The following is a 53,920-nucleotide window of genomic DNA, read 5'->3' as shown; positions in this document are numbered from 1 at the left end:
AACTCCCCAGAAAATTAGGTCATTCGAGACTCAAAAACCACGAAAATGATGAAAAAGGTGGGTGGGCACTCATTTTATCCACGTTGAATCGACAGCCACATACGGTTCGTTAGCGTAGACAGCACAAGTAAGGAGTTGCTTCATTGTTCGAATGGCTCCTGTTATGGATACTTAAGCAAGCGACTAGCGCAAAATGGTAGAGAACCTAGCTTCATGCCAGGTTTATCTTAGTAGATAAGAAAGCATATCTATACTTTTGCTTCACATCTATCATGACAAACTAACTCGTCTCTGAAGGATGACGAAGGGGTTTGACCGCCGACATGCGTCGGTGCTACAACGCCCGTCCAGGATTCCCGCGTGTTGGAAGTCGTTTATCCTTGTGGACATATAACCGGCCTGGATCTTCTGGGTGATGCATCCTCTGTCCGAGGTTGAGTGCCTTCAATTGAAAAAATCTATTAGACAAGAACAAGAAGCGGGTGGTAAATTTAGGTTAATATCCGATTATATACATTGGAATAATGGTTTTTGAAAAGCCGTGGAAATAACAGAAACAAGGTGGTATGCTTGGAGCTTTACTGGAAACGCAATCTGTCTATGTTATGGTTGGGCTTATTTTTTAACCATATGGCGTATACGCTCTCAGTACCCTTTTTTCCTATCTTTTTGCAGAATGATTTAGGCATTCAGAGCGGTCTGGAGGCTTGGTCGGGCGTTTCCATTTCGATTAGCTTTCTAATCAGTGCTTTGTGCGCCCCTTTTTGGGGATCGTTAGCTGACAAATATGGTAGGAAGCCTATGCTGATTCGCTCAGGTATAGGCTTAGCTGCGGCACATTTTGCGAACTATTTCGTTCATGATCCATTTATGTTCATTCTTGTCCGCATTTTCCAAGGACTCATGGCAGGCTTCAGTCCGGCTTCCATCGCTTTGGTTGGTTCGAATACACCAGAGAAGCATGTGGGTTACGCACTTGGTGTCATATCCACGTCAACGGCTGCCGGAGGCATTCTTGGACCGCTTGTGGGGGGCGTGCTGAGTCATTATATGGGATTGCGCGAGTGCTTTATCGCATCGGGAATTATTACACTTGTTTCCGCTCTCATCGTCTTCGTCGGCGTTAAAGAGGTTCATGAACGAAAGGTTGGAGTCCAATCCAGTGTGCGCAATGACCTCAAACAAGCTGCTGGCAATACCCAATTAAAACGAATATTTGGGCTAACCTTATTAGTCTCGACCTCAGTTATGATTCTGGAGCCGCTGCTCACAATCTATGTGGTGCAAATCGGCGGGAGTATAAACAACGCTTCACTCAGTTCAGGCATCGTTTTCTCGGCCGTGGGCGTTGCTACGGTAATTATGGCTCCCCGTTGGGGGATCATCGGTGGGCGAATCGGTTATGACAAAATCCTTTTCATTGGTTTGTTAGGTGGAGGCATTGGCAATTTGCTCCAGGTTGGGGTTCATCACCTTATTGGTTTTGGTATCCTGCGATTCAGTTATGGATTGTTTTTTGCCGCTGTGTATCCGGCTTTAAATGCACTCATCGTTAAATACGCGGAGACTGATTTTCGCGGAAGAGCGGTCAGCTTAAATCAATCGGCAAGCCAGTTCGGCATCGTGGCAGGCCCTTTGTTAGGCGGAGTGCTTGGTGGATGGATCGGCATACAGTTCGTCTTTGTTATTACCGGCGCGACGCTGCTCGGAGCGGCCTTGACGATGAAGATGCTTAGTTCTAAACGAGTTGATCAAAAGTTGACGGGGTGAGGGAAAAACCTATAAGGTAGTACGGAACCAAGTTTGGAAACGAAATGTGGCAGCATGGATGTGGCAGGCATTATACATGCTGCAGAAACCTTAAATAAAGGAGCTTGAATATAGATGTCAACTGCAATCGATTTATGGATACGGGATGTTCGCTTTGAAGAAAGAGAAGCGGCTGTTGAATTAACCATTGAAGCATATAAACAATATGAACAGGGGTTTAGTCCTGAGTTTTGGGAAAACTACAAAAATTCCATGCGCGTTTTGTGGTCAGGCGAGCAAGTCGTTGATCGCATCATCGCCGTTCAGGATGGTAAGCTTGTAGGGGCCCTTCTTTTATTTCCAGCTAACTTCCTGTTAGAAAAAATTAACGTAAAGCTTCCTTATCCGGAACTCCGACTTCTGGCTGTTGACACTTCGGCACGCGGCAAGGGTGTGGCGACGGCGCTTATACGCGAATGCGCGCTGCGAGCGGAGAAGAGAGGAGCGCCGTATCTTGGTCTGCACACAACGGAGCGAATGGCTTCCGCACGCAAGCTTTATCAAAGGTTAGGATTCCAGCGCGTGACAGAATTCGATTTTCCCGGTGAAGATAAGCAGACAGTTGTTGAAGCCTATCGACTGCCTTTAGGGGGAGAGCTGGGCTTCTGATAGAAAAACAACAATCGCCACGGACGACCGTGGCGATTGTTGTTTTTTTTGGGGACGGAATCCTATCGTTAATTCAGTTCTTTGAGCGGTTCGAAGTTTGGATAAATGTAAGGTGAGGAAGGAGCGGCAATTTTTTCGATTTGAGTAGCTTTAATGGTGAAGATATCATTTCCGTTATAGCTGCCGTTCTGAATCGTGCCTGTAACTTTGACCCACATGTCTTTGGTGTAATTCTGAGCGCTTGGGAAATCAATCATGACGCCGTAAGGGGTAGCGTCGCCGAACAGCAGCTTACTGCAAATCGGCCCACGACGAATTGGTTCTTTGTCATATTGTCTTCGCGATAGACGAAGCCGGTAAGTTCAATTTTTTTGCCGATAAAATTGTTTTTGAAAAGATCGATGGACGAGAGGATTTCCATATAAATTTCAGGTTTGACCACAATCGTATCTTTTTTATACAGGATCATTCCGATTTTAGAAAAATCTTCATCCCACTCGTTATCTGCATGGAAAAGCTTTTGAAGCTCGACATCCGTCACGGCGGCAGCTGGAGCTGGAACTGCGCTAGAAGAAGAGGCCGGAGCAGGTGAAGGGCTTGTTAAGGCATTCGAACCAACCGATGGCGTCGTTGTTGGTATAGGATTTGTTGCAGGGGCGCTTGAAGGCGCACTATTTTCGGCAGCAGCACCTGTACTCTGTTTCGCGATACTGGATTTAGCGGCCGAAAGATTCATGCCCTTGGTCGCTGCCATCGCGCTGCTCAGTGCTGTATCCGGCAGTAGGAAACCTATAAGCAGCGGTAATAAAAGCAGACCGTAAGCAATCGTATTGCGCAGCGGTGAGCGAGAAGCGGGTTGTTCGCATTCGCAGGCAACGGGTCTTCCCCAGTAAGCGCGCAGGGCCATGTAGCCTTGAAAGCAGGCAATGATGTAGAGGATAACAGCAGCCACCTTAACATATATCATCATGCGTGGCGCTATGTAATATTGCAGGGCATCCGTTTTGGTCAGATTGACAATATAGCTGGAAAAACCGAGTAAGATAAGGGTGCGAAAGAAATGATGGAAGCTTATCAACCGAGTTGCGCTCATGTAAGTTCCTCCTATAATCTCATGACTATAATTATAATAAACGCTCCAAAAGCAGCGAGCAAGCAAAAACGGTGACAGCGATTAAAAGTGAAAGCATGAGTACAAATTTGGATTTGAATACGGACAAAAGCATAAGTGTACTTTTGAAATCAAGCATCGGCCCAAAGACAAGAAAGGTAAGCAGTGAACCCGATGTGAAGGACGTCTGAAAGGAAGAAGCGACAAAAGCATCCGAGGTAGAGCATAAAGACAAGACGTAGGCAAATCCCATCATAAATAAGTGCGAGCTGATCGGCCCTTGGCCAATGGCCACTAAGCTCTCTCGCTGCATAAAAACCTGAATCAGTGCGGTAAGCAAGGAACCAAAAACGAGATATTTCCCCATTTCAAAAAATTCATCCGAAGCATGTACGAAAAAAGTGTTTAGTTTGCGGGTGATACCGCCTTGATGCTGATGCCCATCCAGAGCCTCTTCGCTGGAGAAATTGGCGCGGCTGATACGAAGCGGATTGCTTTTGATAAAACGGTAAAGGATGAGACCGATTATAATGGCAACAGCGAAAGCCAGCCCCATGCGGGAGTAAGCGATGGCTGGGTGATTACGAAATGCCATAAATGTAGCGGCAAATACAATAGGGTTAATAATGGGGCCGGTTACGATGAAAACGACAGCTATGTAAACGGGCATTCCCTTGAGAATTAATCTCCGAACGACAGGAATCATGCCGCATTCGCACATAGGAAACAGGATGCCAAGCAGGCAGGCGAACAAAATGCCAAGGATAGGATTTTTCGGAATCCAGCGGCGAATGGTCTGCTCGGAAACGAACGTTTGGAGTAAGGAGGAAAGCAAAACACCTAATAAAATAAAAGGGATAGCTTCTAAAAGAATGCTGATAAACATCGTTTTGAAAGCTTGGATGTGATCTGCTGTCAGCAACGAAAAGACAGGCACGCCTTTGTTGAAGAGAATGAGCACAATGAGGAGAAAACAGATGGCCGCGATGGCCTGCATGCTTGCTCGAAATACAGTAGTTGGCATCGAATAGACTCCTTAATCATAATTATTACTATTATAACGTATGAGAATTGAAAGGGAAATAGGACAAATTTGTTCAGGGGAGCAGCGACGTTATTCGCTGAATCGGGAAGCTATTTATCGCCGAAAGACGTTTATGAATACATGAAGCAGCAATATCCGGGTGTAAGCTTCGATACGGTCTACCGGAACCTTCGCTTGTTAAGCGAGATGGGCGTTTTGGAGCAGTTTCATTTGGCGGATGGATTGAAATTCAAGGCAAGCTGCTTGTCCCATCATCATCATATGATTTGTGTTCGTTGTGAAAAAACAATAACCTTTGAATTTTGTCCGAAGAAGCTTGTGCAGGATCTGCCTGAAAGCTTTGACATACAGAGTCATCGCTTTGAAATTTTTGGTCATTGTTCAGATTGCCAAACAAGTTCATTCTCCTCATAGGAAATGGCTGGAAGCAGGGCATATGTCGATGGCATCGATTATCTTATCAAAAAGCAGCCTCATTGAGTTCAAATCTTGAACTCAAAAGAGGCTGCTTTTTTGAAGGACGCATGATGATTAAGTCTGAGAATCCGCCTTACGCTTCAACCAATCTTCTTCTAAAGCCGCAGTATCCAAGTCTATACCGATCAGGACCAAATAAGGCTCTCCTTGAAAGGTTGCGGGCTGCCAGTTCGGGCGTTTGCCTGCGTATTGCAGAAGGAATGGCTCGCGATGAGGACCCAAAGTGATATATCCTTTAGCGCGAAGTAAACGTGCCCCCCACTTTGCTAAATAACGTTCGATCGCTTGCTGCGTCATCCTTTGATTGGCATCAAAGGGAAGCGTAATCGTCTGAATACGTGAGAAGGACAAGGGAGGTTCTGATGCCTTGCTCGTCGCCGTTACACGCTTAGTAACCTGCATAGTGGGTTTGAAAGACTGTGGCGTGCTTGAATGAGATTCAAGCGGCTTCAGCTCTCCAAAGATAAGCTTTAAATCAAACTGACTCTGAGTAGTAGGCAATAAAAGGGAGTGCTCGTTTGATTTACGAATGGAGCGTTCAATAGACCGCAGCTGCTTATCGGACACGAGATCCACTTTGTTCAAAAGCAGTAAATCGGCGACTTCCATTTGTCGACGAAGCGTGTGTACGAGTTCCCTATCAGAAGCGAAGATGCTGTTATATTCAAGCACATTTTCAGCATCAAGAACGGTAATGACCGTATGCAGCTTTACATGTGGAAGAAGCGCAGGCTCTGTAAGCGCATCGACGATTTCCTCCGGATTAGCCACCCCAGTCAGTTCGATGAGAATGACGTCGGGTTTACGTTTGAGCAATTGTTTAATGGAATCGCTGATTTCACTTTTCTTGCTGCAGCAGATGCATCCATCAAAAAGTTTGGTCATGTCGACGTCTGGCGCAGCTTCTTGAATAAGACGGCCGTCTACATCTTGTTTGCCAAGCTCATTCATGAGAACAGCAGGTTGGAGTTTAAAGGAGGAGGCTTCTTGAAGCATACGAATGAGCAGGGTTGTTTTGCCGCTGCCAAGAAATCCACTCAGTACGATAACGGGAACTTTGCTCAAGGGAAGATCTCCTTTTTCATGAATTTAAAAGTAATTATTACGAATTGAATTGTAGTACAAAAACAGCGCTGCTGCAAGTTCCAAATTGAATCTTAACAAAAGGATAAAGTCAGAGGGATTTAAAATAGCTCATGAATCAAAAAAAACCGGGAGCATCGAGAGGACGATGCTCATCCGGCTTATTTATTTTTGGCAACGTGAAGCAGCTCCGGTACGGTTACAAACGTGTAGCCGGCTGCTTTCAGCTTGCTGATCAGTGGCCCGATAGCCTGCACGGTTCCTGACAAGTCCTGACTGTCAGCACCTCCAGAGTGCTGTAGGATGATCGAGCCGGGCTTGGTTTGCAGCATAATATTATTCAATATCTGATCGGACGAAAGCGACTTCCAATCCAGCGAATCCACATTCCAATTCACGATTAAATAATGATGGTCGGCTACCCATCTGACTTGCTCCTCATTGATTGCTCCGTATGGTGGACGAATCAGCTTCGGGGCGTAACCAATCAAATTTTGGAGGACGCCTTCTGTGCTTTCGATCTGGTTTTGAAATTTATCCACAGATAGCTTTGGGAGATTGGCATGGCTGTAAGAATGATTGCCTATGACATGCCCTTCTTTAACAATCCGTCTAACCATGTCCGGATGTGCATTTGCTTGGGAACCGAGTAAGAAAAAAGTCGCCTTCACTTGATTCGCCTTTAATGCATCCAGAACCTTCGGAGTAAATCTGGCATCAGGTCCATCATCGAATGTGAGCGCAACCTTCTTCTCCTGAGATGAGCCTCGCAGCTTAAAGGTATCGGGGTACTTCACAACCAGTTGAGAGAGCGTTAGCTTTTTTTGCGAAATTCGTGATTGTCCTTGGCTTTTCTGGACGGGCACAGAAGGTTTTTTCTCTGACTGTGCTGCTTTCTTAGGTTTAGGCGTAGGTGTTGATTCAACAATCGTTGGTGCTGATTCCGGTGAAGCTGTAGGTGTAGGAATCGGTGTTGGCTGATCTAGACTACTTGCTGCTGCCGAGGGTTTGACACTCGGTTCGGTATTTTCCAAAATGGCTTTAGTTTCAAGCTCTTGGCCTTCGATGTCAGCATTTTGTGCATACGGTTGATTCGGATACGTCTTGTTCTTGGCCATTCCACAACCTGTTACTAACAGGCATATCAAAGTAATGGACCAGATCCATTTGGTCATGATTAATCCCCCCGCCGAGCAATATGACTATGCTCTAGTTTTGGCAGAGAAGGGATATCCTATCCAATGGAATTAAAAGGAATAGACGCTTTATTCAAGCAGCAGAGATTTGAACATGAACTAATTGGAGTAGCAGACCGTCTTTACTATACCAAAGTGAGAGAGTTTGTATAGATAGAAGGGAGTGAAATGATGATCGTTCTGGGCAAAAAGAAGTTATTTCTGCTGTTGGTCTTTCTTTTGTGTGCAGGCTGTTTTCATCATCAAGCCTTAACTTCATCGGTTTCAACAAAGTCTTCTCTAAAAAAAGCATCGGTTAGCAGCTTTTCAGTATCCGTTGGGGAAACTATTCACATAGATGATCAGGTAAGAGCCTCCGAGTTACGGCCGACCAAAGCCATTTCTTTTGTAGATGAGAGGCAAGGTTATGGTTTAGTGGCAGTCAACTCAGAACTCCTATTTTTGCAAACCACAGATCAGGGGGTTTATTGGAAAATAAATAGCAAACTTCCTGATCTGACTGGGACGAATCTGCTGTCTTTCCTAGACATGCAAACAGGCTGGCTGTTGACGAGTCCGACGCGTGATCAAAAGTCTGAGCTTCGACTCACTTCAGACGGCGGTCGAACGTGGGAGGTCATTGCCCGAGATCTTCCAGGACTTGAAGTGAGCGCGGGAGCGCCATTTTTCCGCTTTTTTGACCGGCAGAACGGACTTATTGCTGCCAAGGGTATCACGGATATGGTACTGCTTCGTACACAGGATGGAGGCTTAACATGGTCGGCATCTAGCCGCATACCCTTACCGCGAGCTGCCGATGGGACATTTGCATTTGTTTCTTCTACCGAAGGCTGGTTTGTAGGACCAGGCAAAAAAAACGAAGCTCCCTCCTTGTTATATCACATGGTCGATGGGCAAACCTGGGAAGAGGCCGGCAGGCTGCCAAGTCCTCTTGCTGCCAGGGCGATATCTTTTTCAGACGCGCAAAATGGATTTATTCTTCAGCCTGCGTATAGACTAAGCTCTGTCACCCAATGGCAGTTGCTTCGTACGGAGGATGGAGGCCAAACTTGGAGTGAGCATGCGTTTCCTAGTTCATTTCAGCCGCTCGATTTTGACATGCAGATGAACTTTTTTTCGGCAGCTAACGGATGGTTGGTTGACACTGCAAGTATGTGGCGATCGACAAACGGGGGCATAAACTGGGCTGCTCTAGCACCCTAAACATGTTAAATGATTTTTTGAAAGGTGAAAATATCTAGGAACTGGCCCCATTTGAAGCCAACTTCACGAAAATGAGCGCACTGTGTGTAGCCATTTTTCGTGAAGGTATGAATACTAGGTTCATTATCCGCACAAATCGTCGAGATCAGCACATGAAAACCATTTTCTTTGGCGACAGACTCAATATGCTGAATGGCCGCCGATCCGACCCCTTTACCCACGCAGGCCGGATGCAAATAGATCGTTACTTCTCCTGTTGTCTGATAGGCTTGTTTTTTCTTATGGGGCATAACTTGGACATAGCCTTGCAAACTGCCGTCCAGTGTAATCACGTAAGTTTGAAAACGCGGGTCAGGGTGTACAACACTCTCCGTGAATTCAGTTAGGCTAACTGGCTCAGTATGAAAAGAAACGGTCGAATGTAAGACGAAATAATTATAAATATCCATAAGATCAGGAATATCCGAGGGTTCTATCTTTTTAAAAGTAATAGTAGGCATACAAATAGCTCCTTATCTCATAAAAAAATCTAACTTTCATGTTAGCATATATTCCATGTCATGAAGCTAAACTCCTTTTTTGATTAGACATATCGAGTTATTCCATGTATCTTAGAGATAACGTTTTAAGTTTGTAAAAGGTAGAATGGCTTATAGGGAATAGGGGGAGTCAGATGTCAGGTAATTCAGGCTATATTCTCGTCATCGTGGTTGGTGTCATTCTACTTGCGGGACTTACATTCATGAATCTCCGCAAAATTAGCAAATCCACCGCGGATTTGACGCAGCTCAAAAAAAGAACGCTTCTTTGGAGCGAAATTTCGCTTGCACTATTTGTACTCCAGTTGTTTTTCCGTGATCGCCAAGGTGGGTTTTTGATATTTTTCGGTATTCTTACTTTATTTACTGGTGCTCACTACTTAGGTGTTTTGTATTATTCAAAACAAAGAGGCAAGTAATATAAAAATGAAAAGAAGCTTCCGATGTAGGTGAACAACTACGAAACGGGGCTTCTTTTTTGCGTTAAAGGATTTTGGATTTAGCTACCGGGGAGATTATTCCAACCAACTAGTCGGTTTTGTTTTGATAGGTGACTTTAATTTTTGATACCATTTCTTCTTTTTCTTTTGTTCCATTAAAGTTCTTAGCTGCAGCATGAGAAGTTTAGCCCTATCTTCATCGGCATATTTATTTCGCAGACGTTCAAAAATATTATGATCTTGCATGGGTTACCTTCTTTTCTGACTGGTATAGGAAGCTGATAGGGTGTTTGTTTCGGGAAGGAACACTTGTTCTTATTTCTTTATTATAGCATAATGCAGTTGGTCAGGGAACAGGGAATTTGATTATCGCGTAGCGGACGGCTTAATGCAAGAAAAATATGAAAAAATTTAGCTGACGGCTAGATTACGACGGCACATCTTATGGATTTTTTAGTTCATTTTCTTTTTTTGGGTTCTCGTGTAGATCAATCTATATCTACTTGCATCTAATGTAGAGAATCTAACTAAAAAAGAGGTGATTGCAATGGCTAAAGCGAAAGCTGTTCCTCAACACGATTTAATATTAATCAGTTGGACAAGAAATCCGCTTCATCCGGGTTCAGCACGTAGGATTGTTGCTTCTCGTGTTATCGGAAGCGCTGACCCATGTACTTTTACACTGGCTCCCAAACGATTGCTTATCAATGCTTTAAATTGCTTATTAGACGCAGACATTGGTTTTAAAGTGGTATTTCGTAAAAAAACTTCAAGTATTAGTGGATTTTTAGTGCTAGAACGTAATCCCTAGTTTTGGAAGTGGAACAACTTTTACAATAACTTAAACATAATTTCATCTTAGATTCATATTCGAGGGTTATATTTATAACCAACCCCCCTTTAAAATATATATGGAATCCCACCGAGAGGTGGGTATTTTTTTTATTTGCAGAGATGCAGAGATTTGGGAGGGGCAAATCGGGAGTAAAGAATTTTCAAAAGATAATCAGGACATCGATTCTTGGGATACGACTACTCCTTCGGTTCCTAGTAACGACCCCTTGGTGGAGCCATCAAACGCATCTATCAGTGCTAAACAAAGTAATTGTATGGACAGATAAAGATGGAAAAATAAGAAAGAATAAACTGGGCGATCTTTATAATCTGTTCGGTACGTTTAGCAATCAATATACAGCTGACTTCTTGAATAAAGAATTCGGTGAATTATAGGCGAATTGGCTCGGATCAAGCACAATAAATGCGGATAACATCGTGAATCAGTATTTAAAAGAGACAGGAAACGCCCAATAACAAAAGCACAGGGAGTACAAAGGGAACGTCTAACGAGAATACCCAATTGACGCCAAAAAATACTTAACTAAGCGTTCCAGAAATGGGGCGTTTTTCTAAAAAGATAGATTAACCCAATTAATTACAAAATTATGGTACGATCAGAGTAGCACATTTTCAGAAAACAATATTTATAATTGAGGGGGAAAATGGTATGGGAATGATAGGATACCTAAAACAAATCTCTAATGAATTACTTGAAGGAATTATTGAAGGGAAAGAACATATTACTGATTTAATTTATAACAATGAAGACCAAAGTGGTTCATTAGATATAGACAAAGCTTGGCATGCAATTCATTTTATTTTAAATGAAAGTGCTTGGGAAGGGCAGTATCCACTTATTAATGTCATTTTAGGTGGGACAGAACTAGGTGTCGATTTAGGATATGGACCGGCGAGATATTTAACAAACGAAGAAGTGAGAGATGTAGCTTTGAGCTTGTCCAATCTAAACGAGAATGAGATTAAAAAAAGATTTAATCCTGAGAAGATGAAGGAATTAGATATATATCCCTCGATAGCTTGGGATGAACAAGGTGATCTGGAGTATGTCTTTTCCTATTACGAAGAAGTAAAGAAATATTACATAGAGGCTTCAGGGAAAAACAGTGCAATGCTGTTATACATATCTTAAGATCAAGTAAAAACACAAAAAAGGAGTTTTGTATGAAAAGGTTTTCGAAATTCTTATTAAGCTTAATCATTGCAACATGGATCCTTTCCCCTTCTAAGTCTTTTGCATCTGATGAACCAGTAAGTGTTTTCATCAACGGAGTTCAAGTGTTGTTCACTCAACTGCCTGTTGTAGATGAAGGGACAACACTTGTCCAATTACGTCCAATATTCGAGAAGATTGGACTCAAAGTTGGATGGGATGAACAATCGCGAACGATTACTGGAACGGCGCAAGGGAAGAAAATTGTTTTAAAGATCGATGACACTAACGCAACAAAAAATGATAAACGGATTGTATTGGAAAAGGCTGCAAGAATTATCAATGGAGATACTTATGTACCGCTTCGATTTATAGGGGAAAGTTGCGATGGAGATGTAACGTGGGACGAGAAAACAAATCGTGTAGATATTGTCATTGATAAAATAATTCCCTCTTCAGATCCCTTTAAGCAATATTCCTGGGGAACTTCAATTGAAACAATAAAATCCGAAAACAGCAATCGGGAAATGCTAGTTGATTTTGATTATGTTGTAGCCTATGACAATTATTTATTGTTTGACATACCTGCAACCGTATATTTTCACTTTAAGGATGGGAAACTGTGGCAGATTGCTTATAGAATTACTGACAAGGAATCGTCTTTTGAGTACTTCACAGAATTAAGACAAGCATTAGGTCGAGCCTATGGAGATTCTAAGTCTGAAGGACCTGCATATACGAGTGAGAAAGCTGGAAAGACAACCGTTGAACAATTAAAAGGAAAAAGTAAAAATGAAGCAAATGAAATTATTTACAATGCAATTACTAACGGTGACATGTTTATTGCGGCTGACTGGGAAAGGGATGATTACACGATTAATATGATGCTTAGTAACAGTGGAACTACTAAGAAGAATAAAACATTCATAGATATATCAATTAGAAAGAATGGTATAGAATTTACTGGTTCTAAATGAACAAAAAGCCGCACTTTGCGGCTTTTCGTTCATTCTGCTTTAAACATTTATCTGCCTCCTTTACTAATGCTTCGTACTATTTGGTGGATTTTCATACAGTTCTGCTAATACTTGAATCTGTTCGGCCAGCTCTTTATCCGTAACAAAATTCAACTCAATACGAGAGCTAGCAAGCATGTAAATCATAATCGTAAATCCAGTAAGTTCTCCGTTATAAAATATATTAAAATGCATTTGTTGTTCTTCACGTTTTTTGAGTTCACTAATCATTGCAGTAACAGCGATAATCTCGGTGTCCTCAAAACCATTTTCGATCAAAGAAGCTACGTTGTTAAAGAACAATCCCACATTACCGATGTCTAAGCGGATTGTCGCAACCCAATTTTCGTCAAATGTATTGTGATCTCCTGGGAGTGTCTTGATATTCTGTTTAAATGATGAAAACTTTAAGTATATCTTGCTAAAGAGTTTGATAAACAAGATGGCACTCCTTTAATCGTTTTGAGTCGATATGAAATGAATAACTCCAACTAGAAGCAAAAAGAAAATAAGGCCGACAATAATCCATAGCACAGTTTTTCCAAGGCCTTTAATTACTGATATATTTGTAGCTGTTGTATATTCGCGTGATAAATCGATCCGGCTCTCAGTGTTCTCTTTCATTCGTTTATAGGTATCAAGGGAAATCACATAACTTCCGGCAGCCATGTCGTGTAGTGCTCTTTTTTTGTTATTGAATGCAACGGTAAGACATTCAACGAAAGTAATAACTCCAATAAAATTACCTATTAATGAAACATTCCCTTTATAAGTGCTGATGAAGTGACTGATATCATGAAAATTTACGTTTAATTCAATTCCTTCTTTAAGTTTGAGTACCATTATGATCGAATAAAGAAAGAAGAGGAGATATCTGAGTGACGCAGTTCCAATGTGAAGAAAGTTTCCATATTTGTCTACGATCCTAGCTTTACTGATTAATTTTCCTGGGGTTCCACCAAACTTCATTGTCATGAACACGTAAAAACCACAAAACAGCAACCAATAAATGACAAAAGGGAAGACTGAACCGAATTTTATCGAAGTACTTAGTGAGAATCTGTACAACAGGACGGCAGGAATGGCAATGATTAATAGGTCCAAGATGTGCATCTGGACTCGTTTCCAAAAAGCTATGTATGAAATCTCGCTCTTTACTTGATTCTTAGATTCCATTAAAGATGGTCCCCCAAAATTTTGAATTTAAATATAACTTAACCTCGTCTACTGGGAAATTTATGTATTCTTCTATTAATATACCATAACCTAGTTACTAAGAGACAAAAATTGTATATTAAGGTCGAATCTACTATAATGCAAAATTAGCTTTCATTGCTGCGGGCTGACTGGCGAATTATTAATGATGGTCGCTGATTGTGAGTGGACGATCGAGTGGCTGGAAAGTTGCACGTCGCTAGGTAATAGTAAGAATAATAAATCTCACGAGGGATACTAACCTGTGATATTTAAGTATTTGGCACAAAGTGCCTGCTTGTACTACTCCTAAAAAGAGCACAATATTGATGTTTCAAAAATCACTTAAAGGAGCGGGCGAATGTTATGACAAATCAACAAAAAAAGTGTGAAATCAGAAAAACAAAAAAATCAAAAACCAAATCAAAACAGAAGTAAAAAAGATATCGGAAATCATGGCATTGATGATGCAAAGATTAATTCTGGTGATTAAAATACTTCACAATTTAAACATGAAAAAGCCCGGGGATGCTTTCCCTCGGGCTTTTACTTAGTTCAGTGCTTCCAGTACAAGATTGATACTATCCTCTGTTTCTAAATTTTTATATTTTGAAACTTTTGCAAAGCGGTTTATAGGACATTAGATATTTAAATAGTAACGCGACTGCTTACGCAGCCGCCCATGGGAGAGGAGAAACCGGATGAAGAGCTTATGGGGAAACGTAAGCCTTCTCCGCGGTTGTCTACGACATTCTCTGATGTCGATAGTTCAAGGATGACCGTTTTGCGGTAAATTTATACATAGCCGTCATAAAATTTTTGTGTACAATTAGAGCTTGTGGTACGATAGCTAAAGAAAGCTAGCTAGAAGGGAATACGTAAGCATGAGAGTAATTTCAGGCACTGCAAAAGGCAGGCCGTTAAAGGCAGTACCCGGTATCGGCACGCGTCCGACAACGGATAAGGTGAAAGAAGCGATCTTCAGTATGATTGGTCCTTATTTTGAAGGAGGTCAGGTGCTCGATCTGTTCGCCGGTACAGGAGGATTGGGGATTGAAGCGTTGAGCCGAGGCATGGACAAGGCTGTTTTCATTGATATTGAGAAGAAAAGCATCGAGACTGTGCAAGCTAACGTGCAAGCCGCAGGGTTTAAGGATCAAGCAGAGATTTACCGAACAGATGCATCAAGAGCGCTCAAAGCGCTAGCCAAGCGGGGTCAGCAATTTGAGCTCGTATTTCTTGATCCACCTTACAAGTTGAAACTTATCGCAGAACTGGTAAGTTCAATGGAAGGACAAAATATTATCGTAGCGAATACAACGATCGTGGTTGAACACGATGCGAAGGATGTTCTCAAGGAAACCCTTGGCAGCTTCCAGCAGCAGCGTCGAGCGGATTATGGGGATACAGCTGTTACGATATATAAGCGCACGGTAGAATGAAAAAAGAGGTTTTCTGTATTTCAAATCAAGAAATTGACCTTCTAAGGAGATGAACAGCATGATGAGGCAAGAACATGGAAGTACAGTTGCCGTGTACCCAGGAAGTTTTGACCCTGTGACACACGGCCATCTTGACATTATACATAGAGCAGCAAAGGTCTTTGATAAACTAATTGTGGCGGTTCTTAATAATACGTCCAAAAATCCATTGTTTACACTGGAAGAACGAATGGACCTGATCAGGCAAGTCACACGGGATCTACCCAATGTAGAAGTGGATGGGTTTCGAGATTTAATGGTTAATTATATGAAGGCGCGTAATGTGCGTTTGATTGTTCGCGGACTTCGGGCAGTTTCCGATTTTGAATATGAGCTGCAGATGGCTTCTACGAATCATAAGCTGAATTCGGATGTGGAAACTTTTTTCATGACATCGAAGCCACAGTTTTCGTATTTGAGTTCTAGTATTGTGAAGGAAATTGCTAGGTTTCATGGACCAGTGGAGGACCTAGTTCCAGCAGAAGTGGAAGAGGCCTTGAAAAGCAAATTCCCAAAAATCTAAATTCCAAATAGGCATTCCCATAAGATTCAAAGGCTAGGAATGAGCTTTTTTTCTAAAAGTTCGTATACAGAATGAAATAATCAGCATAAAAGTAAGCAAAAGAAGGAATTGCATCAGCATTGGTCCCCATAGGCCCCATGCCGATTGGCCGTTCAATGGGAAGATTGTTGACGTATTCTCGTTCGTTACTGTATCCAGCCAAAGAAAACTGGGCTCTGTGTCCACGAAAAACCGTCCAAGCGGTTTCCAAAGCAGAAAAGTAAAGCAAGAAGCAAGCAAGGCATGTAAAGCTCGATGTACGAAGAAAGAGATATAACGCGAGTCAGTTTTGTGATGAAAGCTAACGACTTGCGCATGAGCAGATAAGCCCCCCAACCTAGAAATGCGCTGAATAGCGCTATTTGTGGGAGTAGGGAGAGGGATTGTGTTTGGCTAACCGCGTAGGCGCCTAAGTGTATTTCAAGAAGACCTGGAACCCATTGAAGCGAAGTATTGGCTTGGATATTCATCAAACCGAGTACGAAATGGGTGACAGAGCGCAAACTGTCGGTGAAGTGAGTGATATTCACAACATTAATGAGTACGGAGAAGATCATCATGTACCCGCCAATCAGCATCAAGGTTTGAACAGATGAGGTGACGGCGTCACCAAGCAGTTTGCCGAAGGCACGTCCATCATGCAAATAAGCTCGCTGCATGGTAGACAGAGCGATTTTCCAGATGGAACCGGCAATTCGATCATGATCTCTTGTCGATGTGGAAGAAGGCTCCATTGAGGCTTCTTCAAGTTGTGTTGATTCTTTTTTATTTCTCAGTAAAAGGCCCGTTACGATAGCGGATAAGTAATGGATGACAGCAAGCAGCACGCCTAGTCTGGCGCTGTGCAGGAAGCCGACGCCTACGACCAGAACCATGAATATGGGGCTGCAAAGATGAGACAGGGCGGTTAATCGTTCCGTATCTTCACGTGAAATGAGAGCTTTTTCCCTGAGGGAAGCAGTAATTTTGGCGCCAGTTGGAAACCCTACAATTAAGCCGGATGCCAATGCCCATCCGCTTACGCCTGGAAGCCGGAACAGTACCCGCATGAGCGGTTCGAGCAGTGGGCCTGTCCCTTGAATAACACCAAAACCAATTAACAGCTCAGTCATCATGAGAAAAGGCATCAAAGCCGGAAATACAAGCTTCCACCAAATCGTAAGCCCCTCAAGCGAGGATTGAAAGGCTTTATCAGGGAATAAAATGATGGACACTACAACAAGGGCAGCCAAAGACCCTAGCAGCAACGTAGTGAGTTTAGAATTGGATCTTGCCTTCATAGGCTGCATCGTATCACCTCATACTTAAATATGCTTCATTTGTACGCGCGAGGATGCAGGTTTAGACCAAGCTTACCTACGTCGGAGGGACAGACTTACCGTTTAAAGGACATCAGGAGGGAGAACCTGTAATGGGCAACGAAGAAGAGAGTACAATACGTACATGGTCAAATGATTCATATCGATATCCCAAAAGCTCAGCGGGCAGACGCTATTTAATTTCGGCGATTGTCGGGGTTGTCATTATTTATTTGTTGTTTTTTGTACAGCTTCCTTATTTTATTTTCATGCCCGGAACGGCAGAAGAAATTAAGCCCATGGTAACGATTCCCAAAGGCTCAGATGTAGAAAAAGGCGCGTTAATGCTAACGACAGTCCGAGTGGCCGATGCAAACGTAGTCAATTATTTGATCGGTCTCGTACATCCGTATGAGGAAATTCAGCCCAAAACGAGTGTTTTTCGCAAAGGTGAGTCCGAACAAGAATATTCGCAGCGCCAAGAGTATGTCATGCTGACTTCACAGGCTAGTGCCATTCAAGCGGCTTATAGCGCGGCCAAAATACCTTTTCATATCAATCATGAAGGTGTTATCGTGCTCCAAACCCTACCCGGCTTAGCAGGAGAAAAAGTGCTCAAGCCAGGCGATGTGCTCTTGAAGATTGCGGATAAAGAAGTGAAGGCGGCGCAAGATTTAAAAAACGCCATCAAAGGCCAAAAAGCCGGAGATTCAATCCCGATTACCTTTAAGAGAAAAGATGTTGTCCAGAACGCTACCTTGACGTTAGGTGTACTTCCGCAGCAGGAGGCAGACAAAAGTGAGCGTGTAGGTATTGGTGTTGTTCCAGCCGATATGCAGGCCATTAAAGCCGACCGGGACGATCAACAGGTGTCGATCAAAGCAGGTGAGATTGGCGGACCGTCAGCAGGGTTGATGTTTTCTTTGGAGATCTATAATCAGCTTGTTCCGGAGGATATAACCAAAGGCTACCGGATTGCAGGGACTGGAACGATAGAGCCGGACGGCACGGTAGGTCCGATTGGAGGCATTCAACATAAAATTATCGCCGCGGATAAACAGAAGGCCGAGTATTTCTTTGCGCCTAAGGATGTTACCTATCCCGACGGCACAAAAGTTGATAATTACTCCACTGCCGTCCAGCGAGCCAATCAAATTAAGTCGAAGATGAAAATTATTGAAATCGGCACAATGGAAGATGCGCTTAAATTTCTAGCGTCTTTACCACCTAAATAAGCAAGCAGCTATAAAATAAATAGATTTATAATTGACAAAAGGTAAGCAAACTGGATATAATAATCTTTGTTTGTTTGGGGTGAAAAAACATGCAAATTCGTTTTAGAGAGCTGTCTCTTAAAGGACAACCGGTTCATTTGACTGAAGATATGAATTTGACCGTTCCTTTTGAAGGAAATCAAGATATCATTCGTTATGGACCCGTACATGTCGATCTTCATGCTGAGCATGAAGCAGGAGCGGTAAAAGTTAACGGTTCGTTAACGCTAGACTTGGAGTTAATTTGTTCACGATGCTTATCGCACACAAACCAAACAATCGAGCTTCCTTTCAAGGAAGTCTTCATGCAGAAGCCAGAAGAAAACGTCGAAGAGATTGACGAGGACATTCATCTGGTTGTTGGAGATAAAGTCGATTTAGAGCCTTACGTGGAAGAAATTGTAGTGGTCGGTTTACCGTACATACCACTTTGTGACGAAGCGTGCAAAGGTCTCTGTCCAGTGTGCGGAGAAAATCGTAATCTAACGGATTGCGGCTGTAAGTTGGATAAGATTGATCCTAGACTTGCAGGTCTCGCGGACTTTTTTAACAAAGATTAAGGCAACGCCCGAAATTCGTATAAGGAGGTGTTTTGAATATGGCAGTACCTCAGAGAAGAACGTCCAAAACTCGTCGCGACAAGCGCCGTACTCACTTTAAATTGGAAGTTCCAGGCATGGTGAAATGTGAACAATGTGGAGAACTGAAGCTAGCACACCGTGTGTGCAAGTCTTGCGGAACTTACAAAGGTAGAGAGATCGTAAAAGCATAAGATTAAACATAGTACTTCATCCTAGTGTGAGGTGCTATTTTTTTGCTTTCTTTTTGGTTCTAAATTTAATATACTACAGTTTAGTATCTGGTAATAAGATGAGATCTCACGAGATAAGGTGGTGCTCGCCATCGAACGCCTTCCTAAACGACAAAGGCAGCAGCAGTTGCTTCAAGCGATTGATGCCAATCCTTTTATGACGGACGAGGAACTGATGCGAACTTTTGGAGTCAGTATCCAAACGGTCCGCCTAGATCGGTTGGAACTCGGCATTCCCGAGCTGCGGGAACGGATGAAACATATGGCGGTCAAAACGTACGATCAAGTGCGCTCGCTGCCGATGGATGAAATTATTGGAGAAGTGATCGATTTACAGCTGGATCATAGCGGTATTTCGATCTTTGAAATTAAAGAAGATCATATTTTCTCAAGAACCAAAATTGCAAGAGGTCATCATATATTCTCGCAAGCGAACTCCCTGGCGGTTGCCGTCATCGACGATCCGATAGCCTTGACAGCTTCTGCAGACATCCGCTTTGTTCGTTCTGTAAAGCTTGGAGAGAAGTGTATCGCCAAAGCCTACGTGCGTTCCGTATCTAAAGGGAAAGCAAGAGTCGAGGTGTTTTCATATGTTGGCGATGAAACGGTTTTTCGAGGTGATTTTGTGATCTTCCATTCGAAGAAAGAGCAACATCAAGATAGGGAGGATAAGCTGCATGCGGATCGCGATTGATGCAATGGGCGGCGATCATGCCCCTAAGATCGTAGTGGAAGGTGCAGTTGCAGCGGCCAAAGAATGGAAAGATGTACACATCATTCTGGTAGGCAATACCGCTGCGATTGAAGCCCACCTCACAGAGAGACCGGCGAATCTAAGTATCCATCACGCCGAAGAGGTGATTGAAGCCGAGGACGAACCCGTTAAAGCGGTACGCCGGAAAAAAGACGCTTCAATGGTCGTCGCAGGAAGACTCGTACGGGAGAAGGAAGCGGAAGCCATGATTTCCGCTGGCAATACCGGAGCTTTGATGACGACGGGACTGCTCGTTGTTGGCAGAATTCCGGGCATTGAGCGGCCAGCTCTCGCGCCTATGATTCCAACGATGGATGGAAGCGGTGTTCTCGCTCTTGATTTGGGAGCAAATATGGATGCAACTCCGGAGCAATTGATCCAATATGCCATTATGGGCAGCATCTATCGTTCCAAAGTTCATGGCATTGCGAAACCTCGTGTCGGATTATTGAATGTTGGAACCGAGGCGACCAAAGGGAATGAATTAACCAAAGCGGCATATCCTTTAATGGAACAAGCCCCTATACATTTTGTAGGCAACGTTGAGTCCTCTCAAATACTGCGCGCCAAGTGCGATGTGATCGTATGTGATGGATTTGCCGGGAATATTATGCTGAAGTCAGTGGAAGGCGCTGCGTCGGCCATTTTCTCAGCGCTGAAGCAAGAATTCACCAAATCCATTTTCACCAAACTTGCGGCAGCTGTATTAAAACCGGGACTTACCCAATTTCGCAAAAAATTTGATCATAACGAGCATGGCGCTGCGCCATTTCTAGGTATTGATGGTTTAGTGCTGAAAAGCCACGGATCTTCGGATGCCAATGCCATTAAGAATGCTGTGCGACAAGCCAGAATAGCACTTCAGAAGGATTTGGTAGGTACCATATCTACGGAAATTAGTCACGGGAAGAGAGAGATATCAACATGAACCTAATCCCAGTTGGGGTACTCGGAACAGGCAAGTATGTGCCAGAGCGCATTTTAACGAATCAAGAGTTGGAAACCATGGTAGAAACCAACGATGAATGGATTGTATCCCGAACAGGCATACGCGAGAGAAGAATCGCGGCACCCGAACAAGCCACATCCGATCTTTGCTATGAAGCGTCCCTCATCGCTTTGTCCGGCGCTGGTATTACGGCAGATCAGCTGGATTTAATTATTGTGGCCACAGTTACGCCAGACATGTCTTTCCCGTCAACAGCCTGCGTACTGCAGGAGAAGCTGGGGGCGAAGAAGGCGGCCGCTTTTGATCTGTCTGCCGCTTGTTCAGGGTTTGTCTATGGACTGGCCAATGCTTCGAATTTCATTGCCACAGGGACATATAAATACGCGCTTGTGATCGGTGCGGACTGCTTGTCCAAGATTACAGACTACACGGACCGCAACACCTGCATTCTTTTTGGCGATGGTGCGGGTGCTGTTGTTATCGGTGAAGTGCCAGAAGAGCGAGGTTTCAAATCATTTGAGCTCGGTGCTGACGGTTCAGGAGGCCCACTGCTGAAATTGGAGGGTGGCGGATCACGTAATCCCGTGTCACCGACATCCATTGAACAACGTTTGCATTATATCTACATGGCCGGAGCCGAGGTGTTTAAGTTCGCAGTCCGGATCATGGGAAATGCCGCCGACGAAGCCCTGCGCAAAGCAGGTTGGGAGAAAACCGACATCGATTTGCTCGTACCTCACCAAGCTAATATGAGAATAATTCAAGCCTCCTTAAATCGTTTGGACTTAACGGAAGATAAATGCATGGTCAACTTGGACAAGTACGGCAATATGTCTGCAGCCTCGATTCCGGTGGCACTGGCTGAGGCCGCGGAGCAAGGTCGATTGTCGGAAGGTGATCGCTTGATCCTGGTTGGTTTCGGCGGGGGTCTCACATGGGGCGCTGCTGCACTAATCTGGTAGATTTGAACAATAAGGTGTAAATTTATCTTGGAAGGGGAACCTTTTCTCGTATGAGTAAAATTGCTTTTGTTTTTCCGGGTCAGGGTTCGCAGACCTTAGGTATGGGACAAGATTTGTATACGAATCATCCCGCTGCCAAAGCGTATTTCGACCGTGCTGACGAAGCTTTAGGCTTTTCTTTGTCAGAGCTTATTTTTCAAGGACCTGAAGACCAATTGAAGGTCACGTACCACACGCAGCCTGCGCTGCTGACAACAAGCATCGCTTGTCTGGAGGCTTTCAAGGCTGCGGGGCTTACGCCAGACTATGTCGCTGGACATAGTCTGGGCGAATACAGCGCGCTAGTCGCGGCCGGCGTGCTCGGTTTCGAGGACGCGGTCCGCACTGTGCGCGCCCGCGGCGAGTTCATGGAACAGGCCGTCCCTGGCGGCCTAGGTGCTATGGCGGCCGTGCTGGGAGCCGAGCGCGAAGCGCTTGCGGAGCTGTGCACGGCGATTACGGCCGGCGGCTCCGTCGTGGAGCTCGCCAATGTGAACTGCCCGGGACAGATTGTCGTGTCGGGCAGTAAAGAAGGCGTTGCAGCAATGGTTGAACGCTGCAAGGAAGCAGGCGCGAAGCGGGCGATTCCGCTCGAAGTGAGCGGGCCTTTTCACTCTTCGCTCATGAAGCCGGCCTCCGAACGCCTCGCTGAGGTGCTCGCGTCCGTTGAGATGAGCGATGCAGCCATGCCCGTTGTGGCCAATGTAACGGCTCGTCCCGTCACACAGCCCAGCGATATTCGCGGGCTGCTTGTAGAGCAAGTGTATTCTCCGGTTCTGTGGGAGGATACCGTCACTTACTTAATCGGCCAAGGCGTCGATACGTTCATTGAGCTTGGCTCAGGGACTGTTCTCGCCGGACTGATCAAGAAGGTGGATAGAACGGTGAAAACCGTATCTATCGGCAGCCTGGAAGCTTTGGAGAAGTATGTGCAGGAGGTGCATGATCATGCTAACGGGTAAAGTAGCGCTGGTTACGGGTGCATCTCGTGGTATTGGACGAGCCATTGCTCTGCACTTGGCTGAATCTGGTGCTGATGTCGTGGTCAACTATGCGGGCAGCGAAGCTGCTGCTGAGGAAGTTGTAGCACAAATCGAAGCGATGGGCCGCAAAGCCACCAAACTTCGGGCAGATGTAAGCAGTTTTCAAGAAGCGGATGATTTAGTTAAGCAAACGCTCGAAATTTTTGGTAGAATTGATATTCTTGTGAATAATGCTGGTATCACGAGAGACAATTTAATCATGCGAATGAAGGAAGACGAGTTCGATCAAGTCATCGCTACGAATCTGAAAGGCGTGTTTAACTGTGTGAAAGCCGTTACCCGCCCGATGATGAAGCAGCGTTTCGGTCGAATTATTAACATATCTTCCGTAGTAGGCGTGATCGGCAATCCCGGTCAAGCCAACTATGTGGCAGCAAAAGCAGGCGTTATTGGGTTAACCAAAGCGACTGCGAAAGAACTTTCTTCTCGAGGCATTACTGTGAATGCAGTGGCGCCAGGTTTTATTGAAACCGATATGACCGACAAGCTGTCGGCCGAGATGCGAGAACATATGTTGAAGCAAATCCCACTGGAGCGCCTTGGTCAACCGGAGGAAATCGCAAAGGTTGTTCGTTTCCTGGCATCCGAAGACGCTTCTTACATGACAGGCCAAACCCTCCATGTAGACGGCGGCATGTACATGTAATTGGCACAGAATGAGAATCTCTAAATTGCCTACTGGCAATCTGCGAAAGATTCTCGTATAATACCAAAGAGGAGGTGAACCGGATGTCCGACGTATTGGATCGTGTTAAACGAATTGTAGTCGATCGTCTAGGGGTTGATGAAGCTGAAGTCACCCTCGAAGCATCTTTCAAAGAAGATCTAGGTGCTGATTCTCTCGATGTAGTTGAATTAGTAATGGAATTAGAAGATGAGTTCGATTTAGAAATTTCCGATGAAGATGCTGAGAAGATTACGACTGTAGGAGAAGTTACGAATTACATAAAATCTCATACGTAATAGTCTACCAAGTCCCGTTCTCCATTAAGACGGGACTTCTCTCCATTTTTCGCGTAATAAAAAAACAAAGCTTTCCTACATAGAAGGTGGTAAACATGAACAGAGTCGTAATTACAGGTATGGGCGTAGTTACTGCCCTTGGTCAAGATTTAGAAACATTTTGGGGCAATTTGACAACCGGTCAGTCCGGCGTTAGTTTAATCGAAAATTTCGATGTAAGCGAATACCCAACACGCATTGCTGCTGAAGTGAAAGGTTTTCAAATTGAGAATTATGTAGACCGCAAAGAATCGCGACGTATGGACCGTTTCGTACAGTTCGCTGTTGCGGGTGCGCTTAACGCTCTCAAAGATGCAAACCTGGACGTGAAGGAAGACACAGATCCTGAGCGTGTGGGCGTTTCTGTCGGTTCAGGAATCGGCGGTTTGAACACATGGGAAGAACAGCATCGGATTCTTTTGGAAAAAGGACCCAAGCGCGTATCACCTTTCTTCATTCCGATGATGATCGCCAATATGGCATCCGGTCATATTTCGATGGTTACCGGCGCTAAGGGACCGAACTCGACGGCGGTTACCGCTTGTGCAACAGGCACACACTCCATCGGAGATTCCTTCAAAATGATTCAACGCGGCGATGCCGACGTTATGATTTGTGGTGGTGCAGAGGCGACCATTACACCTATAGGTGTTGCTGGTTTCTGTGCGCTGCGTGCCATGTCAACGCGTAATGAGGAGCCTCACTTGGCTAGCCGTCCGTTTGATACGGATCGCGACGGCTTTGTCATGGGAGAAGGCGCCGGTGTCTTGATTTTAGAATCGATGGAGCATGCGCAAAAGCGGGGAGCGCGTATTTATGCGGAAGTGATTGGTTACGGGATGAGCGGTGACGCTTACCATATGACCGATCCAGATCCGGATGGCGCTGCGCGTTGTATGACCAAAGCGATTAAAGATGCGGGTATTGCGCCCGAATCCATTTCTTATATCAATGCGCACGGTACTTCTACACCGGTAGGCGACCGTTCTGAAACCATAGCCATCAAGAAAGCGCTAGGCGATCATGCTTATAACGTAGCCGTGAGCTCGACAAAATCTATGACAGGGCATTTACTTGGCGCTGCTGGAGGCGTGGAGGCTGTAATCTGCGGTTTGACCATTTCTAATAATCTGATTGCGCCGACAATTAATCTAGTCAATCAGGACCCTGAGTGTGATTTGGATTATGTACCGAACACAGCTCGTGAAGCGAAGGTGGACATCGCGATGTCCAACTCGTTTGGCTTCGGGGGACATAACGCGACAATTATCTTGAAAAGGTTTGAAGCATAAATTGCCTTCCTACGAAGAAAGATAACGTAATATCATTCTCTCTGGGTGGTGAATCGAGGCAATGAACCAAGATATTAAACAATTACAGCAACGAATCGGGATTACTTTTCGGAAATCGGAGCTGTTGAAGCAAGCTTTTACCCACTCCTCGTATGTGAATGAACATCGAATCGCCGGACATAAAGATAATGAACGTTTGGAGTTTCTTGGAGATGCCGTGCTCGAACTGACGGTTTCGGAATTTTTATATGATTCTTATCCAGGTCGGACGGAAGGCGAGTTGACCAAGCTTAGAGCATCTATTGTTTGTGAGCCGTCACTCGTTACATTTGCAGAGGCTTTGGACTTCGGGGGATTTGTTTTATTAGGCAAGGGAGAAGAACTGACTGGCGGGCGTTCACGCCCGGCTTTGCTTGCCGATGTGTTCGAGTCATTCGTTGGTGCGCTCTATTTAGACCAAGGCCTGGAGGTTGTCAAAGGATTTCTGGAAACGCACGTGTTTGCCAAGATTTCTAGCGAAGGCAAGCTGCTGGTCATTGACTATAAGACGCATTTGCAAGAACATATCCAACATCACAGCATGGGCTCGCTGGAATATCGTATCGTGAATGAGCGCGGTCCTGCGCATGAACGAGAATTTGTTGCTGAGGTTCACATGGATACGACCCTTCTGGGCACAGGAGTTGGACGTTCCAAGAAAGAAGCGGAACAACAAGCTGCGGCTGGTGCGTTATCGAAGTTAAACGTAACGGTACAGCGGTAATGGATATGGCTAGAAGAGGCGGCTGCGGCTGCCTTTTTTGTTTTCTTCTCTTATTTTTATAAGGGATATGTTACAATAATTTTTGAGGTGAGACCATGTTTTTGAAACGGATTGAATTATCCGGGTTTAAGTCTTTCGCGGATCGGACGGAGCTGGAATTTGTGCGCGGTATCACCGCGGTTGTAGGTCCTAACGGCAGCGGCAAAAGTAACATATCGGACGGTATTCGCTGGGTGCTTGGTGAGCAAAGTGCAAAGTCTTTGCGCGGCGGAAAAATGGAAGACGTTATTTTTGCGGGTAGTGATGCACGCCGAGCGGTCAATTACGGGGAAGTCTCCTTGACACTCGACAACAGCTCTCAAGCGCTTCCGCTTGACTTTAATGAAGTCACGGTTACGCGTAGAGTGCATCGGAGTGGGGAAAGTGAGTATTTAATTAATAAACAACCCTGCCGCCTAAAAGATATAACCGAACTGTTCATGGATACAGGCATAGGGAAAGAAGCCTATTCCATTATTGGACAAGGACGGATTGAAGAGATTTTAAGTACGAAATCAGAAGATCGCCGAGGGATCTTTGAAGAGGCTTCGGGGATTGTTAAATATAAATCTCGAAAGCGTGAAGCAGAGAGGAAATTAGGCGATACGGAGCAAAATTTGCTTCGTATTCATGACTTGGTTTCCGAGCTAGAGGATCAAATTGAACCGCTTCGCGAGCAATCGGAGAAAGCGATTCGTTATAAAGAGCTACGGGAAATACTGAAAAGCAGTGAAATTGCGATGTATGTGCATCAGATCGATCAAATCTATCTGTCATGGAATGAAGCTACTCAGAAACTGGAGAAGCTAGTGAAAGAACAGACGGAACTATCGACAATTGTCAATCAACACGATGCTCATATGGAAAAGCATCGTTGGGAAACACGCAGGCTGGAGGAAGAACTGGAGAAGCTGCAAGAAAGCTTGCTGCAGTTAAGTGAAGAATTCGAGAAATGCGAAGGGCACGGCGAAGTGCTCAAAGAGCGTAAAAAGAACTATATCGCCAACCATCAGCAGCTAAGCACGACGATCACTTCGCAAGAACAGCGCAATTTGGACAAAGAAGCTGAACTCAGTGAGCAGCGCGATAAAATCATCCAAATCGGCGCTCAATTGTTTGAATTTCAGGCAAAATTGAATGCCGAGGAGCAGCGCCTGCTTGGGGTAAATGGCGGAATCAGCTCTTCCCCCGAGGACCAATTGAAAACCGAACTGCTAGAGACGCTTAATCGCATGTCTCATGCGCGTAATGAAATTAGATACGCCGAGCAGCAAACGGAAAGCATTAGTCGACGTTTGGAAAGACTGGATGAAGAGCGTCAGAAGTGGGCAGAGCAGCGTGAAAAGATTGTGCTGCGCAAGCAAGAGTTAACAACCAAGCTGGATGATACGGTGAGAGAAATTGAAGACATACGCCAGCAATACGCTGAATTATCTCAAAGCTTGAAATCAAGGCAAGGCTTGTTGGACGAAGCGCAAGGGATGGTCCGCAAATGGGAGCAGAAGCTGGACGCTTTAACTTCTAGGCGCGATACCATGAAAGAGATGGCCAATGATTATGATGGCTTCATGCAGGGTGTTAAAGAAGTTCTTAAAGCGAAAAGCCGTAAAGATTTGCGCGGTATTCGCGGCGCAGTTGCAGAGCTCGTCAAGGTGCCTGCTGAGGTGGAAATCGCCATAGAAACTGCGCTTGGCGGAGCCTTGCAAAATATCGTCGTTGAGACAGAGGCAGACGGACGTGAGGCTATTGGCTTCTTGAAGCGCCGTCAAATGGGACGCGCTACGTTCTTGCCAATGAATGTTATCCGCGGCCGATCCATATCTGACAATGAGCTTCAATCCTTGAAATCAGCTAAAGGTTTTGTCGGACTAGCGGTTGATCTGGTTTCGTTCGATGCTACTTATCACAATATTTTTTCTAGTTTGCTTGGCAATGTCGTTGTGGCAACAAGTTTAGAAGAGGCCAATCATATCGCGGCTAAAGCCCAATATCGCTACCGCGTTGTTACACTGGAAGGTGACGTTGTTAACCCAGGGGGTTCGATGACCGGGGGTAGTTTACAGAAGAAAACAACTAATCTATTGGGACGTCAGCGTCAAATTGAAGAGCTGGACGAGGAAATTAAAAGTTCAGAACAGCAGCTTAGTGGATTGCGAAGCCAATCAAGCGTTATGAAGCGCGAGATTACAGATGATATGATGACGATCGAAAAACTTCGCCAGTTAAGCGAGCAGAAACGAATCGAAGAGCAACAAATTCGCGCGGAATTGAATCCGTTAGAGTCAGAAAGCCGCACGGTGGAGGATCAGCTCACGCTGGATCGACAGGATCGAGGGTCGCTGCTGGAAGAACAGGCGGATTTTGGCCGGAAGCGTACGGAATCTGAACAAGCTTTGGCGCAGCTTCAAGAAGAAGAAGCCTCGTTGCAGCAAGCCATTCGCGATGCTGAGCACTCACGCAAAGCAAGCGAATCAGAGAAAGAAGAGCTGCAAGGCCAACTGACGGATTTAAAAGTCAAGGTCGCTTCCATCTCGCAGGAGAAGCAGTCACTTCAAGATCAGCAGCGCCGCTTGCAGCAGGATCTTAGCGAAGCGGAACGCGAAATGGCGATGAACCGTTCGATGCTTGAGCAGTTGGAGCAGGATATGGAAGCTCTCCAACAGGAAACTGTTCTGCAAGTGGAGCTGCTGAACGAGCTAAAGCTCAAAAAGCAGGAATGCACAGAAAGCATTGACTATAAGCGTGCTGAACGAACGGATTGGCTACATAAGCTAGACAAAGAAGAGAATGATACAAGAGCTCAACGATTGCAGCTCAAACAGGTAGAAGAGAATCTGCATCAAACAGAAGTTCGTGTGAACCGTTTGGATGTAGAGCTGGAGAACCTGCTTAAGAAGCTGGGCGAGGAATATGAGCTTAGCTATGAACTGGCCAAAGAACGTTATCCCGTTCCAGAGGATATTGTGGGTACTCAGAATCGTGTGCGGGAATTAAAACGCGAGATCACTTCTCTAGGTGAGGTGAATCTTGGTGCGATTGAAGAGTATGCTAGGGTTTCCGAGCGTTATGAGTTTTTGGATGCTCAAAAAAATGATTTGATCGAAGCCAAAACAACGCTTTATCAAGTAATAAGGGAAATGGACATTGAAATGTCCAAGCGCTTCAAGACAACGTTTGACGCCATTCGTTCGCATTTTGGCGTAGTATTTGCTAAGCTGTTCGGCGGCGGACGTGCGGATTTAATTCTTTCCGAGCCTGATAATTTGTTGGATACAGGCATTGAGATCGTTGCTCAGCCGCCAGGCAAAAAGCTGCAAAATCTGCAGCTGCTTTCCGGTGGGGAGCGTGCCTTGACTGCCATAGCGCTCTTATTTTCAATTATTCGTGTGAAGCCTGTACCATTTTGTGTGTTGGATGAAGTGGAAGCGGCTCTGGATGAAGCCAACGTGTCCCGTTTCGCCGAGTATTTGCGTGAATTCTCTGAAATGACGCAGTTTATCGTAGTTACTCATCGCAAAGGTACGATGGAGGAAGCGGACGTTCTATACGGAGTCACGATGCAAGAGGGCGGGGTATCTAAGCTGGTCTCAGTCCGCTTGGAGGATGAAGAATCGGAAGTATCTGCTTAACAATGAGCAAGCGATGAGAAATGGACAGCAAGATGATGTTACGATGACAGATTTGCCAAGGCAATCCTTTAGGAGGAACTATGAGTTTTTTTAAACGATTGAAAGATAGTATTTCTAGTAAGGCAGAGGCGGTTACGAATAAGTTTAAAGAAGGACTTTCCAAAACGAGAGACGCTTTCGTAGATCGCGTTGACGATTTATTCAGCCGGCGCAAGAAAATTGATGAGGATTTCTATGAAGAGTTAGAGGAAATTCTTATCGGTGCCGATGTTGGTGTGAATACGGTATTGAAGCTGATTGACGAGCTGCGTGCAGAGGTAAAGAAGCGCAAAATAGAAAATCCGGGTGAACTCCAGCCAATTCTTTCGGAGAAATTGATTGAGCTTCTGAAAGGCGATGCGGACGCAGGATTGAAGCTGAACCCGAATGGTCTGTCCGTCATTTTATTTGTAGGGGTCAATGGTGTAGGGAAAACGACAACGATTGGCAAAATGGCTCATATGTTCAAATCTCAAGGCAAAAAGGTATTAATGGCTGCCGGCGACACGTTTCGTGCCGGTGCTATTGAGCAGTTGGAAACTTGGGGGGAACGTGTCGGTGTTGATGTGATCAAGCAGCAATCGGGTGCTGATCCTGCCGCAGTCATGTTCGATGCCGTCCAGGCTGCGAAAACTCGTGGTGTCGATATCTTGCTGTGCGATACGGCAGGGCGTTTGCAAAACAAAGTCAATTTAATGGAAGAGCTGAACAAGATTTATCGCGTTATCCAACGCGAAGTGCCGGATGCTCCTCATGAAGTTATTCTTGTCTTAGATGCGACGACAGGCCAAAATGCCTTGAGTCAAGCCAAGCTTTTCGGTGACAAAACCGGATTGACGGGTCTGGTGTTGTCCAAACTGGATGGCACAGCCAAGGGTGGTATCGTCGTAGCTATACGGCAAGAGCTTTCTTTGCCGGTGAAGTTTGTAGGGCTTGGCGAGAAGATGGACGATTTGCAGCCGTTTGATTCCGAACAGTTCGTGCATGCGCTCTTTGGCAAATGGATGAATGAGCAAAAAGAAGAGATAGGCAACTAATTGCTATGCTTTTTGTATGAAAAAATCTTGTCAACCTATAGACGGTGGGCAGGATTTTTTTTCATTCCATACTGACAAGGTTAAATGCTTGACATTACTCTTGGAATTCAGTATGATAGGTTCTGTTGTGCTGCTGTCAAGCGTTCAACCTTTACGGAGGTGGCAATGATGTCTGTTGATCAAATGCTGGAAAAGACGAATCGGATTAACCTGCTATTTGATTTCTATGAACCTATGCTGACAGAGAAGCAACAAACATTTCTTCGATTGTATTTTCATGATGATTATTCATTGGGAGAAATTGCTGAGAACTTCGAAATTAGCCGCCAAGCGGTTTATGAGCATATTAAACGGGCTGAACAAATGCTTGAGGATTATGAAAGCAAGCTGCATCTTTTACATAAACATGAACAACGGTTGAAGCTTCGTGTCGAATTGATTCAGGCATTGGATCATTGCGAACCAGAGCTAAAGAGGAAAACGACAGAACTTTTTGATACAATAGTAGGGATCGATTGAAACAGACGTAGGAGGTGAAGCGCATGGCATTTGAAGGATTGGCAAACCGATTGCAGAACGTTTTGGCAAGCTGAGAAGCAAAGGTAAGCTGACGGAAGAGGATGTAGGCGAAGCGCTTCGCGAAGTTCGATTGGCGCTGCTCGAAGCGGACGTTAACTTTAAAGTTGTCAAGGATTTCATTGCCAAAGTGAAAGAACAAGCCATCGGTCAAGATGTGCTGAAGTCCTTTACGCCAGGCATGGTTGTTATTGATATTGTAAACAAAGAGCTAACAGCATTGATGGGTGGGACACAAAGCAAGCTTGCACGTTCTAATCGTCCTCCGACAGTCATTATGATGGCTGGTTTACAAGGGGCGGGTAAGACAACGACCTCAGGTAAGTTGGCGAAAATGCTGCAAAAGCAAAATCACCGTCCGCTTCTCGTTGCCTGTGACATTTATCGTCCGGCTGCGATTAAGCAGCTGCAGGTGCTGGGTGAGCAATTGAACGTTCCTGTATTCGCCATGGGGGATCAAGTCAACCCTGTTGAGATCGCCAAAGCGGGACTTCAACATGCCAAAGATAATGGCAATGATTATGTCATTATCGATACTGCAGGACGTTTGCACATCGATGAAAACCTTATGGACGAGCTAAAAAATGTCCGTTCTGTCGTAGAACCTGATGAAATTTTGCTCGTTGTTGATGCCATGACAGGGCAAGATGCTGTGAATGTAGCTGAAAGCTTTCATCAGCAGCTTGAACTTACCGGCGTTGTGCTCACCAAGCTGGATGGGGATACCCGCGGCGGTGCCGCGTTATCCGTGAAAGCAGTGACAGGCTGTCCGATTAAGTTCGTGGCAAGCGGCGAAAAGATGGATGCGCTGGAAGCATTCTTCCCAGACCGTATGGCTTCAAGAATTTTGGGCATGGGTGACATGCTTACGCTGATTGAGAAGGCGCAAGCCGGGATCGACATGGACAAGGCGAAAGAGATGGAGCGCAAAATGCGCAACGCCGAATTCACCTTTGAAGATTTCCTCGATCAAATGGAGCAAGTGAAGAAAATGGGTCCACTGGATCAAATTCTAGACATGCTGCCAGGTGCAAACAAGATTAAAGGCATGAAGGATATGAAGGTCGACGATAAACAGATGGCGCGCGTTGAGGCCATTGTGAAGTCAATGACCACCGAAGAGAAGCGTAAACCAGAACTTCTCAATGCAAACCGCCGCAAACGGATTGCGTTAGGCAGCGGCAACTCAGTGCAAGAAGTCAACCGCTTCATTAAGCAGTTTGATGATATGCGCAAGATGATGAAACAGTTCTCCGGCATGATGGGACCTAAAGGTGCCAAAGGCATGAAGAAGTTAGGCAAGGGATTTAAATTCCCCTTTTAAATACGTGTTTTTATTCTAAGTAGGAGGTGATTTTTCATGGCAGTACGTATTCGTCTTAAACGTGTAGGCGCTCATAAAGCTCCTTTCTACCGTGTGGTGGTTTCGGATTCCCGTTCCCCGCGTGACGGTCGTTTTATCGAAGAAATCGGTACTTATAACCCGATTGCAGAACCAGCAGCTGTAACTCTTGATGAGGAGAAAGCGCTGAAATGGCTTCAAACTGGGGCACAACCGTCCGATACAGTTCGCAGTCTGTTCAGTAAAGCAGGTCTTATGACTAAGTTTCACGAGCTGAAATTACAGAAGTAATCTGTTATCTTCGGAGGGTGGGTTCATGAAGGATCTTATCACCGTAATTGCTAAGGCTCTTGTTGATCATCCGGAAGAAGTGCGTGTTGCTGTTGTGGAGAAAGATGACAAGATTGAGTACAGGCTTTCTGTTCATCCCGATGATGTCGGTAAAGTGATTGGAAAGCAGGGCAAGATTGCGAAGTCGCTCCGCACGGTTGTCACGTCAGCAGCAGTGAAAGAAACGAAGCGAGTAGCAGTTGAAATCGTTTCATAAGAAAATGGGTTAGGAATTAGTTCCTAGCCTTTTTCTTGTATATGTTTATGAAGGCATTCAAATGTGGAGGTTGGACAAAGCGAGTATGAGCGAAAAACTGGTTACCGTAGGCAAAATTGTGAATACGCACGGCATTCGTGGCGAGTTGAAAATTATTCCGGAAACGGATTTTCCCGAACGCTTCGATATAGGGAACACATTGATCATCGTAGATTCTCAAAATAAGCAAACGCCGGTGACCGTGCAAACGTCCCGCTTACATAAAAATATGTTCGTCATTCAATTTAAGCAGTTCAATCATATTAATGAGGTTGAGAAATTCAAAGGCTCACTTGTTAAAATCGAGTCGAACGCTCAGCAGCCGCTTGAAGAAGGAGAATATTACTACCACGAAATTATTGGCTGCAAGGTTGTTACAGAGGAAGACCAAGAGCTTGGACTTGTTTCTGAGGTTCTGACGCCAGGAGCTAATGATGTGTGGGTTGTTTCTTTGCCGAAAGGAAAGCAATTGCTCTTGCCTGTCATCGATGATGTCATTTTGAATGTGGATATAGCCAGCAAAACGATCCGTATTCATCTCATGGAAGGGTTAATGGAATGAGAATTGATGTACTAACCCTGTTTCCGGAAATGTTCGATGGGGTGTTCTCTTCCAGCATTTTAGGTAAAGCTCGCGATAAGGGGATTGTTTCCCTCCATACGGTTAATTTTCGCGATTATTCGAATAATAAGCATAATACGGTGGACGATTATCCGTACGGCGGTGGTGGTGGGATGGTTCTCAAGCCTGAACCGATTTTCGCTGCCGTTGAAGACTTGCCTGTTCATCAAAATGCGGAGCAAGAGCCTGTTAAGCCAAGAGTGATTCTGATGTGTCCGCAAGGAGCACCTTTCACGCAGAAAAAAGCAGAGGAATTGTCCTCAGAGCAGCATCTTGTGTTTATTTGCGGTCATTATGAAGGGTATGATGAGCGGATCAGACAGTTTCTCGTGACAGATGAGCTTTCCATCGGAGATTACGTATTAACAGGCGGGGAATTGCCTGCAATGGTCGTGATCGACAGTGTGGTGCGTCTGTTGCCTGGTGTGTTGGGTAATGAAATGTCGGCAGTGACGGATTCTTTCTCTACAGGTCTGCTTGAATACCCGCATTACACGAGACCGGCTAAGTTTAGGGATTGGGAAGTACCGGAGACCTTGCTGTCTGGGCATCATGAAAATGTAAAACGCTGGCGCCGCAAGGAGTCCCTGTTTCGAACACTGGATCGCCGACCGGATTTGCTTAAGGAAAGAGAGCTTTCCAAAGAGGAAAAGGCTTGGGTAGTCGAATGGAATCAATTGAAAAAACAGCGAAATCAAAGTGAAAATAAATAACTGGGCCAAGACGGATATATTTTCTTGCCAAACCATATCAATATATGATAGTATATATTCTGTTGTGAATTTTTAAAATTGTTTGAGTCTGGTGGTCCTCTACGCATAACAACTTAGACATACTCGTAGATAGGCGGAATGAACACCTGTGTGGAAGGAGGGAGTCAACTATGAATCTTATTCAAGAGATTACGAAAGAGCAACTCCGTACGGATATTCCTAATTTCCGTCCAGGAGACACACTTAAAGTACACGTAAAAGTTATCGAGGGTACACGTGAGCGTATTCAGCTGTTCGAAGGTGTTGTTATTAAACGCCACGGCGGTGGAATCAGCGAAACGTTTACAGTTCGTAAAATTTCTTACGGTGTGGGTGTGGAAAGAACTTTCCCATTCCATTCTCCGAAAATTGAGAAGATCGAAGTGGCTCGCCGTGGTAAAGTTCGTCGTGCGAAACTTTATTATCTGCGTGGTCTTCGTGGTAAAGCAGCAAGAATTAAAGAAATTCGATAAGAAAAACGGGGGGCTTGTTCAGGCAAGTCTCCTTTTCGTTTTCATGGTACATAATAGACATATAACCAAAACTGGAAAAGAGGCAATCAGTGATGGAACACAAAGATCAAGAACAGCCTTATTTAGAACCGGTAGCTACAGCCGGAGATGTACCTGCTAAAGAAAAGAAAAGTGAAACGTGGGAATGGATTAAAGCCTTAGTTATCGCAGGTATCCTTGTGATTGTTATTCGCTGGTTTTTATTTTCACCGTTTATTGTTGACGGGGATTCCATGCGTCCTAACTTTTCAACGGGTGAACGTCTTATCGTGAACAAAATTCTTTACGATATCCGCTCGCCGAAACGCGGCGAAGTTATCGTATTCCACGCCCCGGAAGGGAAAGATTACATCAAGCGTGTGATTGGTTTGCCAGGCGAGACTGTGAAAGTAACAGGAGATAAAGTGTTCATCAATGGTCAAGAAATTGATCAGTCTTTTATTCAAGCGGCGATTGAGCAAGCTAACAAAGAAGGACATGCTTATAACACGTTGTCCGATTTCCCTGAAACGAAGATTCCTGACGGTGAAGTTTTTGCGATGGGCGACAACCGTCCAAACTCCAAAGATAGCCGTTCCAAAAGTGTCGGGTTCGTTCCCTTCAACAAAATCGTTGGTCGCGCAGAAGTGATCTTCTGGCCAGTGAGTAAAATTAGTTTCATACATGTTTGAGGTGAAGAAGAATGACCATTCAATGGTTTCCCGGTCACATGACCAAGGCACGAAGACAAATCGAGGAAAAGCTTAAGCTGATTGATGTTGTCATTGAGCTCTTGGATGCCCGCATACCACTCTCCAGCCGGAACCCGATGGTAGATGAAATTTTAAAAGACAAGCCGCGCTTGGTGCTGCTGAATAAGAATGATTTGGCCGATCCGCAGGTCACAGCGGAATGGGTTCGATATTTTGCCGAGCAAGGTCTTCCGGCTTTGCCGATTGATGCTTTCACGGGGACTCATGTGAAAGAAATTTGCCGAGAGTAAAGCAATTATGGGCCCATAAATTGAGAGTCAACTGCGTAAAGGGATCAATCCCCGCGCAGTTAGAGCGCTTATTGTAGGCATTCCAAACGTCGGTAAATCGACGTTGATTAATCAGTTGGCCGGCAAGAAAATTGCTGCAACGGGGGATAAACCAGGTGTAACCAAGGGTCAGCAATGGATTAAGGTAGGTACAGAGATGGATCTGCTCGATACTCCCGGAATTTTGTGGCCGAAATTCGAAGATCAGGATGTTGGTATGCGATTGGCAGCAACAGGAGCGATTAAAGAAGAGCTTTTACATTTGGATGAAATCGCTTTGTATGTCATTAAGTACATGGTTCAGCATTATGGAACTGGGTTGCAGGAGCGCTTTGCTATCACTGAGCTTCCTGAAGATTTAGATAATGTGAATGAAGTTGTCAAAGTGATGGAAGCCATCGGACGCAAGCGTGGAGCGATCGTTAGTGGAGGCAAAGTAGACTTGGACAAAGCTTCTTTGATCATACTTCGTGAGCTTAGGGCTGGCAAGATGGGGCGCATTTCTTTGGAAAAGCCGATTTAAATTCATTTTTGAGATGTTGTATAGGCACTTGCTAAAAGAAAAGGTCACTTCTGGAATTCAGCGGATAAGCTGTTTCCGAAGTGACCTTTCTTTTTTATAGCCATGTGTAAAAAAATGGGTATGGCTTGACCTAGCGCCTATCCTTTATAATGATGGGATGGAAAGGGGCGAAAGCCATTGCTGCAAGTTGAAAAGCAGATCTGGGAGCAAGGTTTTACACGTATTGCAGGTATTGATGAGGTGGGAAGAGGCTGCTTGTTTGGCGATGTTGTGGCAGCAGCAGTCATTATGCCCATGGGGTATGTGCTTGATGGTGTAGACGATTCCAAGAAACTATCTGAAAAGAAGCGCGACCTCTTATACGACCAAATTATGAGTGAGGCGATTGCTGTAGGTGTTGGTATCGTAGATGTTGAAACCATTGAAGCGATTAATATCAAACAGGCAGCTAGGCTGGCCATGAAAAAGGCTGTTGAGGGACTCCCTGTTGTGCCTGATTTTTTACTGGTTGATGCGGAATCCGTTCATATAGATATTGAGCAAGAAGCCATTATTCATGGAGATGCACTTAGTCAATCGATTGCAGCGGCATCCATTATTGCTAAGGTGACGAGAGACCGCATGTGTCTGGAGTGGGATCATTTATTTCCAGAGTACGGTCTTGCCATACATAAGGGGTATGCGACGAAGCATCACAGAGAGATGCTTATGCGCTGGGGGCCTACGCCTCTACATCGTAAATTGTTTATTCGTAAAGTGATGGCGCAGGTTGAAGCTGCCGAGCAGCAGTCCGAACAGCTGGAGTTAGACTTGATTTGAATTTATCCATGTAAAGAAAAAGCATGGTAAAACCGATAATATACATAACGGGTTATGAAGGTTAGAGGTGATTGGGATGAATATTAGCGGGTTGATTCGTAATTTAGTTGGTGATTTGACCGCATCAGATAGTAAGGTATTGGAATTAAAAGTAGGACAAATCGTTAAAGGTGTTGTGCTTCAACTTCTCAGTGATCAAGAAGCGCTATTAAATATTGGCGGCGTACAAGTACGAGCTAAATTGGAGACCCCGCTCAAACAAGGTGATGTGACGATGCTGCAAGTGCAGCTGAATCGAGCGGTGGTCAAATTATGATGAAACCGCTGACGGCTTCTGATATCCAAATCTCGAATGATTCACTCGGCGAATTGCTGGATGCATTCAAGGTGAAGGATACGGCGGCTAACCGTCAAATGGTTCAACAGATGCAGCAGGAAGGCGTTCCTGTATCCAAGGAGAACGTGAAGGCCTTTGATCAATTGATGCGTTCTGTGCCTGAGGGCGTGAATAAGGAAGAATGGACACAGGCGGCAGTTCTTGCTTTTAAGAAGGGGTTGCCACTGACGCTAGAGACAGTAGCGGCTCTTAGGCAGGTTACTACGGGGCAGGCAGTAGGACAGGTGTTGGAGCAGCTTGAACAGCAGGTGTCAACGCTGTTAGAGCAGCAGCCGGGGCACCCTGCCACAGACACGGTGAAGCAGGTAATGGCGCTGCTGAAGGATCTGCGTGCTTCCGCTGCAGCTACGTGGCCCACGCCGCCGCCGGAGGAGCCGGCGGCTAAGATTGCTGCGCCTGCTGCTTCGCAGTCAGGCGCTATGAAGCCCGCGGCGGCGTCCACAGGGTCGCCGCCTGTTACGACCGGCAGCGCGCCTGCGCCTGCTGCCGCTGCGCCTCCAGCAGCACAAGCTCCGCTTGCTGCTGGAGCAAGCCTTCCCTCCGCGGCGCTGAGCGCGGAGGAAGCCCCCGCCGCCCCGGCACAGCCGGCGGCGATTCCAACTGCCCGCCCAGAAGGCGCGGGCGGCATGCCACAGGCTCAGGCGCGCAGCGCTGAGCCTGCAAGCAAAGGCGAACCGCCAGTGGCGGGTTCGCCAGCTCCTGTACAGCCGCCTGCGGAGCAGAAGGCGGCGGGTGTGGCTTTGACGCAGCCGCGAAGCGCTGCGCCTAGCGAGCCCGCAGCTGCTCCAGATCCAAACTGGATCAGCAAGATGCTCAAAGCGGTGGGCGTCGAGCATGAGGCTCATCTGGCGAAGCTGGATGAACGCACGGAGGCGCTGCTCCGCCCGCAGAGAAATATCGGCGATCAGCTGCCTAACCTGCTCGGGACAACTGCCCAACAGGACGATTCCGTCAAGCCTGTTGCGGACACATTGAAGAGTCTGCTGCTGCAGCTTACAGCCTCAGATGACACACCAGCGCCGCTCAAAGAGGCAGCGCAGCAAGCCATCGGGCAAATTACGGGTCAACAGCTTATGTTGACCGGTGACAAAAGCTCCATGTTTGCTCATATGACTTTATTTGTCCCTTTTTTGGATGGAACAGGTCAACAATCTGCCGCTATTCATATCCAATCGCAGAAAGGCAGGCGCGGGGAAGTAGATGCAAGCAACTGCCGCTTGTTGTTTGACTTGCAAATGAAAGTGATGGGCAATACATTAGTGGATGTACATGTCGTGAACAAGATCGTTTCATTAAATATACATAATGATCATCCTGCGTTAGCCCCTTTAATGGAAGAGTCAAAGGACGAAATCACGGCGGCTATGAACAAAGCAGGTTACCAATTCATATCCTTAAAATGTTCACCTTATCCGGAATTGCCTGTTGGTAAGCCGAGTGAAGCTGGCAAACAAGGGCAGTCTGAGGGTAGAGCGGACCTGAGATCCTTATATCAGCCCAAACCCTATAAAGGGGTGGATTTCCGAGCATGACGAATTCCAAAAATCTACACAGGGAGCCCAATCCTACCCCCATTAAAAAAGCAGTGGCTCTTCGATATTCACCCGGAACGCAAAAAGCCCCGACCCTTATTGCCAAAGGTAAAGGGCATATGGCAGAGACCATTTTGCAGAAAGCAAAGGAAAATGGGATTCCGATTCAGGAGGACTCTTCCTTGGTTGAGGTATTGTCCAAGCTTGAACTGGATCAGGAAATTCCGCCGGAGCTGTATCAGTTAGTGGCCGAGGTGCTTAGTTTCATCTATCGATCAGATAACAAATGAGGTCTTCAAGGAATGACTCATGACTGGAACCCGCAAAGATGATCGCAAACAAATAGGTACCTATGGTGAAGAGCTGGCAGAGGCTATGCTTCGTCAACTTGACTATCTCATCCTGTGTCGCAACTGGCGTTGTCGTACAGGGGAAATCGATATTATTGCTGAGATCGAAGGCATCTTGGTTTTTGTGGAGGTTCGGACGAGGAGACCGACAGGCCATTTTGGGCTGGCCAAAGAATCCATAGACTACCGAAAACAAACAAAAGTCAGAGAAACAGCCCAGTTTTATTTGCATCGTTATAAAAAGTATGAGCAGTCTATCCGATTCGACGTTATTACCGTAGAGCTGCTAGAGGAAGGGACGCCTCCTCACATTGAACACCTGCAAGGAGCTTTCTAAGGGTTATTGGTCATGAAGATGACAATATACCTTTGAAGGCTTTTATTTTTGGCTAAAAAAGAGCATCCGATTAGGGAATATGTACATTTACTTGACGAGCGGGGGAGGGTTGTTCCATTTTATATCAAACATGATTCACACTTACCGAACATAAATATGACATACGAACCTTATAGGAGAGTGGAGTGTGGAGTCATGCCTATTTATCCACCTATATTGAAACGCGGAGACACAATTGGGATTGTAACATTGGGAAGTCCGCTTAGTTATGTCACCATAAATAATGGCATTTCTGTCTTGCGAAGTATGGGGTTTCATGTTGTTTTAGGCAACTATGTCTATGCGGTGGATGGTTATCTGGCTGGAACGGATGAACAAAGAGCCACCGATTTAATGAATATGTTTATGGATCATAAAGTTAATATGATTCTTCCCACCAGAGGAGGCGTCGGGGTAGCGGGAATTCTCCCTTATTTGGATTATGATATTATTGCTGCCAATCCCAAAATACTTTCTGGCTACAGTGACGTTTCCGTATTAATGAATACCTTATATCAGTTTTCTGATTTAGTTACATTTTCCAGCTTGCTTCTCTTTGATTTTAGAAATTCAACTCCGACCTATAGCTTCAACCAATTTTTTGAGGCAGTTTCTACATTAAGCGCTCCACGGATTATTCGGAACCCTCCCAATATGCCACTAATAAGTAAAGTTCTTGGCAGTGTGACGGGGCCTATTGTTGGAGGTAACCTTTCTTCAATCATAGATACACTTGGCACTTCATACGAGATTGATACGGCAGGGAAAATATTGTTACTTGAAGAAACTCATGAACCTATAAACAAAGTTTACAGAATGATCAATCATTTAAAGCTGGCGGGGAAATTCAATGATTGCATTGGAATTGTGATGGGAGAGTGCACAGATTGCCAAGTGGTTTATGGCAAATCTTACAATGATTTAATCGACGAAGCCATAGTTCCAATAGGCAAGCCGCTTATGACAAATATAGCATCTGCACATGGAAAATATAAGGCTGCTATACCTATTGGAGCTATGGTTCATCTCAATACATATAATCATACATTGACTGTTCTTGAGCCGACAGTTAGTTCATCTTAAAAACATTAATTGTTTATGATACGTTTAGCACCCCAATAATGGGCTTCATAGTACGGAACTCCAAATAAATCGCTTATTTTAACTTCACGAGTACCCATTGTTCCAGCTTGCAGTATCTTGTTGTTTCCAAGATAAAGAGCAACATGCGATACCCCTGCTTGATAAGTGCCACTTAGGAATATCAAATCCCCTTTGCGTAGTTGATTGGCTGGCACAAAAGTTCCTAAATCACTTTGCATGGAAGAAGAGTGGGGCAAATTGAACCCATTTTGATTAAATATATATTGAATAAATCCTGAACAGTCAAATGCTTTATAAGGTTGATCGCCTCCAAATACATAGGGAACTCCAAGTTGCGTTATTCCTTTGGCAATAATGGCATCAGCTTTTATTTCCCAATTTTGCTTGTGTTCATTAGGAAGGTTTAAGGTTAAACCTTTGTAAACATTATTTGGATCAATTTTTGGATTTACAGCCATTAAGTTGGATAAACTTACGCCATACTTTGTGGAAATTGTCCATAACGTATCGCTATCACTAGCGGTATACTGATCATATGTAGCTGCTGATGCTACGCTTGAAAATATCATACTCATAGCTAACGCGGAACTTAATATGATTGCTTTTTTCAATGTAACCTCCATGTTGTATGCGTTTTTATGAAATGCTCCCATTTAACTTAACATCATTATGAAAGGGTGGAAACATTCAAAATATGGTAATTTAATGGGAGTGCGAAGACAAATTGATGTCATTCACCTGGATTATTTTTGCCGCATGAGCACTTAAGGTCTCTTATTTTCGTTTTTTATGCTGATATTATAAAGCAATCTTTATATTTAATTCGACAAAATTCTACAAAAAAATTATGAAAAACCGAGTATAGTAGGTATTGAAAACTATTAATACTAGGAGAATACTACTATGCCAATGTATTATTTTAGAGAAATATGGACACCCCTTAAATTGATTGGTATTCGTTTCTATCGTGATGATGACAACGATCTATGGATCAAATTTTGGAAAAGAAAAAAACAGCTACTAAAAATAAAATAAGACACTTTGATTTGCATGATGGAAGAAATTGTGGAAAATAATAGCAACAAAGATATAGAGGTAAGCGCGATCCAATTCCCCTCAAATTGAACACCTGCAAGGAGCCTTTTAAAGATCGTTTGTCGCGAAGCTGACAACGACTTGTAAGGCTCTAATTTTTTGAAGAAGACTTCCAAATTGTCATTAAGAACAAGTGGGAATTTCTTACTGCCTGTTGTTCCGCATTAATTCATCCCTTCAATTGGCTGTTTCTTGTCCAAATTCCGATACTGAATAGCTTCAGCGAGATGCTGGGGAAGAATGCAATCACATTCCTCAATGTCCGCAATTGTTAGCGCTAACCGCAGAATTCGGTCATGCGCCCTGGCACTAAGTCCTAAAACTTCGAAGGAAGCACGTAACAACTGATCCCCGGCAGGGGTCAGTTCACACGTTTGACGCAACCGTTTCCCGCTTAATTCGTTGTTATGCTCGATACCCGTGCCCCTATAGCGGCGTATTTGTCTCTGATGAGCCCGCATGACATGTTCGGCCATTTCAATAGACGATAAGTTGCGTGTTTGTTCTTTCAATTGTGCGTAACTAGGCTTAGGCACTTCAACATGAAGATCAATACGATCCAACAATGGGCCTGAGATTTTAGAACGATAATGGACAATTTTTGCAGGGCTGCAGGTGCATGTGTTAGTTTCCGTCTCGGCACCGTAGAAACCACAAGGACAAGGGTTCATGGCTGCGGCGAGAATAAAATGGGAGGGGAATGTGTACACGGCCCGCGCCCTTGCAATCGTTACCTGGCGATCCTCTAACGGTTGTCTTAGAACCTCCAGGGCACTTCTAGAGAATTCGGGAAGCTCGTCAAGAAAGAGAATTCCACGATGAGATAGGCTAACTTCTCCTGGCTTGGGAATCGTTCCGCCTCCGACGAGACCAGCAGCTGAAATCGTGTGATGGGGAGCACGAAAGGAGCGTGTGCGCATAAGGGATGATCGATCAAGCAGCTTGCCAGAGGCACTATAAATTTTAGTTACTTCAAGTGCTTCTCTGTCTGACATAGGGGGCAGGATCGAGGGCATCCGCTTGACGAGCATGGTTTTTCCTGTTCCCGGAGGACCGATCAAAATGATATTATGCATGCCCGCAGCTGCAATCATCATAGCTCTCTTTACTTGATGGTGACCGCTGACATCGGCATAATCGTCGGAGTAAGGTAGGTAACTAGTGGGATTCATCGATAATTTATTCTGTTTATTATTAATGTCATTAAATATAAATTCGACGACTGAACGTTCATTCCAGCGCTTAAAATCAGAGAGATTGGAGATTGCGCAAACCTCCATGCCCTCGATAAGGGCTGCTTCCGGAGCGTTCGCAAGAGGCAAACATACGCGCTTCATGCCTATTCGTTTGGCTTCATGCACCATCGACAGCACGCCTGGGATAGGTCTTAATGATCCATCTAAAGCTAATTCTCCGAGCAGCAGGGTTTGAAGGAATTGGTCCTGAGGGACTTGACCGGTTGTCAGAAGGATGCCAAGGGCAATGGCAAGATCGAAGGACGAGCCTTCTTTGCGCAAATCCGCTGGAGCGAGATTGACGGTAATACGATCCATTGGAAACGTATAGCCGCTATTTTTGATGGACGAGCGGACTCGCTCGACCGATTCTCTGACTGCCGAATCAGGCAAACCGACTAGATTAATCTGGGGCAAGCCGCTTGATATATCGACTTCTACTTCAATCGTCTGACCTTCTATCCCTTGTAAACAGGCACTCATGACTTTGCCATACATAACAAAAACACCTTCTTTTCTATCAAAATACAGCAGCTAATCAGAGCTGTTGCTTTGTTAGGATAAAAGGTGCTTCCTTATTGATCCGTTCTTATGTATGTATTGTATATGAAAATGGATAAATTACGCAATTCGCAAATGAGATTAGAGCGTTTTAAATGAAGGGAATATGCACATACTGGAGCTAGAGGTGATAATTATGCAGGAAAAGCCGTATTTTTGCCCCAATTGTCGTTCCAATCGGATTAAGTTCAGCGTCATTACAAGTTATACCCAACCGTTTATCAAAGATGCCGTTTCCGGCAGTATAAAGGAATTCAAAGACCCTGATGCTATTGCGGAGGCAGAGCCTACAATTCAGTGTTTGGTTTGCAGTTTTATGGGCAATGAGCTGCGTTTTATCAAGCAAGCAGAACGTGAGCCGCGGATGGAAACGCCAACTACAAACTTTTACTAAATGCGTTCTTGGAGCAAGCCGTATTTTTCAGAGATTGAAAAATACGGCTTTTTCATGCGTAAAGTGATAGCTAAAGTTTTTCAGTGTGAAAGGAAACTTCGAACGACTTCACGAAAAAAATAAGGAAACTGTCGAAAATAAGTGATACAATGGTTAGGGCTTGTAAAGAAGTGTGATACTAATTCAAGTGTATAGAAAGTCCATACTGATAGGAGGATTTAGGAATGAATATCCATGAGTACCAAGGCAAAGAAGTCCTGAGACAGTACGGAGTCAACGTTCCTAAAGGCAAAGTAGCTTTTACCGTTGATGAAGCCGTTGAAGCTGCAAAAGAACTCGGAACATCCGTTGTCGTTGTTAAGGCACAAATTCATGCCGGAGGTCGCGGTAAAGCAGGCGGCGTTAAGGTAGCCAAAAACCTCGATGAAGTTCGTACATATGCTAGCGAAATTCTTGGAAAAGTTCTTGTCACTCACCAAACTGGTCCAGAAGGCAAAGAAGTTAAACGCCTTTTGATCGAAGAAGGCTGTGACATTAAAAAAGAATATTATGTTGGTGTTGTTGTTGACCGTGCTACAGGCAGTGTCGTGTTAATGGCATCTGAAGAGGGCGGTACGGAGATTGAAGAGGTTGCTGAACATTCTCCTGAGAAGATTTTCAAAGAAGTGGTAGACCCAGCAATTGGTCTTCAAGCTTTCCAAGCTCGCAGACTAGCTTATTCCATTAACATCCCTAATGAACTTGTTAATAAAGCGGTTAAGTTTATGCTCGCTCTTTATAAAGCATTCGTAGAGAAAGACGCTTCCATTGCCGAAATCAACCCATTGGTTGTTACGGGTTCTGGAGATGTTATGGCTCTTGATGCCAAATTAAACTTCGATTCTAACGCTTTGTTCCGTCACAAAGACATTGTAGAGCTTCGTGACCTTGAAGAAGAAGATGCGAAGGAAATTCAAGCTTCCAAATATGACCTGAGCTACATCGCTCTTGATGGCAACATCGGTTGTATGGTTAACGGCGCGGGACTTGCTATGGCCACTATGGACATTATCAAGCACTACGGCGGAGACCCGGCTAACTTCCTAGACGTAGGGGGCGGCGCTACGAAAGAGAAAGTAACCGAAGCTTTCAAAATCATCCTCTCCGACGAGCAAGTAAAAGGGATTTTTGTTAACATTTTCGGTGGTATCATGCGTTGTGACGTTATCGCTGACGGCGTTGTAGCTGCGGCAAGAGAACTTGGACTTTCCCGTCCGCTTGTTGTTCGTCTTGAAGGTACTAACGTTGAGCTGGGCAAAAAGATTCTTAACGAATCCGGCCTAAACATTGTTGCTGCAGATTCCATGGCGGATGGCGCGCAAAAAATCGTTGCACTTGTGAAATAATGAAACCGACAGGTTTTTTAACTAATATAGGGGATGTGAACAAAAGATCATGAGTATTTTGGTCAATAAACATACAAAAGTCATTACTCAAGGGATTACCGGCGCTACGGGTTTGTTTCATACCAAAGGCGGTCTTGAATACGGTACACAAATGGTTGGTGGTGTAACCCCAGGTAAAGGCGGAACAAAGGTAGACATCACACTGGAAAACGGTGAGCTTGTTCAACTTCCGGTTTTTAACACGGTTATCGAAGCTAAAAACGCAACTGGTGCTACGGCATCCGTTATCTATGTACCACCAGCATTTGCTGCAGAGTCCATCATTGAAGCTATCGAAGCTGATCTTGATTTGGTTATCTGTATCACAGAAGGTATTCCTGTTCTTGACATGGTTAACGTTAAACGTTACCTGGAAGGCAAAAGAACTGTTCTGATCGGACCTAACTGTCCGGGCGTTATTACACCAGGTGAATGTAAAATCGGTATTATGCCGGGCTACATCCATACACCAGGCCACGTAGGTGTGGTTTCCCGTTCCGGGACACTGACTTACGAAGCTGTTCACCAATTGACAACTCGCGGTATCGGACAATCCTCCGCAGTTGGTATCGGCGGCGACCCTGTCAAAGGTTCCGAGTTCATTGATATTCTCAAACGTTTCAATGAAGATCCAGATACCTACGCGGTCATCATGATTGGTGAAATCGGTGGTACGGCTGAGGAAGAAGCAGCGGAGTGGGTTGCTGCCAATATGACCAAACCGGTTGTAGGCTTCATCGGCGGTAAAACAGCTCCTCCAGGAAAACGTATGGGCCATGCCGGTGCCATCATTTCCGGTGGTAAAGGAACAGCTGCTGAGAAAGTGGCAACGATGGAAAGATGCGGTATTCGCGTAGCAGCAACTCCTTCTGAAATGGGCTCTACACTTGTAAGCGTCCTTGAAGAAAAAGGACTGCTTGATTCCGTAATCACAAAAAAATAGTTCTCTTCTAACGAAGGTAAGCAACCTTCCAACTCCCTGAAAACGGGATTTGGGAGGTTTTTTGTTTTTCACTAGAGCAACATATTTGTCATTAACGTGAGGAGTGTATATACTTATGGAAAATCGTTTGATTATTTTTGGGCTTCATGAGCTTGAAGGCGTCGGTTGGAAAACGATGCTTCAACTTCTTAACCGCTTCCCAGAACCTCATATGTTGTTTGAACTATCAGCCGCTGAAATTGCCTCTAAAGGAATCAAAGCTTCTATTGCTGAACAAATTTCCAAAAGGTTCACACCCGATTTCATTGAGCAAAAGCTGCAGCTTTATATGAAGCAATCCGTTCAAATTCTTACGCTATTGGATGATGATTATCCTATTATTCTGAAAGAAATCGCTCAACCTCCATGGGTGTTGTATGTCAAAGGTAAAATCGCTTGTTTGAATCAACGATTGCTCGGAATCGTTGGCACGCGAACACCGACGCTTTACGGTAAAAAAATTGCTGAGGATTGGGCAGCAGCCCTCTCGCGGGCGGGATTTGGTATTGTAAGCGGATTAGCAAGAGGAATCGATAGCAGGGCTCACATTGGTGCTTTACAAGGCAGCTCCAAGACCGTTGCTGTTCTGGGATGCGCGATTAATCAGATCTATCCTAGGGAAAATGCACAATTATATCAAATGATTGAACAAGAAGGCGCAATTATTTCAGAATACCCTGTAGGTACAGGGATGCGTTCGGGGATGTTTCCACAAAGGAATCGAATTATTGCCGGATTATCACTCGGTGTTATGGTTGTTGAAGCAGCAGAGGATAGCGGATCATTAATTACTGTTGACTTTGCTTTAGATGAATCTCGCGATGTATTCGCTGTTCCGGGCCCCATCCATTCTCGTCAGAGCAGCGGTGTTCACAAGCTTCTAAAAGATGGAGCGAAATTAGTTACTCAGGTCGAGGAGATTGTGGATGATTATAAATATTTAATAAGTATGGAAGATCGCAGTGCTTTGAAGAAGCCTTTAAGTGTCTATTCACTGAGTGATGACGAGCATGAAATTGTCCAATTGTTGTCGAATGAACCCATCAGTTTTGATGCGCTATTGGATGGGAGGCAATTTACGTTTGGACATTTGCATGCAGTTCTGTTATCTTTGGTATTGAAAAAGGCGATTAAACAGCTTCCAGGATCAACATACATATTAGCATAGGCATTTTCATGCAGCTTTGCTTCTCGCCAATAAACTTTACCTTGAAACCAAGAGGGGAGGAAGGACGATCCATGGCGGATTCTTTAGTCATTGTTGAGTCACCAGCAAAAGCCAAAACGATTGGCAAATATCTAGGCAGTAAATACATCGTAAAAGCCTCGATGGGTCATATTCGCGACCTCCCGAAAAGCCAAATTGGCGTAGAAGTGGATCGTAACTTTGAGCCTAAATACATAACTATACGTGGTAAGGGTTCCATTCTCAAGGAACTGAAGGATGCCAGCAAAAAAGTAAAGAAAATATATCTGGCAGCGGATCCGGATCGTGAAGGGGAAGCTATTGCTTGGCATTTGGCTCACTATTTGGATGTGGGGGCTGATGAAGCCTGCCGCGTTGTATTTAACGAGATTACGAAAGATGCGGTCAAGGATGCTTTCAAGACGCCAAGAAAAATTAATCAGGATCTGGTGAATGCGCAGCAAGCGAGACGGATTTTGGATCGCTTAGTCGGTTATAAAATCAGTCCTTTGCTATGGAAAAAAGTTAAGAAAGGGCTTTCCGCGGGGCGTGTGCAATCGGTCGCAGTAAAGCTCATCCAGGATCGTGAAAATGAGATTAAAGCTTTTGAACCCGAAGAATACTGGTCTATTACGGTCCTATTAGATGCCGGTAAAACGACATTTGAAGCCAAGTATCACAGTATTCAAGGTGAGAAAAGAGAGCTGCATTCCCAAGAAGATGTGGATCTGATCCTGGCAGCAATGGGGAATGGTGCATTTGCCGTCAAAGAAGTGAAGGAGAAAGAGCGTCTGCGGAATCCTTCTCCTCCATTTATTACAAGCTCTTTGCAGCAAGAAGCAGCCAGGAAATTGAATTTCCGCGCATCCAAGACGATGTCAGTCGCCCAACAGTTATATGAAGGGATAGACTTGGGTAAAGAAGGTACGGTAGGTTTAATTACTTATATGCGTACCGATTCAACTCGGATATCACCTGTTGCGCAGGAAGAAGCAAAAGACTTTATTATGAACAAATATGGCGCAGCGTTCTATCCGGAATCGCCGCGTATGTACACGAAAAAAAATGCGAATGCACAAGATGCGCATGAAGGGATCAGGCCTACCTCTGTTCTAAGAGAGCCTGATCAGATGAAAGAGTTTCTGAGCAAGGATCAGTTACGTCTGTACAAGCTGGTTTGGGAGCGCTTTGTAGCCAGTCAAATGTCATCAGCCATTTTGGATACGATGACAATTGATCTCACGGCTGGAGAGACGATTTTCCGTGCCAATGGTTCCAAGATGAAGTTTGCCGGTTTCATGAAAGTGTATGTCGAAAGCAACGACGACGGGACAACGGAAGAAGATAAATTGCTTCCTCCTCTGAAGCAAGGCGATTCCTTGCAGAAGCAAGCCGTCGATCCGAAACAGCACTTCACGCAACCGCCTCCACGATATACAGAAGCTCGTTTAGTGCGTGCTTTAGAGGAAATGGGCATTGGTCGCCCAAGTACTTATGCACCGACGCTGGAGACGATCCAGAAACGTGGCTATGTAGCGATTGAAGAGAAAAAATTCATTCCTACTGAGCTTGGTGAGCTTGTTATTCAACTGATGGAAGAATTTTTCCCGGAAATTCTCGATGTTGAGTTTACGGCACATATGGAAGAAGAGTTGGACTTTGTTGAAGAGGGCAAAGAAGACTGGGTAAAGGTGCTTGAATCTTTCTATACATCCTTCGAAAAGCGCCTAGAATTTGCTGAAGAGGAAATGAAAGAAATTGAGATTCAAGATGAAGTATCCGATGAAATTTGTGAAAAATGCGGAAAGCATCTTGTGTACAAAATGGGTCGCTTCGGTAAGTTTCTCGCTTGCTCCGGATTCCCGGATTGCCGGAATACGAAACCGATTATTAAAGATATTGGCGTGACCTGCCCGACTTGTCATACAGGTAAGATTGTGGAACGCAGAAGCAAAAAAGGCCGCGTGTTCTACGGCTGTGATCAATATCCGACATGTGACTTCGTTTCTTGGGATAAGCCGGTCAATAAGCCTTGCCCTGTGTGCAGCTCCATGATGATTGAAAAACGAAGTAAAAACGGTGTAACCATTCAGTGTACGCAGTGCGATCACAAAGAAGAAGCCGCCGACGATAGTCCAGATGATATGAAAGATTAGAGGTGTCCTAATTTTGCCAGAATATCCAAGAGTAACAGTCATCGGAGCAGGATTGGCTGGTAGTGAAGCTGCTTGGCAAATTGCCCGTCAAGGCGTACCTGTTACCTTATATGAAATGCGTAATGTTCGCAAAACACCCGCGCATATAACTGATCAATTTGCTGAGCTTGTATGCAGCAACTCCCTTCGTTCCAATGGGCTTACCAATGCGGTAGGCGTGCTAAAGGAAGAGATGAGAAGGATGGACTCGCTGATTCTCGCTTGCGCAGATGAGCATGCTGTGCCCGCAGGTGGCGCACTTGCCGTTGACCGTGATGGGTTCTCACAAAGTGTGACATCAACGCTGCGTAATCACCCGTTGATTGAAGTCATCAATGATGAGGTTCAAACTTTGCCAGAAGGCATTACCGTTGTAGCTTCGGGACCCCTAACATCCCCGGCGCTATCGGCTGACCTGAAGACATTAATGGGTGAGGAGTATCTGTATTTCTACGATGCGGCCGCACCGATTATTGATAAAGATTCAATCGATATGAATAAGGTCTATCTAGCATCCCGCTATGACAAAGGTGAGGCTGCTTATCTCAACTGTCCGATGACTGAAGAAGAATTTGATGTATTCTATGAAGCCTTGATTACAGCTGAAGTAGCGGAGCTGAAAGAATTCGAAAAAGAAATTTATTTCGAAGGTTGTATGCCGCTGGAAGTAATGGCTAAACGCGGTAAACAAACTGTATTGTTCGGACCAATGAAACCGGTTGGTTTAATTAATCCGCATACAGGGAAAATGCCGCATGCCGTTGTTCAGCTTCGGCAAGACAATGCTGCTGGAACGTTGTACAATTTGGTGGGCTTCCAAACCCATTTAAAATGGGGCGAACAGAAGCGTGTGTTATCGTTGATTCCTGGGCTGGAGCAAGCGGAGTTCGTTCGTTACGGTGTCATGCATCGCAACACGTTTATCAATTCTCCGAAGCTTCTTGAACCAACCTACCAATTCAAACGCCGCGAGAATTTATTTTTCGCCGGTCAGATGACAGGTGTAGAAGGTTACGTTGAATCAGCTGCCTCAGGTTTGATTGCCGGAATCAATGCAGGACGGTTAGCGAAGGGTGAGCCTTGTGTGGTTCTGCCTGAAGAAACGACGTTGGGAAGTATGGCTCATTATATTACAACGGCTGACTTTAAACATTTTCAGCCCATGAATGCGAATTTCGGTTTGCTTCCTGCATTACCAGAGCGTATTCGCAATAAAAAGGAAAAATATGAGAAGCTGGCTAACCGCGCTTTGGACAGTATTCAGAATTTTTCGAAAACAATCGCTGATTAACTTGAAACCATGCTAGTCCTTATGTTACTATATTTATGTTTTGTTGCATTTTCATTTGCTCCCCCATACATGCACCTCTAGATGCGGTCCTTTTTTCAAAAGACCTCGCTAGGGGTTTATCTCATTTATGAGACTGAACCAGGGTATAACAGTCCCTACAGGGCCTATGATCCCATTCGAGAGGTGAAAGAGATGGATTCAAAGCAAGCTGAGTTTCATGCAACGACGATTTTTGCTATACGCCATCAAGGCAAGGGAGCTATCGCTGGAGATGGGCAAGTCACTTTCGGAAACAGTATGATTATGAAAAGCACAGCCAAGAAGTAAGGCGTTTACATAGAGGCAAGGTCATTGCTGGCTTTGCAGGCTCTGTCGCCGATGCGATCACACTTTTCGAAAAATTTGAAGGTAAATTAGAGGAACATCATGGCAACCTCCAGCGTGCCGCGGTAGAGCTGACGAAGGATTGGCGGCAGGACCGTGTGCTGCGAAGACTTGAAGCCATGATGATCGTCATGGATGCTACAGGATTGTTACTGCTCTCAGGCAATGGTGAGATTATAGAGCCGGATGACGGTATTCTAGCTATCGGTTCTGGGGGCAGCTTCGCTTTAGCAGCAGGTAGGGCGCTGCATCGTCACGCTTCCACGCTTAGCGCCAAGGAAATCGCTCATGCCGCTTTAACCACGGCAGCTGAAATATGTGTATTCACTAACCATAATATCATTGTGGAAGAAATCGAATAGTTCATTACGCTTACGATGCAAGTTTTGCTTTTGCAAAACTCTGAGGAGGGTACCTTAAGTGAAAAACAGCTCCCTGACACCTAAACAAATAGTTCAGGAATTGGATCGATACATTGTAGGTCAGAAAAAAGCGAAGAAATCAGTTGCCATTGCTTTACGTAATCGGTATCGTAGGAATCTCGTGGACGAATCAATGCGCGATGAGATCGTGCCCAAAAATATTCTGATGATCGGGCCTACAGGTGTTGGTAAAACGGAAATTGCACGTAGGTTAGCCAAGTTGGTAGGCGCACCTTTCATTAAGGTTGAGGCAACCAAATTTACTGAGGTTGGTTACGTTGGACGCGATGTCGAATCGATGGTTCGAGATTTAATTGAAACGTCTATTCGCATGGTCAAAGCAGAGCGCATGGAAAATGTGAAGGATCAGGCGGAGAAACAAGCAAATGAACGATTGGTATCCTTGCTTGCGCCTAGCCCGACACGCGCTAAAACACAGCGTAACCCGTTGGAAATGCTATTCGGAGGTCAGAATACCTCCGAGCAAGAAGAGAGCGCTCCTGACGCTCCTCTATCCGCCAAAAGGGCGCAAATCGCCGAACAATTGGCCGATGGTAAACTGGAGAATGAAGCCGTGGAAGTGGAAGTGGAAGATTCTTCTCCTTCAATGATGGATATGTTTGCTGGTCAAGGCAACGAACAAGCAGGCATGAACATGCAGGAGATGCTCGGCAGTCTTTTACCCAAAAAGACGAAAAAACGCAAGCTACCTGTTAAAGAGGCGCGTAAAGTATTGACGCAGGAAGAAGCACAGAAGCTGATTGATATGGATGAAGTGATTCAGGAGTCCATCCAACGTGCGGAGCAATCAGGTATCATATTTATCGACGAGATCGACAAGATCGCGAGCAACAGCCGCGGTGGAAGTGGTCCTGACATATCTCGTGAAGGCGTTCAAAGAGATATTCTACCTATTGTTGAGGGTTCTACGGTGGTCACGAAATATGGGCCTGTAAAGACCGATTATGTGCTTTTCATAGGTGCTGGCGCTTTTCACATTGCGAAGCCATCCGACTTGATACCGGAGCTCCAAGGGCGCTTTCCGATTCGCGTTGAATTGAGTGATCTGACATTGGAGGATTTCGTTTCTATTTTAAAAGAACCCAAAAACGCCTTAACCAAGCAATACACGGCATTGCTGCAAACAGAGGGCATAACCGTGGAATTCTCCGACGCAGCTATCCATGAGTTGGCGAAAATTGCGGTGGAAGTGAATCAAAATACGGAGAACATCGGCGCGCGGCGATTGCACACTATTTTGGAAAAATTACTAGAGGATCTTTCGTTTGAGGCGCCTGAAATAACGCTTGAGCACTTCTTGATCAACCCTGAATATGTACGTGAAAAGTTAACGGATATTGTACAAAATCGAGATTTAAGTCAATATATTTTATAATGAATGAATGATTGATTGATGGTCATGTAAGTGGGAGGCAGTTAAATGAGTTTACTGAATAAAACAAGAAGGCTAAATCGCTTGCTGCAAAAAGAAGCTGGCAATGCGGTTAGCTTTATGGATATGGCTGAAGTGCTGC

The 53,920-nt window shown here is 44.9% G+C and carries 54 protein-coding genes and 4 pseudogenes; 47 read left to right on the top strand and 11 right to left on the bottom strand.

The genetic code is table 11. The annotated features are described in order from the left end of the window. The first annotated feature begins 570 nt into the window (after nt 1–570). Together FU659_RS22875 and FU659_RS22870 are read left to right on the top strand one after the other, a co-directional pair. Nucleotides 571–1,770 carry an MFS transporter gene (locus FU659_RS22875; RefSeq protein ID WP_147949666.1) on the top strand — a complete coding sequence of 400 codons (1,200 nt, stop codon included), beginning with the start codon at nt 571–573 and terminating at the stop codon, nt 1,768–1,770. A 114-nt stretch (nt 1,771–1,884) separates the two neighbouring features. Then, entirely contained in the window at nt 1,885–2,418 is a 534-nt protein-coding gene (locus tag FU659_RS22870; RefSeq protein ID WP_147949665.1) for a GNAT family N-acetyltransferase, read from the top strand. A 68-nt stretch (nt 2,419–2,486) separates the two neighbouring features. On the opposite strand, the pseudogene FU659_RS22860 reads toward FU659_RS22870, so the two are convergent. Beyond that, nucleotides 2,487–3,511: pseudogene (locus FU659_RS22860) on the bottom strand (TIGR03943 family putative permease subunit). Between the two features lie 31 nt (nt 3,512–3,542). Next, the gene (locus FU659_RS22855) at nt 3,543–4,553 is read right to left on the bottom strand and encodes a permease (protein WP_261807978.1); all 1,011 of its coding nucleotides are present in this window, start codon (nt 4,551–4,553) and stop codon (nt 3,543–3,545) included. A 69-nt stretch (nt 4,554–4,622) separates the two neighbouring features. Here FU659_RS22855 and FU659_RS22850 point away from each other — a divergent pair, with 69 nt between their 5' ends. After that, entirely contained in the window at nt 4,623–4,988 is a 366-nt protein-coding gene (locus tag FU659_RS22850; RefSeq protein WP_147949662.1) for a Fur family transcriptional regulator, read from the top strand. Between the two features lie 117 nt (nt 4,989–5,105). Here the strand turns inward: FU659_RS22850 and FU659_RS22845 are convergent, their stop codons facing one another. Both FU659_RS22845 and FU659_RS22840 read right to left on the bottom strand, forming a co-directional pair. Next, on the bottom strand, nt 5,106–6,116 hold the full coding sequence (locus tag FU659_RS22845) for a CobW family GTP-binding protein (protein ID WP_147949661.1): 1,011 nt from the start codon (nt 6,114–6,116) through the stop codon (nt 5,106–5,108). A 179-nt stretch (nt 6,117–6,295) separates the two neighbouring features. Beyond that, nucleotides 6,296–7,309 carry a polysaccharide deacetylase family protein gene (locus FU659_RS22840; RefSeq protein WP_261807977.1) on the bottom strand — a complete coding sequence of 338 codons (1,014 nt, stop codon included), beginning with the start codon at nt 7,307–7,309 and terminating at the stop codon, nt 6,296–6,298. Between the two features lie 189 nt (nt 7,310–7,498). Here FU659_RS22840 and FU659_RS22835 point away from each other — a divergent pair, with 189 nt between their 5' ends. Then, nucleotides 7,499–8,533, top strand: coding sequence for a WD40/YVTN/BNR-like repeat-containing protein (locus FU659_RS22835; protein WP_147949660.1), 1,035 nt, complete (start codon nt 7,499–7,501; stop codon nt 8,531–8,533). Between the two features lie 5 nt (nt 8,534–8,538). Here the strand turns inward: FU659_RS22835 and FU659_RS22830 are convergent, their stop codons facing one another. Next, nucleotides 8,539–9,033, bottom strand: coding sequence for a GNAT family N-acetyltransferase (locus FU659_RS22830; RefSeq protein ID WP_147949659.1), 495 nt, complete (start codon nt 9,031–9,033; stop codon nt 8,539–8,541). Between the two features lie 173 nt (nt 9,034–9,206). Between FU659_RS22830 and FU659_RS22825 the strand changes: the two genes are divergently transcribed. After that, nucleotides 9,207–9,491, top strand: coding sequence for a hypothetical protein (locus tag FU659_RS22825; protein WP_147949658.1), 285 nt, complete (start codon nt 9,207–9,209; stop codon nt 9,489–9,491). Nucleotides 9,492–9,587: 96 nt separating this feature from the next. On the opposite strand, the gene FU659_RS35730 is transcribed toward FU659_RS22825, so the two are convergent. Then, nucleotides 9,588–9,758, bottom strand: coding sequence for a hypothetical protein (locus FU659_RS35730; protein WP_187274323.1), 171 nt, complete (start codon nt 9,756–9,758; stop codon nt 9,588–9,590). Nucleotides 9,759–10,059: 301 nt separating this feature from the next. Here FU659_RS35730 and FU659_RS22820 point away from each other — a divergent pair, with 301 nt between their 5' ends. From FU659_RS22820 to FU659_RS22810, 4 genes are all read left to right on the top strand, one after another. After that, entirely contained in the window at nt 10,060–10,323 is a 264-nt protein-coding gene (locus tag FU659_RS22820) for a hypothetical protein (protein WP_147949657.1), read from the top strand. Between the two features lie 278 nt (nt 10,324–10,601). Then, nucleotides 10,602–10,742 carry a hypothetical protein gene (locus FU659_RS35725; protein ID WP_187274322.1) on the top strand — a complete coding sequence of 47 codons (141 nt, stop codon included), beginning with the start codon at nt 10,602–10,604 and terminating at the stop codon, nt 10,740–10,742. A gap of 274 nt (nt 10,743–11,016) precedes the next feature. Next, nucleotides 11,017–11,499 (top strand): YfbM family protein, encoded by a 483-nt coding sequence (locus FU659_RS22815; protein WP_147949656.1) that lies wholly within the window; start codon nt 11,017–11,019, stop codon nt 11,497–11,499. Between the two features lie 32 nt (nt 11,500–11,531). Then, nucleotides 11,532–12,497, top strand: a complete 966-nt coding sequence (locus FU659_RS22810; RefSeq protein WP_147949655.1) for a copper amine oxidase N-terminal domain-containing protein — start codon at nt 11,532–11,534, stop codon at nt 12,495–12,497. 63 nt (nt 12,498–12,560) lie between these two features. Here FU659_RS22810 and FU659_RS22805 read toward each other — a convergent pair whose 3' ends face one another. Together FU659_RS22805 and FU659_RS22800 are read right to left on the bottom strand one after the other, a co-directional pair. After that, a complete protein-coding gene (locus FU659_RS22805) occupies nt 12,561–12,977 on the bottom strand; it encodes a hypothetical protein (protein WP_147949654.1) in 417 nt (138 codons plus the stop codon). Between the two features lie 12 nt (nt 12,978–12,989). Then, nucleotides 12,990–13,712, bottom strand: coding sequence for an RDD family protein (locus FU659_RS22800; protein WP_147949653.1), 723 nt, complete (start codon nt 13,710–13,712; stop codon nt 12,990–12,992). A gap of 902 nt (nt 13,713–14,614) precedes the next feature. Here FU659_RS22800 and rsmD point away from each other — a divergent pair. Continuing rightward, the gene (gene rsmD, locus FU659_RS22795; protein ID WP_147949652.1) at nt 14,615–15,172 is read left to right on the top strand and encodes a 16S rRNA (guanine(966)-N(2))-methyltransferase RsmD; all 558 of its coding nucleotides are present in this window, start codon (nt 14,615–14,617) and stop codon (nt 15,170–15,172) included. A 58-nt stretch (nt 15,173–15,230) separates the two neighbouring features. Further along, on the top strand, nt 15,231–15,734 hold the full coding sequence (coaD, locus tag FU659_RS22790; protein ID WP_147949651.1) for a pantetheine-phosphate adenylyltransferase: 504 nt from the start codon (nt 15,231–15,233) through the stop codon (nt 15,732–15,734). 185 nt (nt 15,735–15,919) lie between these two features. On the opposite strand, the gene FU659_RS22785 is transcribed toward coaD, so the two are convergent. Then, nucleotides 15,920–17,062, bottom strand: a complete 1,143-nt coding sequence (locus FU659_RS22785; RefSeq protein WP_147949650.1) for a nucleoside recognition domain-containing protein — start codon at nt 17,060–17,062, stop codon at nt 15,920–15,922. 122 nt (nt 17,063–17,184) lie between these two features. On the opposite strand from FU659_RS22785, the gene FU659_RS22780 reads away from it, so the two are divergent. The 28 genes and pseudogenes from FU659_RS22780 to FU659_RS22645 all read left to right on the top strand — a co-directional run bounded on the left by FU659_RS22780 (nt 17,185) and on the right by FU659_RS22645 (nt 41,195). Continuing rightward, nucleotides 17,185–18,306, top strand: coding sequence for a SepM family pheromone-processing serine protease (locus FU659_RS22780; protein WP_147949649.1), 1,122 nt, complete (start codon nt 17,185–17,187; stop codon nt 18,304–18,306). An 89-nt stretch (nt 18,307–18,395) separates the two neighbouring features. Further along, nucleotides 18,396–18,905: a YceD family protein gene (locus FU659_RS22775; protein ID WP_147949648.1), complete on the top strand. Its 510-nt coding sequence runs from the start codon at nt 18,396–18,398 to the stop codon at nt 18,903–18,905. A 38-nt stretch (nt 18,906–18,943) separates the two neighbouring features. Further along, a complete protein-coding gene (gene rpmF / locus FU659_RS22770) occupies nt 18,944–19,117 on the top strand; it encodes a 50S ribosomal protein L32 (RefSeq protein ID WP_029195321.1) in 174 nt (57 codons plus the stop codon). Between the two features lie 118 nt (nt 19,118–19,235). Beyond that, nucleotides 19,236–19,850: a transcription factor FapR gene (fapR, locus tag FU659_RS22765; RefSeq protein ID WP_187274321.1), complete on the top strand. Its 615-nt coding sequence runs from the start codon at nt 19,236–19,238 to the stop codon at nt 19,848–19,850. Then, complete coding sequence (gene plsX / locus FU659_RS22760) at nt 19,834–20,838, top strand: phosphate acyltransferase PlsX (RefSeq protein WP_147949646.1); 1,005 nt, start codon at nt 19,834–19,836, stop codon at nt 20,836–20,838. The genes fapR and plsX overlap by 17 nt, the downstream gene beginning before the upstream one ends. Then, nucleotides 20,835–21,821 carry a beta-ketoacyl-ACP synthase III gene (locus tag FU659_RS22755; RefSeq protein WP_147949645.1) on the top strand — a complete coding sequence of 329 codons (987 nt, stop codon included), beginning with the start codon at nt 20,835–20,837 and terminating at the stop codon, nt 21,819–21,821. The genes plsX and FU659_RS22755 overlap by 4 nt, the downstream gene beginning before the upstream one ends. Before the next feature lie 50 nt (nt 21,822–21,871). Continuing rightward, nucleotides 21,872–22,822: an ACP S-malonyltransferase gene (gene fabD / locus FU659_RS22750; protein ID WP_147949644.1), complete on the top strand. Its 951-nt coding sequence runs from the start codon at nt 21,872–21,874 to the stop codon at nt 22,820–22,822. After that, entirely contained in the window at nt 22,809–23,549 is a 741-nt protein-coding gene (gene fabG, locus FU659_RS22745) for a 3-oxoacyl-[acyl-carrier-protein] reductase (RefSeq protein WP_147949643.1), read from the top strand. Before fabD ends, fabG begins: the two co-directional genes overlap by 14 nt. Nucleotides 23,550–23,632: 83 nt before the next feature. Beyond that, entirely contained in the window at nt 23,633–23,866 is a 234-nt protein-coding gene (acpP, locus tag FU659_RS22740; protein WP_028558238.1) for an acyl carrier protein, read from the top strand. 95 nt (nt 23,867–23,961) lie between these two features. Beyond that, nucleotides 23,962–25,197 carry a beta-ketoacyl-ACP synthase II gene (gene fabF, locus FU659_RS22735; protein ID WP_147949642.1) on the top strand — a complete coding sequence of 412 codons (1,236 nt, stop codon included), beginning with the start codon at nt 23,962–23,964 and terminating at the stop codon, nt 25,195–25,197. Between the two features lie 61 nt (nt 25,198–25,258). Next, nucleotides 25,259–25,960, top strand: coding sequence for a ribonuclease III (gene rnc, locus FU659_RS22730; RefSeq protein ID WP_147949641.1), 702 nt, complete (start codon nt 25,259–25,261; stop codon nt 25,958–25,960). Nucleotides 25,961–26,055: 95 nt separating this feature from the next. Beyond that, the gene (smc, locus tag FU659_RS22725) at nt 26,056–29,628 is read left to right on the top strand and encodes a chromosome segregation protein SMC (protein WP_147949640.1); all 3,573 of its coding nucleotides are present in this window, start codon (nt 26,056–26,058) and stop codon (nt 29,626–29,628) included. Nucleotides 29,629–29,708: 80 nt separating this feature from the next. After that, nucleotides 29,709–30,704, top strand: a complete 996-nt coding sequence (ftsY, locus tag FU659_RS22720) for a signal recognition particle-docking protein FtsY (protein ID WP_147949639.1) — start codon at nt 29,709–29,711, stop codon at nt 30,702–30,704. Nucleotides 30,705–30,872: 168 nt separating this feature from the next. Continuing rightward, on the top strand, nt 30,873–31,223 hold the full coding sequence (locus FU659_RS22715; protein WP_147949669.1) for a putative DNA-binding protein: 351 nt from the start codon (nt 30,873–30,875) through the stop codon (nt 31,221–31,223). 23 nt (nt 31,224–31,246) lie between these two features. Further along, nucleotides 31,247–32,604 (top strand): annotated as a pseudogene (ffh, locus tag FU659_RS22710) (signal recognition particle protein). Between the two features lie 36 nt (nt 32,605–32,640). After that, on the top strand, nt 32,641–32,913 hold the full coding sequence (gene rpsP, locus FU659_RS22705) for a 30S ribosomal protein S16 (RefSeq protein WP_029195333.1): 273 nt from the start codon (nt 32,641–32,643) through the stop codon (nt 32,911–32,913). A gap of 25 nt (nt 32,914–32,938) precedes the next feature. Continuing rightward, the gene (locus FU659_RS22700; protein ID WP_047672782.1) at nt 32,939–33,169 is read left to right on the top strand and encodes a KH domain-containing protein; all 231 of its coding nucleotides are present in this window, start codon (nt 32,939–32,941) and stop codon (nt 33,167–33,169) included. Between the two features lie 85 nt (nt 33,170–33,254). After that, a complete protein-coding gene (rimM, locus tag FU659_RS22695) occupies nt 33,255–33,770 on the top strand; it encodes a ribosome maturation factor RimM (RefSeq protein ID WP_147949668.1) in 516 nt (171 codons plus the stop codon). Further along, entirely contained in the window at nt 33,767–34,543 is a 777-nt protein-coding gene (gene trmD, locus FU659_RS22690; protein WP_147949638.1) for a tRNA (guanosine(37)-N1)-methyltransferase TrmD, read from the top strand. Before rimM ends, trmD begins: the two co-directional genes overlap by 4 nt. 170 nt (nt 34,544–34,713) lie before the next feature. Beyond that, nucleotides 34,714–35,055 (top strand): 50S ribosomal protein L19, encoded by a 342-nt coding sequence (gene rplS / locus FU659_RS22685; protein ID WP_127458434.1) that lies wholly within the window; start codon nt 34,714–34,716, stop codon nt 35,053–35,055. Between the two features lie 92 nt (nt 35,056–35,147). Continuing rightward, on the top strand, nt 35,148–35,765 hold the full coding sequence (gene lepB / locus FU659_RS22680) for a signal peptidase I (RefSeq protein WP_147949637.1): 618 nt from the start codon (nt 35,148–35,150) through the stop codon (nt 35,763–35,765). 11 nt (nt 35,766–35,776) lie between these two features. Then, nucleotides 35,777–36,638, top strand: a pseudogene (ylqF, locus tag FU659_RS22675) (ribosome biogenesis GTPase YlqF). A 177-nt stretch (nt 36,639–36,815) separates the two neighbouring features. Beyond that, nucleotides 36,816–37,457 (top strand): ribonuclease HII, encoded by a 642-nt coding sequence (locus tag FU659_RS22670; RefSeq protein WP_147949636.1) that lies wholly within the window; start codon nt 36,816–36,818, stop codon nt 37,455–37,457. 76 nt (nt 37,458–37,533) lie between these two features. Next, nucleotides 37,534–37,773, top strand: coding sequence for a hypothetical protein (locus FU659_RS22665; protein WP_147949635.1), 240 nt, complete (start codon nt 37,534–37,536; stop codon nt 37,771–37,773). After that, on the top strand, nt 37,770–39,386 hold the full coding sequence (locus FU659_RS22660; protein ID WP_147949634.1) for a hypothetical protein: 1,617 nt from the start codon (nt 37,770–37,772) through the stop codon (nt 39,384–39,386). Before FU659_RS22665 ends, FU659_RS22660 begins: the two co-directional genes overlap by 4 nt. After that, nucleotides 39,383–39,676: an EscU/YscU/HrcU family type III secretion system export apparatus switch protein gene (locus FU659_RS22655; protein WP_147949633.1), complete on the top strand. Its 294-nt coding sequence runs from the start codon at nt 39,383–39,385 to the stop codon at nt 39,674–39,676. Before FU659_RS22660 ends, FU659_RS22655 begins: the two co-directional genes overlap by 4 nt. Nucleotides 39,677–39,695: 19 nt before the next feature. Further along, nucleotides 39,696–40,073, top strand: a complete 378-nt coding sequence (locus FU659_RS22650; RefSeq protein WP_147949632.1) for a YraN family protein — start codon at nt 39,696–39,698, stop codon at nt 40,071–40,073. A gap of 195 nt (nt 40,074–40,268) precedes the next feature. Beyond that, nucleotides 40,269–41,195, top strand: a complete 927-nt coding sequence (locus FU659_RS22645) for a S66 peptidase family protein (protein ID WP_147949667.1) — start codon at nt 40,269–40,271, stop codon at nt 41,193–41,195. Between the two features lie 5 nt (nt 41,196–41,200). Here the strand turns inward: FU659_RS22645 and FU659_RS22640 are convergent, their stop codons facing one another. Beyond that, nucleotides 41,201–41,827: a C40 family peptidase gene (locus FU659_RS22640; protein ID WP_187274320.1), complete on the bottom strand. Its 627-nt coding sequence runs from the start codon at nt 41,825–41,827 to the stop codon at nt 41,201–41,203. 648 nt (nt 41,828–42,475) lie between these two features. After that, nucleotides 42,476–44,044 (bottom strand): YifB family Mg chelatase-like AAA ATPase, encoded by a 1,569-nt coding sequence (locus FU659_RS22635; RefSeq protein WP_147949630.1) that lies wholly within the window; start codon nt 44,042–44,044, stop codon nt 42,476–42,478. Between the two features lie 199 nt (nt 44,045–44,243). On the opposite strand from FU659_RS22635, the gene FU659_RS22630 reads away from it, so the two are divergent. The 8 genes and pseudogenes from FU659_RS22630 (at nt 44,244) to hslU (ending at nt 53,781) form a co-directional block, all read left to right on the top strand. Next, complete coding sequence (locus FU659_RS22630; RefSeq protein ID WP_147949629.1) at nt 44,244–44,501, top strand: hypothetical protein; 258 nt, start codon at nt 44,244–44,246, stop codon at nt 44,499–44,501. A 224-nt stretch (nt 44,502–44,725) separates the two neighbouring features. Then, nucleotides 44,726–45,886, top strand: coding sequence for an ADP-forming succinate--CoA ligase subunit beta (gene sucC, locus FU659_RS22625; RefSeq protein WP_147949628.1), 1,161 nt, complete (start codon nt 44,726–44,728; stop codon nt 45,884–45,886). 49 nt (nt 45,887–45,935) lie between these two features. After that, complete coding sequence (gene sucD, locus FU659_RS22620; RefSeq protein ID WP_147949627.1) at nt 45,936–46,868, top strand: succinate--CoA ligase subunit alpha; 933 nt, start codon at nt 45,936–45,938, stop codon at nt 46,866–46,868. Nucleotides 46,869–46,983: 115 nt separating this feature from the next. After that, complete coding sequence (gene dprA, locus FU659_RS22615; protein WP_147949626.1) at nt 46,984–48,075, top strand: DNA-processing protein DprA; 1,092 nt, start codon at nt 46,984–46,986, stop codon at nt 48,073–48,075. 71 nt (nt 48,076–48,146) lie between these two features. Then, nucleotides 48,147–50,249: a type I DNA topoisomerase gene (gene topA / locus FU659_RS22610; RefSeq protein WP_147949625.1), complete on the top strand. Its 2,103-nt coding sequence runs from the start codon at nt 48,147–48,149 to the stop codon at nt 50,247–50,249. Nucleotides 50,250–50,262: 13 nt separating this feature from the next. Beyond that, entirely contained in the window at nt 50,263–51,579 is a 1,317-nt protein-coding gene (gene trmFO / locus FU659_RS22605) for an FADH(2)-oxidizing methylenetetrahydrofolate--tRNA-(uracil(54)-C(5))-methyltransferase TrmFO (RefSeq protein ID WP_147949624.1), read from the top strand. A gap of 192 nt (nt 51,580–51,771) precedes the next feature. Continuing rightward, nucleotides 51,772–52,325, top strand: a pseudogene (gene hslV, locus FU659_RS22600) (ATP-dependent protease subunit HslV). Between the two features lie 58 nt (nt 52,326–52,383). Further along, entirely contained in the window at nt 52,384–53,781 is a 1,398-nt protein-coding gene (hslU, locus tag FU659_RS22595) for an ATP-dependent protease ATPase subunit HslU (protein WP_147949623.1), read from the top strand. Nucleotides 53,782–53,920 lie beyond the last annotated feature (139 nt).

The organism is Paenibacillus sp. N3.4, assembly GCF_008017805.1.
In the GTDB taxonomy this organism is placed as follows: domain Bacteria; phylum Bacillota; class Bacilli; order Paenibacillales; family NBRC-103111; genus Paenibacillus_E.
Note: the sequence above shows the minus strand (reverse complement) of the source record. Positions and strands in the feature narration are given on the sequence as shown.

Coding starts and splice junctions, on each gene's coding strand:
- FU659_RS22870 (WP_147949665.1), top strand. CDS start 1,885: ATGTCAACTGCAATCGATTTATGGATACGGGATGTTCGCTTTGAAGAA.
- FU659_RS22855 (WP_261807978.1), bottom strand. CDS start 4,553: ATGCCAACTACTGTATTTCGAGCAAGCATGCAGGCCATCGCGGCCATC.
- FU659_RS22840 (WP_261807977.1), bottom strand. CDS start 7,309: ATGACCAAATGGATCTGGTCCATTACTTTGATATGCCTGTTAGTAACA.
- FU659_RS22835 (WP_147949660.1), top strand. CDS start 7,499: ATGATGATCGTTCTGGGCAAAAAGAAGTTATTTCTGCTGTTGGTCTTT.
- FU659_RS22830 (WP_147949659.1), bottom strand. CDS start 9,033: ATGCCTACTATTACTTTTAAAAAGATAGAACCCTCGGATATTCCTGAT.
- FU659_RS22825 (WP_147949658.1), top strand. CDS start 9,207: ATGTCAGGTAATTCAGGCTATATTCTCGTCATCGTGGTTGGTGTCATT.
- FU659_RS35730 (WP_187274323.1), bottom strand. CDS start 9,758: ATGCAAGATCATAATATTTTTGAACGTCTGCGAAATAAATATGCCGAT.
- FU659_RS22820 (WP_147949657.1), top strand. CDS start 10,060: ATGGCTAAAGCGAAAGCTGTTCCTCAACACGATTTAATATTAATCAGT.
- FU659_RS22815 (WP_147949656.1), top strand. CDS start 11,017: ATGGGAATGATAGGATACCTAAAACAAATCTCTAATGAATTACTTGAA.
- FU659_RS22810 (WP_147949655.1), top strand. CDS start 11,532: ATGAAAAGGTTTTCGAAATTCTTATTAAGCTTAATCATTGCAACATGG.
- FU659_RS22800 (WP_147949653.1), bottom strand. CDS start 13,712: ATGGAATCTAAGAATCAAGTAAAGAGCGAGATTTCATACATAGCTTTT.
- rsmD (WP_147949652.1), top strand. CDS start 14,615: ATGAGAGTAATTTCAGGCACTGCAAAAGGCAGGCCGTTAAAGGCAGTA.
- coaD (WP_147949651.1), top strand. CDS start 15,231: ATGATGAGGCAAGAACATGGAAGTACAGTTGCCGTGTACCCAGGAAGT.
- FU659_RS22785 (WP_147949650.1), bottom strand. CDS start 17,062: ATGCAGCCTATGAAGGCAAGATCCAATTCTAAACTCACTACGTTGCTG.
- FU659_RS22780 (WP_147949649.1), top strand. CDS start 17,185: ATGGGCAACGAAGAAGAGAGTACAATACGTACATGGTCAAATGATTCA.
- FU659_RS22775 (WP_147949648.1), top strand. CDS start 18,396: ATGCAAATTCGTTTTAGAGAGCTGTCTCTTAAAGGACAACCGGTTCAT.
- rpmF (WP_029195321.1), top strand. CDS start 18,944: ATGGCAGTACCTCAGAGAAGAACGTCCAAAACTCGTCGCGACAAGCGC.
- plsX (WP_147949646.1), top strand. CDS start 19,834: ATGCGGATCGCGATTGATGCAATGGGCGGCGATCATGCCCCTAAGATC.
- FU659_RS22755 (WP_147949645.1), top strand. CDS start 20,835: ATGAACCTAATCCCAGTTGGGGTACTCGGAACAGGCAAGTATGTGCCA.
- fabD (WP_147949644.1), top strand. CDS start 21,872: ATGAGTAAAATTGCTTTTGTTTTTCCGGGTCAGGGTTCGCAGACCTTA.
- fabG (WP_147949643.1), top strand. CDS start 22,809: ATGCTAACGGGTAAAGTAGCGCTGGTTACGGGTGCATCTCGTGGTATT.
- acpP (WP_028558238.1), top strand. CDS start 23,633: ATGTCCGACGTATTGGATCGTGTTAAACGAATTGTAGTCGATCGTCTA.
- fabF (WP_147949642.1), top strand. CDS start 23,962: ATGAACAGAGTCGTAATTACAGGTATGGGCGTAGTTACTGCCCTTGGT.
- rnc (WP_147949641.1), top strand. CDS start 25,259: ATGAACCAAGATATTAAACAATTACAGCAACGAATCGGGATTACTTTT.
- smc (WP_147949640.1), top strand. CDS start 26,056: ATGTTTTTGAAACGGATTGAATTATCCGGGTTTAAGTCTTTCGCGGAT.
- ftsY (WP_147949639.1), top strand. CDS start 29,709: ATGAGTTTTTTTAAACGATTGAAAGATAGTATTTCTAGTAAGGCAGAG.
- FU659_RS22715 (WP_147949669.1), top strand. CDS start 30,873: ATGTCTGTTGATCAAATGCTGGAAAAGACGAATCGGATTAACCTGCTA.
- rpsP (WP_029195333.1), top strand. CDS start 32,641: ATGGCAGTACGTATTCGTCTTAAACGTGTAGGCGCTCATAAAGCTCCT.
- FU659_RS22700 (WP_047672782.1), top strand. CDS start 32,939: ATGAAGGATCTTATCACCGTAATTGCTAAGGCTCTTGTTGATCATCCG.
- rimM (WP_147949668.1), top strand. CDS start 33,255: ATGAGCGAAAAACTGGTTACCGTAGGCAAAATTGTGAATACGCACGGC.
- trmD (WP_147949638.1), top strand. CDS start 33,767: ATGAGAATTGATGTACTAACCCTGTTTCCGGAAATGTTCGATGGGGTG.
- rplS (WP_127458434.1), top strand. CDS start 34,714: ATGAATCTTATTCAAGAGATTACGAAAGAGCAACTCCGTACGGATATT.
- lepB (WP_147949637.1), top strand. CDS start 35,148: ATGGAACACAAAGATCAAGAACAGCCTTATTTAGAACCGGTAGCTACA.
- FU659_RS22665 (WP_147949635.1), top strand. CDS start 37,534: ATGAATATTAGCGGGTTGATTCGTAATTTAGTTGGTGATTTGACCGCA.
- FU659_RS22660 (WP_147949634.1), top strand. CDS start 37,770: ATGATGAAACCGCTGACGGCTTCTGATATCCAAATCTCGAATGATTCA.
- FU659_RS22655 (WP_147949633.1), top strand. CDS start 39,383: ATGACGAATTCCAAAAATCTACACAGGGAGCCCAATCCTACCCCCATT.
- FU659_RS22650 (WP_147949632.1), top strand. CDS start 39,696: ATGACTGGAACCCGCAAAGATGATCGCAAACAAATAGGTACCTATGGT.
- FU659_RS22645 (WP_147949667.1), top strand. CDS start 40,269: ATGCCTATTTATCCACCTATATTGAAACGCGGAGACACAATTGGGATT.
- FU659_RS22635 (WP_147949630.1), bottom strand. CDS start 44,044: ATGTATGGCAAAGTCATGAGTGCCTGTTTACAAGGGATAGAAGGTCAG.
- FU659_RS22630 (WP_147949629.1), top strand. CDS start 44,244: ATGCAGGAAAAGCCGTATTTTTGCCCCAATTGTCGTTCCAATCGGATT.
- sucC (WP_147949628.1), top strand. CDS start 44,726: ATGAATATCCATGAGTACCAAGGCAAAGAAGTCCTGAGACAGTACGGA.
- sucD (WP_147949627.1), top strand. CDS start 45,936: ATGAGTATTTTGGTCAATAAACATACAAAAGTCATTACTCAAGGGATT.
- dprA (WP_147949626.1), top strand. CDS start 46,984: ATGGAAAATCGTTTGATTATTTTTGGGCTTCATGAGCTTGAAGGCGTC.
- topA (WP_147949625.1), top strand. CDS start 48,147: ATGGCGGATTCTTTAGTCATTGTTGAGTCACCAGCAAAAGCCAAAACG.